Origin of the sequence: Clostridium homopropionicum DSM 5847 (genome assembly GCF_001263795.1) — a bacterium.
GTDB lineage: Bacteria > Bacillota > Clostridia > Clostridiales > Clostridiaceae > Clostridium_H > Clostridium_H homopropionicum.
Genome location: NZ_LHUR01000031.1, coordinates 57,672 through 115,342, shown reverse-complemented (window position 1 = coordinate 115,342; position 57,671 = coordinate 57,672). Strand labels below are relative to the sequence as shown.

Sequence of the window (57,671 nt, the reverse complement as noted above, 5' to 3'; positions counted from 1 at the left end):
GGGGATAATTAGTGAGAAGTGGGGGGACAGTCCTAAATTAATGGGTTGGTTGGGATTGTCCTCTTTTTTTCTTACGCTACTTTTCTTTATATTTTTGAAAATAGATATAATAAAATATCTAATAATGTAAAAACAAAACATTGACATTAAAAAAAATAAATGATAATCTTTTGTTGTAAACAATTAAATATTTTAAATTTAAGTCTTTCAGGGCAGGGTGAAATTCCCGACCGGCGGTATAGTCCGCGAGCTGTAATATCATAAAGAGTAGTGTTATTATGGCAGATCTGGTTTGATTCCAGAACCGACAGTAAAGTCTGGATGGGAGAATAGGATTAAATTTGTATGCTATTAAGCTTTTTTGCGTTTCGCAAGTTATGCTTTTTAGTTTTACGACTTTTATGCATTAATATTGTCCTGAAAATTATTATTTTAATTTTCAGGTTTTTTTGATTTAAAACAGATAAAATGGAACATCACAAATATTAATAATCCTTTCTCTTGACTATTTAATTTATAAGCTCCTATTTCCTTAATAATCATTCCCTAAAGGTATAAAATCATTTAAATTTAGACAAATTAGTTTTACTTTAATAATCTTTATGATTTCAAAATTAATAATTAACAAAACCATTTATTCGGAGGTGACAATATGGATAAATTTTATATGAGAAGAGCTATTGAATTATCAAAGTTAGGTGAAGGTTATACTTATCCAAATCCTTTAGTAGGTGCTGTTATTGTTAAAAATGGAGAAATTATAGGTGAAGGTTATCATAAGTGTTTCGGTGGACCTCATGCAGAAATTAATGCATTTAATAATGCTACTGAAAGTGTAGAGGGATCTACAATGTATGTAACCCTTGAGCCTTGTTCACATTATGGAAAGACTCCTCCATGTGCCAAAGCCATTGTAGAAAAGGGGATAAAAAAGGTTGTAATTGGGATGAAGGATCCAAACGAGTTGGTATCCGGTAGAGGGATAAAGTTGCTTGAGGAAAATGGTATTGAAGTTATCCAAGGTGTATGTTCTGCAGAAGTAGAAAGGCTAAATGAGATATTCATTAAATACATAACTACAAAATTGCCTTTTTGTATTCTTAAAACTGCGATGACCTTAGATGGAAAAATATCAACAGTTACTGGAGATTCTAAATGGATTAGTGGTGAAGCATCAAGAGAATATGTTCATAAAATACGACACAGAGTTTCTGGAATAATGGTAGGAGTGGGGACGGTTCTACAAGATGACCCAAGCTTGACTACTAGACTTAAAAATTCAAAAGGAAGGGACAGTACAAGAATAATTGTAGATACAAGAGCCATAATACCGCTAGAATCTAAAGTTTTAAATTTGAAATCTGAAGCTAAGACCATAATTGCTACAACCGATTTAGCTGATAGCAAGAAGATCGAGAAGTTAGAGGCAAAAGGGGCTGAGGTATTAGTTGTACCTAGTATACATAATAAGGTGAATTTAAATGAGCTTATGGTTCAGCTAGGAAAGCAAGGCATAGACAGTATATTACTAGAAGGTGGATCAGAACTAAATTACTCTGCTTTGGAGTCAGAAATTGTTGACAAAGTAATTTCTTTTATAGCACCGAAAATAATTGGTGGGACAGGGGCAAAAACTCCTGTTGGAGGTAGGGGGATATCTGATTTAAAGGATGCAATATATCTAAAGAATATTATACTTTCTAGAATTGAAGATGATATTGTAGTTGAAGGTTATTTATAAAGGAGAGGGAAGAGCATGTTTACGGGGATTGTAGAGGAAATAGGGAATATAGAATCAATAACAATGGGAGAAAAATCAGCTAGAATCAGGATAAATGCAAAGAAAGTTCTTCAGGATGTGAAGCTAGGAGATAGTATTTGCACAAATGGGGTTTGTCTAACAGTTACGGAATTTAGCAGTAATAGCTTTGCGGTTGACGTTATGGCTGAAACAATGAGAAAAAGTAATCTTGTGTATTTACATAAAGGAGATAATGTGAATCTAGAGAGAGCTTTGTCTTTAGGAGATAGACTTGGAGGGCATCTAGTTAGTGGGCATATAGACGGAATAGGTGAGATTAAAGAATTTAAAAGAGAAGATAATGCTATTTGGATAAGTATAGGAGCGTCCCCGGAAATATTAAAATTTATAGTGAACAAAGGGTCAATTGCAATTGATGGAGTTAGCCTTACTGTAGCGTATATTGATGATAAAATTTTTAAGGTATCTATAATTCCACATACTCAAGATGAAACTATTCTTGTAAAAAAAGTTGTTGGTGAAAAGGTTAATTTAGAATGTGACATGATTGGTAAATATATTGAGAGATTTTTATCTGCGAGGGAGCATAAAGAAGAGAATACTAAAAGCAATATTGATATGAATTTCCTAAAAATTAATGGATTTTTATAAAGGAGGAAACTTAAATGAGTAACTTTAAATTCAATACTATTGAAGAGGCGTTAGAAGATATAAGAGCTGGAAAAATAATTGTTGTTGTAGATGATGAGGACAGAGAAAATGAGGGTGATTTACTTATGGCTGCAGAAAAAGTAACACCTGAAAGTATAAATTTCATGGCTAAGTTTGGAAGAGGGCTAATTTGTATGCCCATGACTGGAGAAAGACTTGCGCAGCTAGAACTTGATCAAATGGTAGAAAAAAATACTGATTCAAAAGGCACTGCATTCACAGTTTCAATTGATTCTACAGAAACCAGTACAGGAATTTCTGCTTATGATAGAGCCTTAACTATAAAAAAAGCAATGGATCCAAATGCTAAGCCATTGGATTTCCAAAGACCAGGGCATATATTTCCACTACAAGCTCGTGAAGGTGGAGTTTTAAAACGTGCTGGTCATACTGAAGCTGCTGTAGATCTTGCAAAAATTGCGGGTCTGTCCCCAGCAGGAGTTATTTGCGAGATTATGAGTGAAGATGGAACTATGGCAAGAGTTCCAGAACTTATGGAATATGTTAAAGTTCATAATTTGAAAATAATTACTATTGCAGATTTAATCGCATATAGAAGAAGTACAGAGTCATTAGTTGAGAGAAGCGGAAGTGCAAAAATGCCTACAAAATTCGGAGAATTCCAAATTATTGGATACAATGATAAGTTAACTGGCAAGGAGCATATTGCTTTAGTTAAGGGGGACGTATCTGATGGAGAACCTGTACTTATCAGAGTGCATTCTGAATGCTTAACTGGTGATGTACTAGGATCTTTAAGGTGTGACTGCGGAGAACAACTGGCAGCAGCTCTAAAATCTATTGAAAAAGCAGGAAGAGGAATACTTTTATATATGAGACAAGAAGGACGTGGAATAGGTCTTATAAACAAAATTAAGGCTTACCATCTTCAAGATAAAGGCATGGATACAGTTGAAGCTAACTTAGCATTGGGATTCCCAGAAGACTTAAGAGACTATGGAATAGGAGCACAAATTTTAAAAGATCTTGGGGTAAACAAAGTAAAGCTTATGACAAATAATCCTAAAAAAATATCTGGTATTTCAGGATATGGTATTGAAATAGTTGAAAGAGTTCCAATTGAAATAGAATCTAATGAAAATAATAGATTTTATCTAAATACAAAGAAAGAAAGAATGGGACACATTTTAAATTTCAATAAGATTAAATAAATAATGATAATATTAAGGAGGAAATAAAATGAAAATATATGAAGGTAAGTTAATATCAGAAGGATTAAAATTTGGTATAGTAGTTGGAAGATTTAATGAGTTCATTGGAGGTAAGTTGCTTACTGGTGCTTTAGATGGATTAAAAAGACATGGTGCTAATGATGAGGACATAGAAATTCTATGGGTTCCAGGAGCTTTTGAAATTCCTTTAGCAGCTAAAAAGATGGCTAAATCTAAAAAGTATGATGCAGTACTATGCTTAGGTGCTGTTATCAAGGGATCAACACCACACTTTGATTATGTTTCTAGTGAAGTTTCAAAAGGAATTGCAAATACTTCTTTAGAAACTGAGATTCCAATTGTTTTTGGAGTTCTTACAACAGATACTATTGAGCAAGCAATAGAGAGAGCTGGAACTAAAGCAGGAAACAAAGGATATGATGCTGCTGTAACTGCAATAGAGATGGCAAATCTACTTAAACAATTTTAAAAAATATAGTATGTCCAATTTTTATTAACTCCTTATTATTTAATAGGGGGTTAATTTTTTTATATAGCTTCATACGAAGATGAATTTACAAAATCATCAATTATATTATGATATGAAATATTATCTTTGATAAGAGAATATCCTTTGTTACACAAAAGCGGAATTGAAGACAAGGAAATGTTATTTCCCAAAGCCTTTTGGATTTTATCACTATTATAGTTGCAAAATAATCTCATAAAAAATGCACACAATGATCTAAATTCTGATGAAGCACTTCTGTATTTAATATTAATAATAGATTTATCAAAATTAGTATATTTACTTATAAACTCAATTATCTTTTTAGGATGGATATTTCTAATTATAGGCTTAGTATATGTTCTCTCTGATGCAGCTTTATTTGAACTCAATAAAGCAGGATTTGTTATTTCTAAGTCAGTGAAATCACAGCTCTGCCTTGATTTAACAAAGGAATAATAATGTTTAGCTGCAAGAATTGGATCTGAGTGAAAATAACTTAAGATAAAATTTCTATCTATTAAATTATATTTGTCAGTACACCTACCTAGATATATGTTAAAACTTGAATAATTATAATTTTCTACGCAATTTCTATAACCTTTAATATCTTTAGGATTATTGTGAACATAGGCGGTCATGGATAAAACTGAAATGTCGCTAGTAGCTACTGTACTTTTAAATCTATCTCCAAAAACATGACCAGTTCTATTATATTTTTTATTGTAATATTGGGCATAACATTGATTTATATTATGCATAAATTTACTAACATCAGCTCCGTTTGAATTTATTACTAAGTGAACATGGGTATCCATAATACAATAACTATAAATATTGAACAAAAATGATTCTTTATATTTTTTTAAGAACTTTAGAAAGACTTCCTTATCAATAACATTTCTAAAAAGCTTAATATCACTGATGCTTCTCATCATAACATGATAAATTCCACTACTTGATCTCTGTCTAGCAGTTCTTGGCATATTATAACCTCCATTACAATTAAAAATGATTACTAATGGGCAATATTTTTTATGATTATTGACATTTCCTATTAAAATTAATCAAGGGAAATGTGTGGGTCTGTCCCCGATTTTTTTCGATTTTATTATTATAGCCATATAAAATATTCAATGGGCATATATATTAACAGGTATAGAAAATTTTCGGGGTGATATATATGATTAATTTTATTTGGTTTTTTCTGTTAATTTTTGGAATAGGATTTGGAATTATTACTGGGAAAGGTGAAATTGTGTCCAAAGCTATATTAGATTCTACAGAATCATCAGTGAAGCTGATTATAGGATTTATAGGAATGATGTGCCTTTGGGGCGGAGTTATGAAAATTGGACAAGAATCTGGATTAGTAGAAAAGTTTGCAAAATTATTAAATCCAGTATTAAAATTTTTGTTTAAAGATGGACAAAAGAACAAAGATGCAATGGGCAGCATGATATTAAATATATCTTCAAATATGCTCGGATTATCTAATGCAGCAACTCCATTTGGAATCAAAGCAATGGAAGAACTCCAAAAGTTAAATACAAAGAAAGATACTGCAACAAATGATATGGCTCTTTTTTTAGTGCTCAATGCCACATGTATACAACTTATTCCTACATCAATAATTTCAATGAGAGTGGCTTGTGGATCTAATAATCCAGCAGTAATTATTATCCCAGCTATTTTAGCAACAGGAATCGCAGCAATTATGGGTATTATATATTGCAAAATACTTGAAAAATTTTTTTAGTTATGTAATACATTTATAAAATTCAATTTATATAATATATAATTTTCTAATTGGAGGTTTTAAGTTGAAATATTTAGTTGCATCAATTATTCCTTTATTAATAGCTTCAATAGTAATCTATGGAATGTATAAAAAGGTGAAAGTATATGAGTGTTTTGTAGAAGGTGCCATAGAAGGTCTTAAGGTTTGTTTTAATATATATCCTTATTTACTTGCTATGCTTATATCAATCGCTGCATTTAAGGAGTCAGGAGCCTTAGGATATTTCATTAATGCCATAAAACCAATAGTAAAGTTCATTGGGCTTCCTCCTGAAATTGTACCTTTAGTAATGGTAAAACCTTTGTCTGGAAGCGGGGCTCAAGGTGTTTATATGGATATATTAAACCAATATGGCCCAGATTCTTACATAGGATTAGTAGCATCTATCATTATTGGTTCTACTGAGACCATTTTTTATACACTTACTGTGTATTTTGGTGCTATTAATGTAAAAAAAATAAGACATACTTTATGGGCAGCTGTCTTGGCTGATATGACAGCAGTTTTAGCTGCAGTTACTATTGCAAGGATTATGTTTAAATAAAAATAAGGGGACAGTCCTGAATTCTAAAAATTCAGGACTGTCCCCTTATTTTAAAAAATTTATTGAACTAAATAATAGGCTTGTGCGTATTAGATAGGAAAATATGAAATAATAAAAAAATAATAACTTTAGGTAAGGAGTAAGGAGAAGGCTATGATAGAGATTACAAATGTTGTAAAAAGCTACAATAATAAAGTTAATGCTGTAGACAACATAAGTTTGAATGTTGAAGATGGGAAAATATTTGGCTTTTTAGGACCAAATGGAGCAGGAAAAACAACTACAATAAAAATGATAACCGGTATATTAAATTCTGATTCAGGCAGCATTAAAATTAATGGTATTGATATAAAAGAAAACCCACTTAAGGCGAAAGAACAGTTTGGATTTGTACCAGATAACCCTGATATGTTTTTAAGATTAAAAGGAATTGAATATCTGAATTTTATGGCAGATATTTACAATGTGCCAAAGGAGATTAGAAAGAATAAAATAGAAATCCTAGCTGATAGATTTGAAATGAGCTCTGCTTTAGGGGATCAAATTCAAAGCTATTCTCATGGGATGAGGCAGAAGATAGTAATAATGGGAGTTCTAATACACGACCCATCTGTTTGGATATTAGATGAACCTATGACTGGACTTGATCCAAAATCATCATATACTTTAAAAGAGATGATGAGAGAACATGCTGAAAGTGGGAAAACGGTATTTTTTTCAACTCATGTTCTTGAAGTTGCAGAAAAAATTTGTGACAAAGTTGCCATAATCAATAATGGTAAAATATTATTTAGTGGTACTTTGGATGAGCTTAGAGATCATGCTAAAGGCAACGAGTCACTAGAAAAAATGTTTTTGGAGATGACTAAAAATGAGTAGATTTGTAGCTTTAACTAAGGCTTTATTAAAAACTAGCGGAGAGTCCTTTGGACAAGGAACTAATAAGATAAAAAATTTTTTACTTATAATATTATTAATAGCTTGCTTTATTCCGGTTGCGATTTTAATAGGCGCATTCGTTGAAAAGTTTTATGAAGTATTGAAAACTATCGGTCAAGAAGGACTTATTTTAGATATGGGCTTTTCCTTATCTTGTGCTGTAATTTTTTTTCTTGGAATTTTTTATATTATCGGAACATTTTATTTTTCAATGGATATTGAAAATTTATTACCTTTACCTTTTAAAGCATCTCAGATATTAGGGGCAAAACTAGCAGTAGTTGTAGTTTATGAGTATATAACTCAATTAGTAATTTTTTTACCTATTATAATTTCATATGGAATTAAGAGTAATGCATCAATTTTATATTATTTGTATAATATTATTATTTATATTACAATTCCAATAATACCTCTAATTGCAGCTGCAATATTAGTTATGGTAATAATGAGGTTTTCTAATATTGCAAAAAATAAGGATCGATTCAAGTTAATAGGAGGAGTTATTGCCATTGTCATAGGTATAGGTGCTAATATAGTTGTACAAAATGCTGCTAAAACTTTATCAGATCCGAGTCAAATGCAGAGGTTGGTAATGGAAGGGAACAATTCTTTAATAAATGCAACATCTAGGCTATTTCCAAGTTCGAAGTTTGCAACTATTGCAGTACTAGAATGTGGGAATTTGCAAGGGCTTTTTAATTTGATAATATTTGTTTTGATAACTGCAATAGCAGTGGTTATCTTCATTATTTTAGGAAATATCTTATATTTCAAGGGAGTAATAGGGATTTCTCAAACATCGACGAAGAGAATAGTACTAAGTGGTGAACAGTTTGCTAAAGCTACTTCTCAGAATTCTGTATTTAAGGCATATGTATTAAAAGAAATTAAGCTTTTATTTAGAACACCTGCATATTTTATTAATTGTGTAATTTTGAACTTCTTATGGCCTATATTTTTACTCATTCCTATGTTCACCAACGTAGGAAATGGTAAAGAAATAGAGATGTTCTTAAAAGCCATAAGTAATCCTTCTATGTATCCTTTGGGATTAGCAATAGTAACTGTTTTTATAGTTTTTGTTTCTTCGGTTAATGGAATTACTGCTACTGCTATATCTAGAGAAGGTAGTCATATTTACTTTAGTAAGTATGTACCTATAAATTATATTACTCAAATCATGGCAAAGGTGTTTACTGGATTTATTATGGGTACTATTAGCATGATAATGTTAATACTTGTAACATTAATAATAATTAAACTGCCTATGATTTTAATTATATTAATTGCCATTATAGGTTTAATTGCTATTTTATTTAGTAACTTTGTTGGAATAATAATTGATTTGAATAATCCTAAATTACAATGGGATAGTGAACAAAAGGCAGTAAAACAAAATTTAAATGTATTAATTACATTGATTCCATGCTTGGTATTCTCAGGGATTACTGTTTTCTTTGTGTACTTTTTCAAGTTTAATTTAGTTAATACAGCTATACTTTTGGTTGCACTATACGGAGTAGTTGATTTAATTTTGTACAAATTTTTAAAGAGTAATGCATCTAAACTTTACAGTAATCTTTAAAAATTGCATCTCTATTTATAGTGAAAGTTTTATAAATAGCTGCTGGTAATGACAAATGCCTGCGGCTATATTTTTATGAACATTTTGTATAAAGAGCGTGGTAATAATTTCTCAGGTTTTTTATCCGTCGTTATACCCATAAATTTATTGAAAATATTAAAATTCTATGTTATTATTATGAAAATCTATTGATAAAATACACACGTACGTAAATAGAGGACAAGAATTTTAAAAGTACGTATTATAAATTCATTTTTAAAATGTAATAATAAAGTTATTAATATGCAAATAATTATATACTAATGAGGGAGTGTAATTCTATGATAAGATTTAGGGTGCCTGGAACTACTGCAAATATTGGACCTGGATTTGATAGTTTTGGTATGGCTTTGAATATATATAATGAAATTACTTTGGAACAAATAGACGGGAAAATTGAATTTTTGCAAAATGGACAACCATCACCTATAGCTTTAGAAGATAACTTAATTTATACAAGCTTTATAGATACTCTTAATAAATATAATCACAAGTGCAACGGAATCAGATTAAATTTAACAAAATGTGATGTTCCTATATCTAGAGGTCTTGGTAGCAGTGCAACATGTATAGTAGCAGGTATTTTTGCTGCAAATGTTGTAATGGGAGGAATTTTAACTGAAGAAGATATAATAAATGAAGCAGTAAAGGTTGAGGGACACCCTGATAATATTGTCCCAGCAGTAGTAGGTGGAATGACCATTTCATTAGTAAATGAGGGGACAGTACTATATTCTAAGGTGAATGTACCTGATGATTTAAGACTATTTGTTATGATACCGGACTATAAACTTAGCACTGAAGATGCCAGAACAGTGCTACCTAAAGATTATTCAAGAGAAGAATGTGTATTTAATGTTTCAAGAGCAGCAATGTTAGTAAATTCAATGAATAATGGTAACTATGAAAAGTTAAGAGTAAGTGTACAAGATAAAATTCATCAAAATTACAGAAAAAATTTAATAAGAGATATAGACGAGGTATTTGCAGCAGCTAAAAAGTATGGTTCTTTAGCAGAAGTAATAAGTGGGTCAGGATCTACACTTATTGCAATGGTAAAGGGTGACGATATGGAATTTTGTGAAAATATGAAGACATTCCTAAGTAAACTTCAAGATAATTGGCAAGTTCATTTGTTAAAACCAGATTTTGAAGGAATAAAAGTGCTTGAATAGAAGCATAAGATAAAGAGAAAATCAGGGACAGTCCCATAATTTAAATTTATGGGACTGTCCCTAGCTTTTTTCAAAAGACTTAAACTTTTTATTAAATAGTATTATCATTAAAATTCCTTCAAATATCCACTGAATAGAAGTAATCCACCAAACATAAATTACCGAAACCTTAAGGATATATATAAACAAAAACATTAAAGGCAGACGTATGCCCCAACTGGATATTAAAGATATAATAAAAGGTGTTTTTGTATCTCCAGCACCTTTTAAAGAGCCATTCAAAATTAATGAAATTGCCATTGGTATTTGTTCAACAGAAGCTACCATAAGGCAAAAGGCTCCTAAACGAATAACTTCTTTCTCAGTTTCTTTAATAAATAAAGATATTAAAAAATTAGGAGCTATTAGAAACGTAATAGCACATATACCCATAAATACAGTTCCTAGAGCAGCACAGGTATAAGAATATACTTTAGCTTCTCTAATGTTTTTTTCTCCAATTTTGTGGCCTACTAAAGTTGTTGCTGCAATTCCAAATCCCCAGCCAGGCATAAATGAGATGGATTCAATGGTCGTCGTTATTTGGTTCGCAGCAAATGCAGTTTGTCCAATATGCATAATCATGAATGTGCTTATAAGACGACTTATGCTAAATGCACCCTCTTGTAAGGAAGAAGGTATTGAGAGGGTTAGTATATTTGTTAACTTTCTTTTATTAAGATATATTATATATTTTGGTTTAATCTTTATTTTTGATTTGCTTTTCATGTAAGTTATGGCAAAGATAAATCCACAAATATGTGCAGTAGCAGTGGCTATTGCAGCTCCTTTAATTCCAAGTTCAGGGAATCCTAGTCTTCCAAAGATAAGTACCCAGTCTAAAGCAATATTAATAATATTTATTATAAAAGATATAATTAATGGAGTTTTAGTATTCCCATAACCTCTTAATACAGCATTCATCATACTTGTCAGCATATTAAAGAATAGTCCTAGGGATACAATCCTCATGTACATAACTCCTAGACCGATTACATCTAGCTTAGCTCCACCGAAAATTAATATTTGTCTAGAAAACGTGAACATTGATATTGATAAAATTAAGGCTATGATAACGCCTATAAAAAAACCGATAGTAGCATATTCTTCAGCTGAAGATAATTCTTTTGCTCCATATCGTCTTGCCACTAAGGAAGTAATTCCAACAGAGATACCAACTGATATAAGCATATTTACAAAAGTATATAGAATTTCAGAGCTTAAACCTACAGAACTAACCGCAGTTTGACCTCCGTACTTCCCAACCATCATAGTATCAAAAACCCATATGGTCATATACAAAATCATTTCTCCCACAGCAGGAAGAGCTAATTTTAAGACATTTTTAATTACCTTTACATTGTATAACATAATTCTAGATCCCCTTAAAAAACAGAAAATATAATATTAAAGATACATTATATATAGTATTGTATTTGGAAGTATTACACAAGGTAATATATTTTGTAAGACTATAATAATTAAGAATTTAATATCAATATTCGACCGATAATTTAAAGATTGCATAAAAAATTTTTCATTAATCACCATAAACATACAAGAAAACCTTGATAAACCTTTAAAACTTTGATTATAATTATTAATGCTGTATATTAATTTAATAAAAACTAAAGATTTTTAATCAAAATTCGATAAATTATATTATGTTAATTTTAACGAAAAATTTACAAAGTAGGTTATGAAATTTAAAGCATGTACGCTAATGGAGGGGGAAAATATGACTATTAGGAAAAAACTTCCTATAATGATTTCTGCTTTGGTAATTATTACTTTAGCAATTACAAGTTTATTATCCTATATGATTGCTTCAAGAACAATAAATGGCCAAAACAGACAAGCTTTATTAAATGTAAGTTCTCAAGAAAGTCAAACTATATATGCATTAATTATTGGAGAAAAAAGTCAATCAGAGCTACTTGCATCTAGCAGCCAAATAATTGATGTTTCAAAAGTTAGACAAAATGATCCTACTGAAGGGTTTTTTACAAAGGGATATGCAGAAAGTATAAAAGCAAATAATTTTTTAAAGGATAGGTTCGGTAAAATAGAACTACATGAACATTTATTTGTAGCGGATTCTAATGGAATTATTTTTGCAGATAGTAATCCTAAGACTTTGAAGATAAATATAAAAGAAAGGGATTACTTTAAAAAAGCAATGCTTGGGCAAACTACTATTAGTAATACTATTATTTCTAAAGTAGATGGCAGAGCAATTATAACTTTTGCTTCTCCTGTGAAGGATGAAACGGGAAAAGTAATTAGTGTTATGGTAAACTCTGTATATGTAGACTTGTTTACTAAGCACTTGGATAAAATAAAGATAGGTAAAACAGGTTATGCTTATTTAGTAGATTCTACTGGAATGGTATTAGCTCATCCTGTCAAGGAAAATATTACAAAGCCTACACAAAGCTCAGTAATTCTTGCTGTAATTGAAAAGATTAAGAGAAATGAAAAAGTCGAGAGCGCTGTAGAAGAATATTTGTATAATGGAGAATCTAAGGTTCAATCTTACGCTGTTGTGCCTGATGTAAATTGGGTATTGTCTACAACACGTAATACTAGTGATATGAATGAAGCTGTCTCAGCTATGCTAAAGACAAGCACGATAATTTTTCTAGTAGCTATTTTTGCTTCAATTAGTTTAGGTGCTATTATATCAAGAAGCATAACTAAACCAATAGTTAAAATTGTGTCTCTAATGGAGGAAGCTGCAAATGGAGATCTGACTATACATTGTGATGTTAAATCAAAAGATGAGCTTGGTAAATTGGCTAATAGCTTTAATTCTATGGCAGAAAAGATTAGAGAGCTTGTAAAGAAAATTGAAGATTCCATAGGAACTGTATCATCAACGGCAGATACCTTAGTTGAGACTTCAGAAAGTTACACTTTATCAATTGATGAGGTAGCAAAGACAGTTCAGCAAATAGCTCAAGGCTCTTCTCATCAATCAGAAAACGTTGAAACTGTAGTAGACAAAATGACTATGGTTGGTAATGAAATAGAAAAGCTTAACGAATTTTCTGAGAAGATGAAATTAAATGCTGATGATATATTAAAAATTAATGCTAATTCCAAAAATATTGTAAAGACCTTATTTGATAAAACAGATGAAAATGATAAAGAAGTTGAAAAAGTATCACAAATTATGGATCAACTTAAGACAAGCTCTTCCAATATAGGAGCAATAATAGAAGCAATAAGTAACATTGCTGAACAAACGAATTTACTAGCTTTAAATGCTGCAATAGAAGCTGCTAGGGCTGGAGAGGCAGGTAAAGGATTTGCAGTAGTAGCTGAAGAAGTAAGAAAGCTTGCTGAACAATCTGCAGACTCTGCAAAACAAATAGAAGGAATTGTAATGGATATTCAAGATAAGACAAATGATGCAGTAAACATTGTTTCAAATGTTAAAAAGGCTGTAAAGGAGCAAACTGAGTCTGTTAACGAAACAGGTGAAACCTTTGAGAATATCTCAAAAAATATTGTTAATATAGCTTCAATGATTGAAAATATGACAACATCCTTAGGTAATATGAATAATGACAAGGAAACTGTAATTAATGATATTCAAAGTGTTTCTGCTGTATCAGAAGAAACTGCAGCTTCTTCTGAAGAAGTTTCTGCAGCTACAGAAGAGCAGGCAGCATCAATGCAAGAGTTAGCAGCATCAATAGGAAAACTTAACACAATGGTACAAGAATTATATGATGCAATAAAAGTGTTTAAAGTATAGGTAAAGTATAGGGAGGTAAAGTATAGGGACAGTCCCATAAACCTCATAAACCTTCTTAAAATTACGGACAAAGGATAAGAAATCTTTCAGATTTATAAAGTGAAAGGTTTCTTATTTTTTGAGATAAATTAAGGGACAGTCCCAATATTTTGTGCTATTATTTAAGAAAGAAATAGGCTGAGAGGTGAATTTTATGCTTCAGTGGAGGGAATTGTATAATCAGTGTTGCCAGTGCAAAAGATGTGAACTAGGTAATAATAGAATAAATATGGTTTTTGGCGAGGGGAATCCAAAGGCAAAGCTTTTATTTGTAGGAGAGGCACCAGGAGCAGATGAGGATAAGTCAGGAAGGCCATTTGTTGGTAGGGCTGGTCAACTCTTAGAGAAGGCTTTGAAAGCAGTAAATCTGATAAGAGGAGAAGATTTTTATATAGCCAATGTATGTAAATGCAGACCTGAAAACAACAGAACTCCTAAGGAAGATGAGGCACAAGCCTGCTTACCTTACCTTAGAAATCAAGTAGCCCTAATTAAGCCAAAGATTATAATATGCTTAGGAGCAGTTTCTTCTAAATATATAATAGGAGAAGACTTTAAAATAACAAGAGATAGAGGAAAATGGTTTGAGAGAAAAGGTGTTCAAATCATGGCTACATTCCATCCAGCTGCACTATTTAGAGATGAAAGCAAAAAGGCATTATTTTGGGAAGATATTAAAGAGATTAAGAAAAAATATGATGCTTTGAATGACTAACATAAGTGTTGTATAGAAAGGATATTTATGATATCGAAAATGGTAAGATTTATAAGTGGCAGAAAAAAGACTATATTGGAAAAAACAATATCAGAAACAATAGATATTCTTCAAGAAATAAAAAATATAAATTTAAGTATATTTAATGAAGAAACTTTAGGAGTATTGGAAGATATAAAGGAAAAATTAAAGTATTTGAATAATATTAATTATAGAAATGAAAATTTAAATAGTCTTAATGGAGTTTTAGTTGAATTAATTAGAAAATATTTAGACAAAAGTAAAAGTTCTACAAAGATAGATATAAAGTTATATGCAAGTTTAATTAATTATAAAAATTTTGTAGATAAAATAATGTTAGAGATAGAACGAGAATAATTTATTTATATTAGTAATAAACTTTACTAACATTTTTGGATATAATAATTTAAAAGACCTGATGCTTCAATTATAGCATTAGGTCTTTAGATTTTTTAATAAATATCATGGATATTATTATAAATTTATATTATTGTGTTAAAGCTAGTATTTACATAGCTTTAAACTCATATCCCTTACTCTTTAAATAGTCTATAATTTTTGGAAGAGCTTCTACTGTGGTTGCTTTAGTTGAAGAGTCATGCATTAAAATTACTAAATGATTTTGATTCCCAACAGTAGATTTTATATTCTCTAACAGCTTATCAGCAGGAACATTAAGTTTTTCTGCATCTCCATTTAAAGCGTTCCAATCAACGTAAGTATAACCAGCTTTTTTTACAGCTTCCCTATAAGGAGCTCTTTTACTTCCAAAGGAGCCTCCTGGGAATCTAATGATTTTACTATTATATTCTCCTAAAATAGAAGTTAATACTTGATTGTTTTTTTCAATATCTTTTATAAAATTGCTTGTACTAGCATAAATGTATTTGTAATCATGAGAATAAGTATGATTAGCAATGCTATGTCCCTTATCTCTTTCCTCTCTCACCAATTCAGGGTAATTTTCAGCATTTTGGCCTACTACAAAGAAAGTTGCTTTTATATTATAGTCATCTAATATTTTTAAAATTTTAGGAGTTATATTCGTAGTTGGACCATCATCAAAAGTCAAAAATGCTTCCTTTTTTGTAGCACTGTCCCCGCTTTTATCCCCGTTTTTATTTGTTGAAGTAGTACCTTCAGAAGATGGGTTCGTGGTTTTGGTAGTATTATTTGCATTTTCAGTATTAGTTTGGCTCTTGTCAGGAGACGTTATTTCGCCAGCATTGTCCACATTTTTTAAAACGGAATCTCTATTTCCTTGAAGAGCTTGGTTATCTTTAGTCAAGGTATTATTTTCTGTAGAGCTTGATTTATTAAGGAGTTTAGTCCCAGCTACAAAGCCTATAGAAAATAGAAACATAAAACTTATTATCACAATTATTATATTTTTGATGTTTCCTCTTTTATGTGTTTTTCTCAATTTTACCCCATCCCTTAGAACAGCTAGATTAGTACGTCTACTGTTTAATTAATTTTTTCATTTGTTCATCCCAAGTTCTCACATAGCTACCAGTAGACCATTGAGACATTATGATATTTTCTTTCGAATTAAGATTAAAGGTTAACAAAGGTGATGATCCTAAACGCCCATCCGTAACATTATATACAATTAAGGAAGTCTTGGTGATTACAATTACATAATGCCTATTTGGTGAAGAATAAGCATCGACAGCCTCTGGAACCATTTCTTTAATAATGCTCCAAGATGGATACAAGGAATCATAAGCTACAATATCCTTAGTAAGGATTATTGGAATATCAAAATCCCCAAGATTACTATTTTCAGAGGATTTTTCTGACAAAATGTCAAGCTCATTCAATCTTCCGCGAAGTACCCACTTTCCATTCCTCCTAATTATTCCAAAGCTATAATTACTAGGAATTTGCTCCATCTTTTGCCTTTCGTTAAAATTAAGTGAGGTTAAATATGCAGCCGCACCTTGATTTAATGCTTTGATGGCATCTTCGCCAAGGAGATTGGATATAATAATTGGCGAACTATTTTTTGAGTTTATAGTATCCAAAGCATAGAGTCTAAGAAAACTTGTGTTAGAATTATTAGCATTAGAATTAAATTTACTTCCATTAAGCTCCAGGGAGATATAATCGTTGCCAATAAAGAAAATATCAACTCCCGTGTAGGCTTGACCACCATTAATTATACCACTTTCTTGAGATTTTTGTTGAATATTTTTGTTTATAGGATAAACAAAAATTGAACTTTCGACGTGAGAACTTTTCAATTTATTTTCAACATCTACAAACCAAAACCCACTTTTTCGTGGAACTATTAAGCGAGGAATCACATCGATAGATGGTTTTTCAGAGTAAGCTCCTAGATTGATCCAGAGAGTCCTATATACAGGGATTTCAATGTTGTTTCCTTTACTTTCATAGGACTTTAAACCAAGGAGTATGCCTGAACTAAGCTGCTTCTGTATTTCAGATGAATACAATAATTTTTCGCTATTTATTATCCTATCTTGCACTTTATTGCTTTGAGATGCACTCTTTATATTAGATTCTTTTTTGTTTGCTTGGTTATTATTTTTATCTTCATTAAGCTTTGGCACCAAGTGATAGAAAAACCCGTCTATATAAGTGATAATATTGTCCTTATCAAGCATTATAAAAGAAGCAAAAAAATTATCCTTCTGAGTTACAGTAACTATTTGAATTTCTGATTGTGAAATATCTAAAGCTTCTGGATTAATTTCAAATTTGCTCACTAAATAGCTTTTACTGTCTACTGTTTTTATTTTAAATTCTGGATTAAAGCATTCTTTGTCAAATAAAACTATATCATTTTTATTTATAGATACAATTTTTCCAACGGATGCTTCAGTTTCAGGAGTTACACTATTTCCTGATTCTAAATTTTTATTATATTGCTTACTTACGACCCAATCCCCAGTTAAGGGCATTTCATAATTATCAGGTGAGGAGATTTTAACTGTGTCAGAAATATCTTTAGGGGTACAGCTGCACAATAAAAAGCTAATCATGGTGAACCCAATAATTAATATAATTTTTTTATAATAGCTCATATATATAAGCCTCCTATAACATATTACAAAATAATAAGTTGCAAAAGGTAACAAAGTTATTAAAATTACTACAAATTATTAAACTTCAATTGGAAGTTTCACTATAATCTCTGTACCAACATTTACTTCACTTTTTATATGAAGGCTGCCCTTATGCAAAGAAACAATTTCTTTGCAAATGGACAATCCAATGCCATTATTAGACTTCACGTTTTTACCCTTGTAGAACTTTTCTGTGACCTTTGGTAAATCCTCTTCAGGTATTCCACAGCCTGTATCTTGAATAATTATTTTTACCATATTTTTTTCAACTTCTGTAGTAATTTTTACTTCACCACCAGAGGATGTAAACTTTAATGAATTATCTAATATATTCATAAATAACTGTTTTAGTCTATTGCCATCGGCTAAGATATAGGGAACGGGGTTGCAATGATTAACTGAAAGCCGTATGTTTTCTCTTTGTGCTCTAGGTAAAAGCTGTTTTTCGGTATTGTCTAATAAATCTTTTAGATCTATATAATCTTTGTTTAGAACAATTTTACCGGATATTAGCTTTGAGAAGTCTAAAAGTTCATCAACCAATAAAGTTAATCTATCAGATTCCTGTTCTATTATGCTTAAACCATCTTGAAATTGCTCCTTATCTTCAGGAGTACATAAACTTAATGCAATTGCCCAGCCTTTAATTGAAGTAAGTGGTGTCCTAAGCTCATGAGAGACTGACGCAATAAATTCATTTTTCAAGTTTTCATTTTTTAATATCTCTTCAGACATATAATTTAATGTATTTGCAAGTTTCCCTAATTCATCTTTAGAAGCTAAAGTGATCTTATCTTTAAAGTTTCCAGAAGCCATTTCTTTCGCACCGAGGGTTATTTTTTCTATTGGGCTAGTTATTTTATTAGCTATAAGTAAGCTTACCATTCCAGATAATATAATTACGAAGGCACCAATTAATATTAAGTATAATGAAATCAAGTTAATACTTTTATCTACATATTTTAAAGATGTAATAAACCTTAAGACACCTTCATTTTCTGTACCATTTTTCAATGGAAGGGCTACAGATAGAAGGGTTTCACTTGAGCCTTGGGGTTTATAGAAAAAAATTCCCATTTCTCCAGACAAGGCTTCAGTGAAGTCAGGTGAATTAATCAGCTGAAAATCATAGTGACCTATTGAATCCATGAGAATTTTCCCGGATGTATCTATAATTTGTACCTCAGAAGTAGTATTTTTCCAAAACACATCTACATCATTTGCAACATTTTCTCTTAGCCCAGTTGAAGATAAATAAGTATTATAAAAATCAGCAGATAATTTTATTTGATTAGATAATAAATCTTTAGCATTATTGTAGTAATATTTTTGAACAGAAGTAATTAACAATATCTCACATATAAGAATAGTTAAAAAAATTACAAGCAGATAGCTAGAGATTATTTTTTTTCTTATAGATTTCAAGCTAATCCTCCTTCCACCTGTATCCCATTCCCCAAACGGTTTCCAAATAGCAAGGGGAAGAAGGTGAATCCTCTAACTTATTTCTAAGACGTCGTACATTAACATCCACTATCTTTGGGTCTCCTACAAAATTATAACCCCACACTAAATCTAACAATTTATCTCTACTTAAAGCCTTGTTCATATTCTCTATAAATACTTTTAAAAGAAAAAATTCTTTTGGAGTAAGATTTAATATTTCATCATTTTTGTAAGCAATTTTAGAATCTAAGTCGATTTTAAATGGCCCGGAAGTTAGTATATTAGAAGTACTATCTGAAACCAGAGTCATTCGCCTTATAATTGAGTTAATTCGGGCAGATAATTCTAAAGGATTAAAAGGTTTGACCATATAATCATCTGCTCCAAATTCTAGCCCTTTGATTTTATCAATGTCCTGTCCCAGAGCTGTCAACATTATTATTCCAATGTTAGGATACTCTTTTCTTAAGATTTCGCAAACTTTAAAGCCATCAATTCCAGGAAGCATGATATCTAGAACAACCACTTGGGGACTTTCTGAAATTACTTTTTCAATTCCTTCTTCTCCTGAAGAAGCTTGTACAACTTTAAAAGATTGCTTCTCTAAAGCCAGCTTTATAAACTTTCTAATGGATTCCTGATCTTCTATGATTAAAACTTTATTATTCATAAAGGTACCTCCAAGATTTTTAAGATAGAAGCTATTTCAACTTCTATAATTCCATAACATAATAAGATAATTATAACCTATTATAAGTAATTAAAAAGTAACATAAGGGTTAATATTTTAATCTATTCGACACTAGGCTTATTTCATTGCATTATGAATAACGAAATAATATAATAGATTAAAAGGTGAATTTATGTTTATAATTATAGTATAGATGATATTTGAAAAAAGCTTTTATAAAAGAGGTGTAAATATGGCTTTCAAAAAATTAAGTATATTTGGAAAATCCCAAGGAATTAATAAAGCTGAAAATTTAACTGAGCCAGTAGCTCAAATTTTAAACAGAATTATATATGCGTATACTACAAGTGGAGAAATGGCCCTTGCGACTTTTGCCTTAAATCAAGAGATAAAGCATCTAATAACTGCCTTAGATAATGAAAAAGAAATACATATGAAAAATAATGAGTCACTTGACAGAGTGAAAGAAATTCTTGCTGAGGTAATTAAAAGAGACGACATATCACAAGAAGAGAGAAGAGATATATATAGAATTTTTGCCCAACTTAGTAACATCCATAGGGACAGTCAACTTCAAAAGTCACGACACTTTACTTCAAGACTTATAGTAGCAATGGGAGTGGCTGGATCTGTAGCAATTGCCCTTGGAAGCGTTCTAATGCATGAAAAATATAAAACTGAAAGAGAACGAGAAAAATGGAATAATTATTTTGATGCTAGATAATAATATTGACATATTAGGAGATTTGTCATAATATTTTAGTGAGGATTTACAGTAGTAAATGCATTGAAAAGAAGAGTAGTAAATGAAAGTGTCAAAAAGAGAGCCAGAGTAGGTGAAAGCTGGTGACATGGAAATTTATGAACATGGTCTTGGAGCGGGCTATCTGAATATTTTAGGATAGCACGGAAGCAGCCGTTATACTGCAAGGTGATAAAATTGATTATGCAATCAAGGAGTCACTTTTTGAGGTTTTTTCTGTGAGGGAAAAACAAATTAGAGTGGTAACGCGTAAACTACGCCTCTAAGCAAGATAAATTACTTGCTTAGAGGTTTTTTATTTTAACTTTATATTTTAAAAATGGGAATAAAAGAGTTGAGTATAAATATTCTCAACTGAAAAAGGAGGAATTAAGGTGAATAAAAAAACTTATTACATTACTACACCAATTTATTATCCATCAGCCAATCTTCATATTGGCAATACTTATACAACTGTAGCAGCAGATGCTATAGCAAGATTTAAGAGACTTACAGGATATGAAACTTTTTTTCTAACAGGAACAGATGAGCACGGACAAAAGATTCAAAGATTGGCTGAAGGAAAGGGCATTACACCAATAGAATATGTAGACGAAATAGTAGCTGGTATTAAAGAATTGTGGAAAATGATGAATGTAAGCTACGATAAATTTATAAGAACTACTGAAGACTATCATATAGAAGCAGTTCAAAAGATATTTAAGCAATTATATGATCAAGGAGATATATACAAAAGTGAATATGAAGGGCTTTATTGTACTCCTTGCGAATCTTTCTGGACAGAAACTCAGCTTGTTGACGGAAAGTGTCCTGATTGTGGAAGACCAGTAGAAAAGACAAAAGAAGAAGCTTATTTCTTTAAAATGTCAAAATATGCAGATAGTCTTATAGAGTATATAGAAAATCATCCGGAATTTATTCAACCTGAATCAAGAAAGAATGAAATGTTGAACAACTTTTTGAGACCAGGTCTACAAGATTTATGCGTATCAAGAACTTCTTTCAATTGGGGAATACCTGTAACCTTTGATGAAAAGCATGTTATATATGTTTGGATAGATGCTCTTGCAAATTACGCAACTGCTCTTGGATTCCAGAATAGTAATGATGAATTATACAAGAAATTTTGGCCTGCAAATGTTCACCTTGTCGGAAAGGATATTTTGAGATTCCACACAATTTACTGGCCAATTATGCTTATGGCTTTAGGACAGCCGCTTCCAAAGCAAGTATTTGGGCATGGATGGTTATTAGTTGACGGCGGCAAGATGTCAAAATCAAAGGGAAATGTGGTAGATCCAGTAACTCTAGTTAAACATTTTGGAACTGATGCAGTAAGATATTATCTGCTACATGAAATACCATTTGGACAAGATGGATTATATACAAGTGAAATATTTATTAAGAAGACAAATTCAGATTTAGCTAACGATCTTGGAAATCTTGTAAATAGAACTATTGCTATGGTTCATAAATATTTTGATGGAATAATTCAAGCACCTAATGCAAAGGAAGCAATAGATGAAGAATTAATCAAAGTTGCTCTTGAAGCACCTACTAAGGTTGAAGGAAGAATGGATGCATTAAAACTTCCAGAAGCTTTAGATGAGATTTGGGCAGTAGTTAGAAGAAGCAACAAATATATTGATGAAACAATGCCATGGGTTCTTGCAAAGGCTGAAGATAAAAAAGAAAGACTTGGAACTGTTCTATATAACCTAATTGAAAGCCTTAGAATAATATCTGTAATGCTTTCAGCGTTTTTACCAGAAACAAGTGAAAAAATTAATAGACAGTTAAATGCAAGCAAAACAACTTGGGACAGTTTAGTTTCATTTGATGGAACTGAAGCTGGAACAAAGGTTGGAGAAGGAGAAGTAATATTCCCTAGAATAGATGTAGAAAAGAAACTAGAAGAGCTTGCAAAATTACAAGAGAATCAAAAGAAGGAAGCTGCAGTAAAAAATACTGAAATGAAGCCTATAAAGTCAGAAATAACAATAGAAGACTTTGAAAAGATTGATTTAAGAGTTGTAAAAGTACTTGCTTGCGAACCTGTTAAAAAAGCAGATAAGCTTTTAAAGCTAAAAGTGGATTTAGGAGGAGAAGAGAGACAGGTTATTTCTGGAATTGCAAAATATTATAAACCAGAAGAACTAGTTGGAAAGTATGTAGTTTTAGTTGCAAACTTGAAACCAGTAAAATTAAAAGGTGAATTATCACAGGGCATGATTCTTGCTGCTTCTGATGATAAAGATAAACTTTTTGCAGTAAATCCAGGAGAATTATCAACAGGAAGCATTGTAAAATAATACTTATTATAAACAAAGAAGCTTAGAGATATTACAAATAATCTCTAGGCTTTTTTATTTGAGTAGAAATATGGGACTGTCCCCGGATTTTTTACGGGGACAGTCCTATATTTTTACCTTGTAAAATCAAGATTAAATTTAGAAAGAGATATCTTAAATTCAGGAATTCCTGCAGCGTAAGGAGCAATATCATATTGCTGAAAATAAATAATAAGGTTATCCTTATCAATTGAAAAACACTGATTATCTGATATGCCTTTAAAATATTCAGGAAAGTAAATTCCTTTGTTTTTATTAATTTGATTCTCTATTTCTTTATTAATTATTTCTTTATAAGATGTATTAGCTTTAAATAAATCATTTAGACGTAATCTTTCACCGGTATTAAGATCATAATTGTAGCATTTTCTTACAGTGGAACCATGAGCACCACCAGTAAACTGATAGTAATCTATATATAAACTAAGTATATTATTTTTATTCAAATTCACTTTATAATCAGAAAAGGCTGCATAAGGAGTGTTGGGAAGTCCATATTTTTTAGCTTCTTGTGAGTTTTCTTTAGCTATTGATTCTACTTCGTTTTTGAAGCTTATGGCATCATTTAGAAGTTCAGCATTAATTTTTTCAAATAGATTAATATTTTCAATCTGAGGTATTTTTAGCTTTACTTCTAATAAATCATCTTTTGAATATATTTCCTTTGAAATTATTTTAGGGGCAGATTTAAATATTATAGTGAAGGCAGATAAGTAATTACTGTAAGAAGAAGGACTATTACGAATCAATAAATAAGGATTGGTGAAACTTAATGTTGAAAATAATGAAATAATTAAAAAGAACTTCATCTATGATTCCTCCTAAAAGTATATATTTTTATTATTTTTCTTTAGATTAGATTACTTTATCCCTACTTGGAAACAATTAATGTTGTTGAATTTAGAATAACAATGTAATATATTGAAATAAGCAAATAAAATTCTAAAATAGGAAAAGGGAGTGTAAAAATAGTATGCTATACGCAAAATTTTTGTTTTCAGCTATAGTTGGTGCAATTATCGGCTACATAACAAACTGGCTAGCAATAAAAATGTTGTTTCGTCCTCATACTGAAAAAAGAATTTTTGGCATTAAAGTACCTTTTACTCCAGGGCTAATTCCTAAGGAGCAAAGCAGGCTTGCAAAAAGCACAGGTGAAGCGATTGGGAATCACCTGTTAACGCAGGATACTATGTTTGATGCTTTGCGAAATAATGGTTTAGATGAGAAATTCAAAAGATGGGTAGAAGAAAAAGCTATTGAAATAATGAACAGTAACTTAACTATAATGGAGCAAGGTATTAAAATATTAGGCACTAATTTTAGGAAATTTAAGGAATACTTAAAGAGTAAGGTAACAAACTTATTATTAGCTTCTATAAGAAGAAATAAATTTAAAGAAGCAGTTGAGGCACTTATTTTAAATGAAATTAAAAAAGAGCTTTCTAAAAGTCCTAAGGTAATATTGGAAAGCAGTTATTACAAGGATTTAAAGAATACTTTAGTAGATAGAGCAAAGGACTTTAAGACTTCAGAGGAGTTTAAAGGAAATATAGAAAAACTGATTAAAAACAAGTTATCAGAATTAGAAGATATGGATAAAGCCTTAAATGAGGTTATACCTGATGGATTTATTGGTACTATAAAAGTATATGTTTACAGCAAAAATCATGAAATAGCTATGTCTATAAAAAGTATGCTTAGGGACGAGAAAACTCAAAAGAAGCTTAAGAGTGCTTTAGCAGATCTTATAAGTAATAATGTTAGCTCAGTTATAGCTATGTTTTTAAATCCAGAAACAATATATAGCAAGGTTTTGCCAGCTTTAGAGGGTTACTTAGATAAGGAAGAAACTCAGAAGGAGATTGCACTATTTATAAATGAATTAATAGATAAAATAATGCAAAATAAATTATCAGATGTACTTTTAAGTCTTTCAGAAGAAACTAAGAATAATAATGCTAAATACTTAAGTGATGTTATATCTGATAGGTTAATTACAGATAAATTAATAGAGGATATAACGGCATTTTTAGAAGGGAAATTTAATCAAGAAGAAACATTAGAGGAAGTATTTAAAAAGGCTAATATAAATTTAGAGAATATTGTTGTAGACTATATGGGAAGAAAAATAGATTATATGGTCAACAGTAAAGAGATAGAAGAAAAGATAGTTGAACATACAAACAATGCTATAGAAAAGCTATTTAATTTAAATATATCAGACTTATCTAGGGGGAAAGAGGAAAAAATATCTAGAATATCTTCAAATATAGCCGAAGATATTTTTGAAAGATTTTTAAATACAAGAGCTAAAGAATTTATTGGGGCTTTTGATATTAGTAAAATTGTTGAGGAAAAAATAAGCTCTTTTGAAGTTTCTTTTGCAGAAAAATTAATTTTAGAGATTTCTAGTAGAGAGCTTAATGCTATAACTTGGCTGGGAGCTCTTCTTGGATTTATAATGGGACTTGGTTCCTCAATTATAGCAGCCATATAGAATTTTACGACGTAAAATTCTTAGTCGCTAATTCCTAATCTCTAGTCACTAGGTTGTTGCGATGAGAGATAGTTTTTAATTTATTAGTGATTAGCGACTAGAGACTAGTGATTTCTTTTTAATGTTTACGCAGCAAAATCCTAACTCTATGAATGAAAACATTAAAAAATATTAGATATTTGGAGGAACAGATATGATATTTGACTCACATGCTCATTATGATGATGATAGCTTTAATGAAGATAGAGAAGAAGTGCTTAAAGAATTAATGGAAAATGGAATAGTTGGAGTTTTAAATTGTGGTGCATCTCTTGATGGGGCAAGGACATCTCTTAAACTTGCAATGGAAAACCCTATTTTCTATGCAGCTGTAGGAATACATCCTGAAAATGCTGATGAACTTACTGAAGAAGCTTATGAAGAAATAAAGAATATGGCAAGTAACCCTAAGGTAAAAGCAATTGGTGAAATAGGGCTTGATTATTATTGGGAAGAAAATCCTCCAAAAGATGTCCAAAAATCAGCATTTAGAAAACAAATGGAGCTAGCAAGAGAATTGAATTTGCCCGTAGTAATTCACGATAGAGAAGCACATAAGGATACCTTAGACATTATAAAAGAATTTCCAGAGGTTACAGGGGTGTTACACTGCTTTTCTGGTAGTGTGGAATTTGCAAGAGAATGTTTAAAACTTGGTTATTACATTGGATTTACAGGGGTTGTTACATTTAAAAATGCTAAAAAAGCTTTAGAGGTAGTAAAAGAGATTCCGTTAGATAGGCTTTTAGTGGAAACTGACTGTCCTTATATGGCTCCTACTCCTTATAGAGGTAAGAGAAATAGATCTGAATATATAAAGTATATAATAGACAAAATATCCGAAATAAAAGGCATTCCAGTACATGAATTGGAATATATAACCATTAATAATGCTAAAAACTTGCTAAAAATAAAATTCTAGTGTAAAATATAAGTAAAAACTTTTGAAGAAAATGAAAATAGAATTCACCATGAACATTTTATGAAGAACAAGAATAAAAAGATACTATGTGGAAATAATTTAAAATAACCGTAAAAATATTAATTAAATATTTCTACAAAACAAAAATTTGAAAAAGATAAAACAATGTAAAGGGTGTATTTTATTTACTTTTTAAGTGGACAAAAGAAACTGAATTTGACGAAAATTACTTTAGAGGGTATAATGGTTAATGCACTTTTGTCGAGGAGGTTTATTTATGTTAGACAAAATCAAAGACAGCATAAAAGCCTACTTCTCTAGTGGACCTAAAGTTGCGCTTCTTGGAGTACTTATACTTGTAGTAACCTGTGCTACAACAATTGGAGTACTCAGTATGGAAAAAAGCGTAAACATCTTAGTTGATGGTCAAGAAATCAGCGTAATGACATATAAAAGCAAGGTAAAAGACATATTGAGTAAAAATAATGTAACACTAGGTCCTAAGGATATAGTAGAACCGAATATTAATTCAAAAATAAAATCGGGAGATACTATAAAAGTAGAAAAGGCTGTTAATGTTCAACTAGTAATGGACGGTCAAGAAAAGACGGTTTTAACTAACTCAGATAATGTTGAACAAATGTTAAATGAGGAAGGGGTAAAACTAGGAGAACAGGACAAAGTTTCTCCATCTAAAGGAGAGCTAATTAAAAGTGGTCTTAAAATCGTTGTAACTAGATTTAATACTAAAATCGAAAAGAAAATGGAACCAATTCAATTTGCAACTGAAGTAAAAAAAGACCCTGACTTAAAAGAGGGACAAAGGAAGGTTGTTCAAGAAGGAACAGCGGGAGAAAAAGAAGTATCTATAAAGATAGTTTATCAAGATGGAAAAGAAGTATCAAGGACTGTTGTCCAAGAGAAGGTAACTAAAAAGCCAACAAGTAAAGTAATTGTTATGGGTACATTAAAAACTATGGCGCTTTCACGTGGAGGTAGCATAAGCTATTCTGCGAAATACAGGATGAAAGCTACTGCCTATACTGAAAGTTATAAGGATACAGGTAAACAACCTGGGGATAAGTATTTTGGCATTACCGCATCTGGGACAAGAGTAAAAAGAAATCCAGAAGGATACAGTACTGTTGCTGTAGATCCTTCAGTTATCCCACTTGGAACAAAATTATATATTGATGGATATGGCTATGCTATTGCCGAAGATATTGGCGGTGCTATTAAAGGAAATAAAATAGATTTATACTTTAGTTCAGACAGCCATGTATACAAGTGGGGAGTTAAATACGTAGATGTTTACGTGATAAAATAGAGCGATTTCGCTCTATTTTTTTATGTAATGTAAATAGAATAGATTTTTCACTATATACTTGACATAATAATATATATGGTTAAAAATATAATGTATGGCATTTGGTAAATTTATTTGGAGGCTTTTATTTTAATGATGATAAAGGAAGTAATTGTAGTTGAAGGAAGAGACGATATAACTGCTGTTAAAAGAGCTGTAGATGCGGAAATAATAGCTGTTGGAGGCTTTGGAATAAATGCAGAAGTAATAGAAAGAATAAAAGAAGCACAAAAGAGGCAGGGAGTTATTGTCTTCACTGATCCGGATTTTGCTGGAGAAAAGATAAGAAGAATAATATCTAAAAGAGTAAAAGGTGTAAAACATGCCTATATAACAAAGCAAGAAGGATTAAAGGATGAGGATATTGGAGTAGAAAATGCATCTCCAGAAGCCATAATAAAAGCTCTTGAAAATGCTAAATGTGAAGTTAAAGAGAAGAGAACAGTATTTGCTGCAGAAGATTTATTTTTCTTTAATTTAACTGGGAGCAAAGAAGCGAAGCAAAGGCGAGAGACCTTAGGAAGTAAACTTGGAATAGGATATTGCAATTCTGCACAATTTATAACTAGGTTAAATAACTATGGCATAAGTAAAGAAGAATTTATTGAGGCTATAAAAAAAGTAAATGAGGAGATAAGTAATGCAGAAACTGACAACTAGAGATGTTGTAAAAAAATATAATTTTAAATTTACCAAAAGCTTAGGACAGAATTTTCTAATAGATGATACAGTATTAGAGGATATAGTTAGTGGTGCAGAAGTTGGTCAAGAGGACTTAATTATTGAAATAGGACCAGGGGTTGGAACTCTAACAAGAGAACTGCTTAAAAAGGCTAAAAGAGTATGTGCTATAGAATTAGATTATGATTTAATATCAATATTAAATGAAGAACTGAAGGATTTTGATAATTTTCAGCTTATACATAAGGATGCGTTGAAGGTAGATTTTAATGAAATTATTGGTACAGAAGAAAGTGTTAAGGTGGTTGCAAATCTTCCATATTACGTAACTACACCTATAATAGCAAAACTACTAAAAGGAAGTTATAAATTTAAATCCTTAACAATAATGATTCAAAAAGAAGTAGCAGAAAGGATAGCAGCAGAACCGGGAGGAAAAGACTATGGATCTCTGTCAATTTTAGTTCAATATTATTGTAATACAAAGATTTTGAGAAAGGTACCTCCTACTTCATTTATACCACAGCCTAAGGTAGAATCTACTGTAATTAGGTTAGATAGATTAGATAAGCCTAAAGTAGAGGTTAAAGATGAAGAGTTATTTTTTAAGGTAGCAAGACAATCCTTCAATATGAGAAGAAAAACATTAAAAAATGCAGTGAAAAGCCTTGGAGTAATTGATTCTGATAAAATTGATGAAGCTTTTAAGGCGGTGAAAATAAATCCTGGAAGAAGAGGAGAAACTCTTTCTATTGAGGAATTCGCAGCACTTGCCGATAGCATATATATGTTTAAAAAGGTTTAGCAGATTATTTTAAATAATTTGCTAGGCCTTTTTTATTATATAAAAAGTAAAGATTTCTGGTTTTTAAAAAATTTTGTTCATTTTTTGAAAAATGAACATATATTATAATAATGAAAAAATTCTAGAAGATTTATTAAGTTGTATGGGGGGAAAACCGGTGGCAACTAAAAAAAGTTATAGTAGATACTTTATTATATTACAAGAAGATGAAAAAGGATATTCAACGGATAGCAGTAAGTTTCCAACTGGATATGCAAAGGTAGAAAGAAAAAATGATAAATGCAAGGTTTCATATTATGTTCAAAATTTAAAAAGGAGTAAAAATCCTTATTACATGGTTCTTATTTGTGATAGAAAGGCTGATAAGAGACTTTTAAAGCTTGGAACAATAAATATAGATGACTATGGCAGAGCTGAGGTTTCTTGCGAATACAGTGCTGAGGATATTGCAAGTAGTAACATACCTATGGAAAGCATAAAAGGAGCTGCCATTGTTAGTTTAGAGGATTCAAGTGTTCATGGAATACTTTCAGGGTTTGTAAGCGGAAGTAAATTAGAGGATTGGAAAAGCTATGCAGTAATTGAGAATCAGGAAAATGTAAAAAGGCAAGTAAGTGAAGCAAAAGAAAAAGAAGTTGAATTAAAAAGTCAGAAAGAAAAAGATAACATATTTGATAAATATGAAAGTGATATTGAGAATGCAAAGAACATAGAAAAAGATGAGAGCACTGTCCCTGATTTGAATATAGAAAATAGAGAAGATGAAAAAGTAACTAAAGTTGTAGAAGAAGAAATTAAGGCTTCAATAGATGAGAAGCTTGAGGAAGCATTAAATCCGATTGAGAAACAGCAAATAGAAGAAAAAGATGAGAACCGCAATAAAGATGAGGATCACCACAAGCATGATCATGAGCATCACCATGAGTGTGAACATGAAGAAGAATATGAACACGAACATGATCATGATGATAAATGTGAGCATAAACATGATCATAAACATGAATATGAGTATTCTCATGAAGATGATGAAGATGATGAAGAGGATTTAGAGGAATTTTTTGAGGATATTTCAGAGGGCTTTGAGGAAGTAAAGGAGATATGTAAAGAAGTAGGAAAATGTAAGTGGCATAAGGTTCCTTATGAGAAACTTATGAACGTGAGACCATATATGCACTTTAATAAATATACAATGGTTTATTATCCTATGTTTAATTATCAACCATATATAAGAAAAGGTGGGCATTATTTATTTGGATATAAGCTAGATTTAAAGGGACGGGTCAAATATTTAGTTTATGCAATACCAGGAACAAGAAGATTTTTAGATCAGCCTTATGGTGGGAATACAGGTTTTGTTACATGGGTATATAAAGATGATAAAAAGAGTGATGATGGATATTGGCTAATGTTCTATGATTTTAAAAATTCAAGAATAGTAGTTCCAGTTAAAAAATAAAATCTCAACTAACTGCTTAATTTTAAGTAGTTAGTTGAGATTCTATTTTTTGAACAAATTTCATATAGTATATAAAGTTTATTTAAGCAATGGAGGAATAATATGAAAATAATAATAATGAATAAAAGAAAGCTAGAGGTATTTTTTACACTGATGCTTTTAATGGGTGTTTTATTTGGTACTGGTGAAATGTTAAAAGGACATTTGAAAACAGTAAGTTTTATGCAAAATAATATAAGACAATTGAAAGAGTATACCGGACTGGGAGGATCACTAAAGTATAAGCTTCCAGAGGAATGGAGTACTAGTGACAGAATTTTTTCGGGGAACGAAATAGTTTATCATAAAGACTTTACCTCAAAAGATTTAACTATAAATGGATTTGTACAAGTATGGAGAGAACAGCAGGATTTGAAGAGTTTTTTAGATAAAAGTAAAGAAGTGTCAGAAAAACAAAATATAATAAAAAATTACAGTGCTTTACCATTAAAGTTAGATAATAAAGTGGGTTATTTAGTAAAATATGTTATGGAATCAAATGATACAGATTATGTTGCCTATGAATACTTTATTAAGGAACCTAAAGGGTTCTTAAGGTTTTCATTTTTTATGAAAAGTAAAGATTTTAAAGAGGATATGGTGGCACTATTTGATAGTATAGTTAAAACCGCATCTCTAAAGTAAATAAATGGCCTATTATAACTGATTTACATATACAAGCTAAAGTATTATAATTTAATAGAATAGTATAGAAAACCTAGGAGGAAAGCTTGTGTCTAGAAAAAATTATTGGTTAGTTTTTATTTGCATTGTTGTGTTTAGTACAATTTTTTCAGGTTGTGGGAGAATAGACGATGCAGCAGTAAGTCTTGGAATTAAAAATAAAGATTTTGATTACATAAGGGATGGTAAGATAAGTAAAGTCGTAATTCAAAATAAAAGAGATAAAGGGTTTACTTTTATAGTAACAGATAAAGATGCTATAAAAGATCTATATGATATACTCTCTTCTTCAAAACCAGTGGATAATAAAATTACTCTAGATCCAGATTATATTTTAGAGTTTCACGAAGGGGTAAAGCAGGTACATAAATTCAGCTATGTAGCAGGGTTAGACAAAAAAGATGCAGGAAACCTTTATAGTGAAGATAAAGTATATATTGTTTCTAAAAGGCTTGATGATGATATAATTAAAAATTTTTGGAATATAAGAATTCCAAAGGAATTCAATAATGTTTACTATCAATCAATGCTTAAGGCCGTAAAAGATTATAGAAAATCTGCAGGTGATAAAAAAACTATAGGTATAGACATAAATGATGAAGAGGTAGCAAAATTTATCTTAAGTATGGATTTGAAAGATTTTTCTGGGAATCTTGATAGCAAAAGTGAAATAATACAAAATGACGATAGAAATAAATACGATATTACAATGGATATAGAAACACAAGGCTATAAAACTGATATATATAAATGTATAATAACTTTTTACGATAAAAGCACTAAAAAAGAAAATAAATATTACTTTATAAATAATTACGAATTAGGCTCTTGGAGATTTAGTTTTACAAAAGATAAGGAACCGGAGAATTTTTAACCATAGATTTTTTTCTATGGTTTTTTATTTTTTAGATATAATTATAGTGTATAATGTAAATTATAATTATAATGTAATATTTAACGATATAGGAGGAAAAGACATGAGTAATTGTGATAGTTGTTCAAGTAAAGATAGCTGCAACAGTAATGAAAAAGACTGTTCAAGAATGTTTGCTAAATATGGAAACATTAAAAATATAATAGGAGTAATAAGCGGCAAAGGCGGGGTTGGAAAGTCGACAGTCACAGGAATATTAGCGGTAGAGCTTTCAAAAAAAGGATTTAAAGTTGGAGTTTTAGATGCTGATATTACCGGACCATCTATGCCAAGAATTCTTGGTATAAATGAAAAAAGATCAGAAATGATTATAGTAGAAGGAAATGAAGATCAACCACAACTGGTACCAGTAGAAACTGAAAGTGGAATCAAGGTAATGTCATTAAACTTACTTATAGAGAGTGAAGATCAGCCGGTAATATGGAGAGGACCTCTAATTACAGGAGTCCTAAACCAGATGTATGAAGATACTGTGTGGGGAGAACTTGATTATTTGCTCATAGATATGCCTCCAGGAACTGGGGATATAGCCTTAACAATTATGCAAAGTATGCCAATCACTGGTATGGTAGTAGTATCTACTCCTCAAGATATGGTATCCATGATAGTTAAGAAGGTTGTATCAATGATAGAGAAAATGAATATATATCTATTAGGTGTAGTAGAAAACATGTCCTATATAAAATGTGGAAGCTGTGGAGAGAAAATAAGAGTATTTAGCAAAAAAACTGGTGAAGAACATGCAAGCTACTTAGGAGCAAAGCTTCTTGCAGAAATGCCAATAAATGTTGACATGGCTGAAAGCTTAGAAAAAGGTGAAATGGAAAGCTTTATTAGGAATTCTCAAGAATATAATGAGCTTATAAATAATTTTATGAAGGCTTTAGGCTAGTGGTCAATTATAGTTAAATTAAATAAAAAAATTGTTTGGAATTTTACAATTGTTCATTAACTTTTCAGAGGAAATAGAATTTACATTTATAGAAGCACCTATTTTCGAATTGTTAGGCAAACTTGATAAGCTAATGGCGATTGTATTTCCATCATTTAATAAAATGAATGCTTCAGTGCTATTTATATCTATAATTTTACCTACCATATAAAAATCTCCTTAATATTTATTTATTATGTATTTTTGACTATAATATTTTTATTATTCCCATAAAATTAATAAAGGAGTTAGGTATTATTTATGAGCAACTATGAGATATTGTTTAAAATATGTACTGCAATACTGATAGGTGGAATTATAGGTTATGAAAGGGAATCCAAAAACAGACCAGCAGGGCTTAGGACACATATTTTAGTTTGTGTTGGTGCTGCGGTAGTCTCTATAATTCAGTTGAAAATAATTGAAGATACCCTTAGCTTTGTAACAAGATATCCTAAGCTCACTGGTATGCTTGGTAGTGATATGGGAAGACTTGGGGCACAGGTAATATCAGGAGTGGGATTCTTAGGCGTAGGAACAATTATTCGAACTAGAGGATCCGTAAAAGGCTTAACTACCGCTGCAAGCATATGGGTAACAGCCTGCATTGGACTCGCGGTTGGATTAGGCTATTATTTTGTAAGTTTTACAGCTACTATAGGGGTATTTGTTGTAGTAGTATGCATGAAAAGAATCGAGGAAAATTTTTTTGATAAAATTAAGCTGATCACTATAGAAATCCAATACTACAACAAAGGAAATTTAAACTCAGATGTATGTAGATATTTTTGGAATAAACATTTGAAAATAGAGGATGTATGTTATGCCATAGGTAAAGATGAAAGCAGAGATTTATTTAAAAAGTGCTATTATACAGTACTAGTAACAAAACATACAAACTTAGACAAAATTCAAAGTGATTTAAATAAGTTTCATCAGATAGTTAAAGCAACTATTACTGAATAACTTATACTCAATAAGAAAGGCGCTTAGGATATTTACTAAGCACCTTTTATTTTAAATGATATTTATACTAAAATTATTTTCTAATTCTACTTTCGAAATCTTTTTGTATGGCGTGAAGTCTTCTTGTGCCATCTTCTCTTTTCTGTCTTGCTTCATTTTCTATTCGTTTCGTCTCTTCAATTCCTTGAACTATAGTCTGCCATGTTTTTTCCAAGGTTTCTATTTGTATAGAACTCCCGGAAGCAAGTTGAGCTGTAAGTTTAGATTGCAGAGCAGTATTTTGAGCATTTCTAAGGAGTAGTTCATTTGTTTTTTCATCTAAAGCGGCCATTGCTTTTGCTTGAACTGCTTGCCTCTTAAGCGTAATAGCTTGAGTTAAACATTGCTTAAATATTGGGATGGTTACTATAAATGCTGAATTTATTTTTCTAACTAGATTATAATTTCCCTTTTGTATAAGCTTTATTTGAGGCATCGTTTGAAGTGCTACATTTTTAGCAAGTTCTAAATCATATACTCTTTGTTCTAGCATTTCTAAAACTTGCATAGCGTTTGACAAATTAATCTGGTCAATTTGCTCCATAGAAGTTGCAGCTTTATTTTGCAAATTAGGAAGTATATTGCTCTTAAAATTATCTATAACCAAGTTACCAGCACAAATATACTTTTCCAACATTTCATAATAGTCCATGTTTTTATGAAACATTTCTTCAAGATTATTATTTGAAATGTTTATTTCAGATTCATATTTTTTTAATTGAACATAAACCTTATCGATTTCTCCGCCCATAGTGTGATATTTTTGGAATAGGGCTTCTATAGAATCCTTAGCTTTTTTCATAAATCTAGCTAAAAATCCTTCTTTTTTTTCTTCAAAATCCTTAGAATCGAATTTATCCATAATCTTATTCAATTGAACCAATAATACGCCTGAATCTTCTACAAATGTAGTTTCGATTGTATGCAAAATCTGGTCAGCAAAGCCAGAGATTTCTGAAGCTGTATCTTGACCAAAGACCATTACAGAGTCTACATTAGATACATCTAGCTGCTTTGCAAGTGCAATAACCTCAGGAGAATTTTTAATTTTTAAGGCTATTTCATTAGTTTCCTTTTCTAGATTTACACCGTCATACTGCAAATCATTAATTTGATTAGTATTATTAAGCATAGAAATTTCCTCCCTCTTATTTAAAAAGATTAGACCAGAATGAACCGGACTTTTCTTTATTTTTGCGAATAGAATTTAAATTAGGTATCTGAAGATCAAAATTAACATTCTCTAGCTTGTGTGTGTCGTAGTAGGTATCTTGAATCTTTTGCTCAATATTGTTATAGCCTGTAGGAGTGAATATTGCTATATCAAAGCCCATTAAGCTTAGAAAAGCTACAACAATTGAATCTGAATCACTAAAAATATCTTTATCATTATCATAAATTAAAATTTTAGGTATTTTAAATGGATAATCAAATTTTTGAATTAGTTTTAATATATTTTCATTTAATGATAGAACAGTCATAAGAATTTTAAGCTTAAATTCCGTTTCCATTTTATTCTTAAATATAGATAATTTTAGTAGTTGATTTATCTTATCTATTATACCATTCTGAAGAGGGGTTTTTAAATAAGAAAACTTATAAAGTCTGTTACTTAATAGACTTTCTTTATCAACCATTCCGTTCTTAAAGCAATATTCTAAGCTGTATAAATCATATCTTGAGTAATTATTATCTAAAATATAAGGTATATCAGAAATAAATAATAAATCTTCTACATTCTTAAAATCTTTAAAGTCATTCCAATATTGGTTTAAATCATTAAAAGTACCGCTTATTTTTGCAAAGAGATTTGGAATATAAACTGTTCCTGCTTCTACTTTAAATCCTGGACGCATTCTAGCTTCCTCTTTCCAAAGAAGTTTTAATTCATCATAAGTAGTTTTTAAAGTAAGAGGATGAGTTTTATATGCTTCAAATTGCCAAGGTCTATAAATACCGTCATTTTCATCATATAGAATATCACCAATTTCTCTATGAGCTTTAAAGGCAGCGGTTTCATGTCGTACAATGATTTCCTCGGAAGGAAACTCTTTTAGTTCAGATACTTGTGGTAACGAAAGCAATCTTGAAAAAGTCTCTTCCTTGTCAATTTCCTCAAAGATTTTATCCTCTTTTGAATTTATATATAATATATCGCAGCCCATTAAAGAAAGAAAAATTAAAAAGTATGCTTCATGTTTTTTTATATCTCCATAATATAAAATTTTTGGATTGAATATTTCATCATTGGAGTTTTTAAGGTAATCAAACTTTTTAAATAAATTAGGTATATATTTATATAGCCAAATAAGAATCTTCAAAGTGAAGTTTTTAATTTTAGAGTTGTTGACTCCTAATTCTTTTGCTATATAGAGCTCTAATATTTTAGAAAAACTATTTATAATTGAGGAATTAATAATTTCTTCCCTAAGGTCTGGAAAGACTTTGCAGTCTATTAGCATATTAACAATAGCGTTTTTAGCAGGTTTTTCGGGGACAGTCCTCCAAATTTCTGATGTTTTAATAATCAATTCAGCATTAGTTTCTACAGGAATGTCATTAGTAAATTTCAAGTATAAGGGTCCATATTTTTGTAATTGTAAATTCAGTTTGTATAAATCATTATAATATTCTTCTTCTGATGCTTTGATTCCAATATATCTATAAAAGTAAACTGGAATTAAAGGCATAGGTTTCCCAACAAAACCACTTCTTTTGTTTAACGGGAGTATAAAATCCTTTAATATATCATTAGAAGTCTTATATATAGATTTAATAGCATTCTCAAGTACTAATGGAGAAGAAAAATCCTTTTGTGATTTCTCAGACTTCTCTGATTTCTCCGGTGGCAGGCACCGGAGGTTTAGGCACCGGAGGTTTAGCTTGTCAATATTTAGATTTCCCAATACTCCGGTGCCTGCTACCTTACAATTGGAATAGCAACATTCTTTATCGATTATAGAAAAGTCCCCATCATTTGGAGAGTTTATATATAAAACATCACAACCTATTCTTGATAAGAAAATTAGAAAATATACTTCATGCTTTTTTATATCCCCTAAATAGAGTATCTTTGGATTTATTATATCTACACCGTTTTCTACCTTAAGATTAAAATCCTTAAGCAATTTTGGAAGAAATACATTTATCCAATTTACAAGTTTTAAAGTAAAGTTTTTTACTTTAGTTAGATTTACATTTGGTTCTTTCTTAATATAGAGGCTTAAAGTATTGCTGAAGGATTCCTCAATGGATGAGGAAAGTAAAGAATTATTTGCCAAAGGGAAACATCCATTACCTGCTAAAAGAGAAATTAAGATTTCTATTTTGCTATTATCAAAAGGATCTAAGTGACTGCGATTCCATACAAATTGTATTTTATCAACTAAAGAAGGATCGTTATCTAGAGGAATCTCAGAAATAAATTTAAAATATAGATTATTAAAATATAATAAATTTTCATCTAAATTTCTTAATTCTTCGTAATAGCTTGCCTCATTATTTCCCATACCCACAAATCTATAAAAATAGATAGGAACAATAGGGCTAGGACCATTAATGAAGCCAAGCCTTTGATTTATGGGAGTAAATATATCTTGAAAGACATTGTTAGAAGTTTTAAGTGAGGAATTTATATGTTTTCTAACACTTATCATTTATCATCATGCCTACTTTCACCTTAAATATCTAAGCATATTACTAATCTATTTATACACTTTATATTATACAAGAATCATATTATCACTATCAACAGTTTAAATGGGATACTTAATTTATTACTAAAACGTACAATTATATAAGCAAAGTAAATAGAAGGTAAATATTGTTTTTGATATTCACAAGAACTGTTATATAATATATAGCTGCAAATAATTATTATACAAAAAATACATCTATTAAAATGGACCTAGACAAAGTATAATTTATCTATAAATACTTAAACAAAGGGGGAGGGTCTAATGCGGTTTACAATTAAGACACGGCTATTCACATGCTTTTTAATAGTTGCAGTTATACCACTAATTTTAATTGGGGGAATTAGCTACTATTCTATTTCAAATGAAATCTCTAAACAAACAGAAGAGAAGATTACAAGTATAAATACTGGTATTAAGAATATGGTTAGTACACAGGATAAAATTGTATCCTTATGGCTTGAAAGCGGAGCAGCAGCATTTACTTATAAATTATCTTCTCTTGGAGAAAGTCGTTTTGACTATGATCATATGGTTGATATAGCAGGGCATCGTATGCCTACATGGTACATAGGAGATCAAGTAATAACCAATGATCATACTCTAGTGGATGAATTAAGTGGTGAGGAAAATCTGCAGGCCACTATATTTATGCTTCACAACAATGAATTTGTAAGAGTAAGTACAAATGTAAGAAAAGACGATGGTTCTAGAATAGTAGGAACTATTCTTAATTCCGGACCAGTTTATAATAAAATAATAAATGGACAGCAGTTTCTAGGTAGAGCAAGCGTTGAAGGAATTTGGCAGGCAACTATCTATAGACCTATACTAGATAAAAAAGGAAAGCTTATTGGAGTATTTGTTCTTGGAAGACGTGAAAAAGAATACGAAATTATTGATGCTATAAAGAAAATATCTATAGGAGATAGTGGATACGTTTTCATAATGGATTCTGTAGGGAACACAGTAATTCATCCATATATGAATGGACAAAATGTAATGGACTACCCATGGATAAAGGAAATTATCAAAAACAAAGAAGGAAAAATTAGATACAATTTTAATGGACAGAATAAAATAGCTTATTATACATATTATGAACCTTGGGACTGGTATATTATTACTGGAGGAAATGTGGCAGAGATATTTGCGAATAGAACAAAACTTTACAAAGTATTTCTATTTACTTTACTTGCTGTTATCGGTGTCGCTCTTTTAATAGCCTATGCATTATCAAAATCTTTCTCTAAACCTCTAGAAGAACTTGTGGGTGTTATGAAGGAAACTCAAGAAGGAGATTTATCACCAAAATTAGGATATGTTAATAATGATGAATTTGGAGTTTTAAATACTACCTTTAATAACATGCTTCATAATATTTCAATCCTCATTGGAAAGATATTGTTTAATTCTAATAATTTAAAAGAAGCTTCTAAAATACTTAAAGTAGATATTTCTAAATCCATGGATTCACTAACTGGAATTGAACGTGGAGTTGAAGCAATTCAAAGCTATAAACCTATGTTCTTTGAACCAGGCGATTCCAAAGCTGTAGACATGGAACTTAAGGATCATTATTTAGAGGGTATACTTCAATGGGTAAATAAGCTAAGAGTAGATATGGAAGATATAATAGTTGATAAAAAATATGAAAGTCTAGAAAATATTAAGCTTCAACTAGATGAGCTTGAAAATATAGCTTTTGATTGTTTTTCAAATGACAAGCAACCAAAAGATGCAGATATATTAAATATACAAAGCAATTATGAGAACAAGATGGCAAATTTAAAAGTAGAAGTTGAAAAACTAAAGCTGTTACTACAAAATATTTCCTCATCAGGAGAAATTTTAGACAATATAGCTATGGAACTAGATAACCAAGCTAATATGTTTAAGATTAATGACGATAAAAGATTACCATCATAAAAGGGATTTCATGATTTCTGTTTTATCAAAGGGGGGATTGCAATGAAGATAAAACAAATTATGCATACTTCTTTTGAAGTGTGCTCCCTTGGAGATGCAGTAATAACTGTAGTGAAAAAGATGACAGATAACAATAGAACGTTTATTGCAGCCTTAGATTTAGCAGGAAAATATATTGGTATAATTGATCCTAGAGCATTAGTTAGATGCCTGGCAGAAGGAGACAATTGTACTATAGAAGGACTGGTAATAAGAATTGAAGCTATTGAAGAAAATAGTGATATTAGAGATATAAAAAAAATAAGGTCAGATGCCTATGTATTACCAGTAATAAATAGCAATAAAAATGTAGTTGGCTTTTTAAATCTTAGGACCATAATAAATAATTTGGATATTGATTCAGAAAGAATGCTTCCTGCATCTGGTAAAAATAATTCTAAATACGTAACAAAATATAATATTGATAATATTCTTGGAGAAAGTAAGCAAATCATACTTTTGAAAAAGAGAATACTAGCAGCTGCAAAAACTAATGCCACTGTTTTGATTATGGGTGAAACAGGCACAGGAAAGGAATTGGTAGCGCATTCCATCACAGCCCTGAGTAGCAGAAGACACCAACCTTTCGTTAGAATTAACTGTGCTGCTATACCGAGTAATTTATTGGAATCCGAGCTTTTTGGATATGAAGAAGGAGCTTTTACCGGAGCTTTAAAAGGAGGTTCAAAGGGTAAATTCCTGCAAGCAAATAATGGGACGATATTTTTAGATGAAATTGGAGATATGCCTTTAGAACTTCAGGCAAAAATTCTTAGAGTTCTTCAAGAAAGAGAAATTGAAAGAATAGGTGGTTCCTACCCAATACCTATTGATGTAAGAATTATTGCTGCCACTCACGCAAATCTATTTGAACTAGTAAAACAAAATAAATTTAGACAGGACTTATTTTTTAGATTACATGTTATACCAATTACTGTTCCACCTTTAAGAGAGCGTAAGGAGGACATACCTATTTTAATAGAGCCTATTATTGAGGAACTTGCTGGAGAAATGGGAAAGGAGATCCCATCTGTTGAACCATCATTCATAAAAGCATTAATGGATTATAATTGGCTTGGAAATGTAAGAGAACTTTTAAATGTACTTCAAATGGTAATAAGTTTTTCAGAAGGCAGTTTAACTGATAAAGATTTAAGAGAATATTTTATATTGAATCAAGTAGATACTAAGATTAACGTTGATAAAGATGATTTAAAATCGCTTACAGACGAAGTAGAAAAAGATAGAATTATTAAAGCTATGAAAAATTATGGTGGAAATAAAATTAAGGTTGCAGACGCTCTTGGAATTTCAAGAAGTAACTTATATTATAAAATGAAAAAATATAATTTATAAATAAGAATATCTAGATAAGAGACGGTTTATACCGTTAAATATCTAGATATTTTTATTTTGTTTTAAATAATGAAGACATTAAGACTAATTGTAAAAGTAAAACCAGGTGATTATTCAAAAAATAGCACACTTTTAAAAAAAACTAGAACAGTTTAAATTAAACGGAGAAATAGTCAATTAAAGGTTAAGCTAAGAAAAATGAGCCTTCGAAGGTAAATGAAAAAGTTGGCATGCAAAGTGCATATAAGTATATCAGGTAGAGGGAATAGAAATTCAATAAAGGACTGTCAAAATTCAATTTAAAAGGGTGAGGGTTCCTATTGAATCTATTCCAATAGTAAATTTACCCATAGTGTAAAAATTTTTTCGGAGGTGTATTAAAAATGGCTAATATTCAGACAGTAGAAGAAGCAGTAAAGAATATTAAAGATGGTATGAAAATCATGACAGCAGGTTTTTTAGGTGTAGGAGCTCCTTTAAAGATGATCGACGCATTAGCAAATACTAATGTTAAAGATCTTACACTTATTCAAGCTGTATCAGCTCATCCAGGAGAAACTCATGACATTGGTAAACTTGTAAAAAATAAACAAGTAAAAAAATTCGTAGGTTCACATATTGGAACTTGCCCTGAAATTCAAGAACAATATAATGCAGGTACATTAGAAGTAGAGTTCATGCCAATGGGTACTGTAGTAGAATGTATAAGAGCCGGTGGAGCTGGACTTGGCGCTGTTGTAACTCCAACTGGACTTGGAACTGAAGTTGAAAATGGCAGAGATAAACTTGTAGTAGATGGAAAAGAATACTTAGTATTCCCACCATTAAAGGCAGATGTTGCAATAATCAAAGGTTGTAAAGCTGACAAGCTTGGAAACATTGTATATAATGGGACAACTAAAGGAACAAATACAATCATGGCACTTGCAGCTGATTTAGTAATAGCTGAAGTGGATGAAATTGTAGAAGTTGGTGAAATACCATATGATAATGTTGGTACACCTGGAATTCTAGTAGACATAATAGTTCAAGGTGATTCTCATGAGGAAAGAAAGAAATATTTTGAAGATCTATGGGTAAGAACTAAGAAAATGAAATAAGGGAGGTTAATAAAATGGATAGTAGAGAGATAATTGCAAGAAGAATAGCAAAAGAATTTAAAGATGGAATGGTTGCTAATTTAGGATTCGGTATGCCTACTATGGCAGCAAATTATTTACCAGAAGGAATGTCAATGACACTACAGACTGAAAATGGTGCTTTGAGATTTGGAGCAACTCCTAAAAGAGGAGAGTCTGATCCAGATGTAGCAAACGCTGGTGGTGCACCAATTACGTTATTGCCAGGAGCATCAACATTTGAGATGGATCTTTCCTTTGCAATAATAAGAGGTGGACATGTTGATATAACTGCTTTAGGTGCTTTGGAAGTTGACCAAGAAGGAAATATAGCTAACTGGAAGATACCAGGAGCTTTTGCACCAGGTATGGGAGGTGCTATGGACCTTCTAGTAGGAGCAAAGCGGGTAGTAGCTGCATTAAATCATACTGACAAAAAAGGTAACTCAAAGGTTCTAAAGAAATGTTCTTTGCCTTTATCTGCTGCAAAGTGTGTTGATCTTATAGTAACAGAAAAAGCTGTTATGGAAGTTACAGATAAGGGCTTAGTATTAAAGGAAGTAGCGCCAGGATTAACTGTTGAAGATGTTGTAAAATGTACTGATGCAGATTTAATAATTCCAAGTGATGTTAAGGAAATGGATATTTAGTAATCATAAGAAAATAGAGTCTTGTATTTATAAGATGTGTATTTATATGAGACTTTGAAAATAAGAAATTATATTAAAAAATAAAATTACCTTTTACCTAAAAAATTTGAAACCTACACTATAAAACTCCATGAACGGAACATGGAGTTTTATAGTACTTATAAACATACATTAAGCATATAAAATGCTTATACAGGGATATGGCATGTTGAGATAAGTGGTTAGCTTAATATGAAGATAGTTTTAGAACTATTGCGGATCATTTGGGGGAATAGTATAGAGATAAGAAGTATTTGGGGTTGCTAAAAAATATGTGGGGACTATATATAAGAAGGAATGTAAGAATTAAAATGCCATCAGCTTAGCTGGTGGCATTTTTGTGTGTAAAGAAAATCATCTGCTGTTTATAAGACTACTATTTATTGATAAAATGAATTACTTTTTAATTTGCTTTATTAAAGGCCATTTATCAAAGAAAGTATTTAAGTATAAGAACGGCATCATAAATACAAATTGTCCAGCAATTAAGCCTAGTGTTGCATATCCAAGTCCCATATTGTTTGCTCCGAATGGAAGTAGTTTATAGGTCTTCATCCAGATTAATCCCATAATTGTTCCAAGCACTACTACAATTGCAAGTCTTATTAAGGATCTTGATGCTGAACTCTTTACTAAATCTTCGCCAGGATAATCGAAAAATTGATGATGCCATAAAAGTGCTGTAGTAATAATTGATAAAACTAATGAAGTAATAACAAGATCTACTGGTTGTCCGTTAAGAAGATCTAAAGGTGCAAGTACTATTCTTAAAAGGGCTCTTATTCCTAATGCTCCTGCCCATGCAATTATAATTCCAATTAAGCCTTTCCAAGGTTGCTTTTCTGTAAATAACTTATAAGGATATTGTTCTCCACCTATTGCAGGAAATAAGAAAAGAAATATAAAAATTTGACAGAATGCTAATACTGATGGCCATGATCCCATTGGAGTAATAGTTGCAGCTTCTCCAGCACCTAATTGGAACTTTAAGAAGCTAGGGATAACCATTGCAAGCCAAACTACTATTGCAATAGCTGTAGTAGTCATCATAGCTCCGAAGCCATCCCAAGGAGCGGATACCTTTCCAGCAAAAGGCCACTTACCAAAAATTGATACAATAGGGATTTGACAAATAAGTACTGGTACAGCATAGAAGTTACCTGCAGCCCATCCTTCTGTAGCTAGTAAAACTTCTTCAGCAGTCTTAGGCATAAAAAGTGTTGCTAAGTTAAATGGTTTCCACCAGATTCCAATAAAGCCAATGAGAACGATCATTCCTAATGCACCAGCTAAGAATGCTAAAATAGTGTATCTTAGTCCAGCAATAGGTTGTTTTTTAGTTTTTGCATATTTTCCGTAGTTGCCAAATATAAGAGTAAACCAAACCCAAGAGTTGATTGACATCCAGAAGAAAGTTCCTTCTGTAAAATCTTTAATATACTGACTTGCTGCTTTAGCATCTACTTGTGCCAGGCCTACACTTGCTAAATTACTTATGAATGCTTTTGCGATTAGTCCCCATATTGGCCAGCCAATGCAGGCAATTAACAATGCAATAATTGTTGCCACAATACCGCTAATAATAGGGTTTTTAAATCTTCTTTCTACTTGATATTCCATTATAAAATTCCCCTTTCTAATAAATGATTTTATTATTTCGATATAGGTAAAAATCCTCCTTATTTTTACCTAAGCATATATTTAGCAAATATCATTCCATAATTTAAAATTAGAATATTTCAATATTTTAAATAGTAAGTAACTAAGAAAGTGTGCTAATTTTTAAAAAAAGTGTGCTAAATCTTCAAATGTTGTGTTAGTATTCAAAAATTAGTACAAGTTATTAAAATTAGCACACTTTATATCTAAAAAATTAGAAAGCGTTTTCATCTGAAGTCGCCCTTTTTAAGGGTTTCAAAATTCATGATAAGTTGGCATACAAAGTGCATATAAATATGAGAAGAAAAATTTAATCTACATTTTTTATAAGAAGGATACGGAATAATAGTTTTTTAATCTGCAATTATCAATAGTTTATAGTTATTTTGGGGGTGTATAATATGGCTTCTATTCAAACGTATCAAGAGGCAGTAAGTCAGATAAAAAATGGCATGAGTATAATGATAGGAGGTTTTTTAGATGTAGGTGCTCCACTTAAAATGATTGAAGGACTTTCAAGATCTGGAGTAAAAGACTTAACGCTTATACAAACAGTAGCATCTTTCCCAGGAGGAAGTAACAATATTGGGAAGCTTATCAAAAATAGACAAATTAAAAAACTGATATGTTCACATATTGGAAGCAATCCAGAGATTTTAAAACAATATAAAGAGGGCACTTTAGAAGTTGAGATTAATCCAATCAAAACTTTAATAGAAAGAATAAGAGCAACAGGAGCAGGACTTGGAGCAATTGTAACCGAAAATGGACTTGAAACTGAAATTGGGGAAGGTAGAGCCACAATTACAATAGATGATAAGGATTATTTATTATATCAGCCATTAAAGGCGGATGTAGCAATAATTAAGGGTTATAGAGCTGACAGAGCTGGAAATATTCAATATAAACATACATTAAAAGGAGCAAATCCTATAATGGCATCTGCAGCTGACATAGTATTAGCAGAGGTAGAGGAAGTTGTAGAAGTTGGCAAAATACCCTATGAGAGTGTTGGAACACCAGGAAATTTAGTTGGTATTATTATAGAGAATAATAGTTTTCATCAGAGAGAAAAATGTTTTAATGAATATTATGCAAAGGTTCATAATTTATAAAAGAAATAATATGGGTATTATGTGGGTATTATATAGATAAAAGTGCAGGGACGGTCCCTGCACTTTTATTTTTGGCAATTATTATATATGAAAAATGATAAAAGAATAATCTGTACACAAAAGGTATACTTTGTATGTAAAATATAAGGGATTATCTCCCATATATTCATAAGTATCTATTTGGATATTAAGTCTCTAAAATTTACTGACTGTAGTTGTTTTAACAGGTTATTTTGTACTGAGTTTAAAGCAGAATGTATTTCACAGCGAGTACTTCTATTTAGATTACAGTGACTAGGATCAAAAATACACCTGTTCATATAAATTGGCCCGTCTATAGCAATGATTACATCTTTAAATGAAATATCCTCTGGCAGCTTATTTAGAGCATATCCTCCATTTATTCCTCTATAAGATTCAACTATTCCAGCCATTTTTAGCTTTCTAAGTAGCTTTAATAGAAACCTTAAGGGAATATTTTCACTTTCAGATATAATTTTAGCTTCGACCTTTTTCCCATATCCAAGTTTACATAGATATAAAACAACTCTTAGAGCGTAATCCACTTCTTGGGTTATTTTCATAATGACTCTCCTATTAGAATAAAGTGCACTTAGTTGGTGTAGTTTCAATATACTATATTATTATTATTCTGTCAATAATTGTAGAAAAAAATGTATAGAATGTTATTTTAACTGAGGAAATAAAGTTTAAGAATATTTTTCTGAAAAATTATGGATATTATGGTATATAGTCATAATTTGAAAAGTAATTACTGTAAAATTTACTTAAAATTTATAAATAATTAATTATCGGTAAACTATCTTTTAATATATAATTATAGATAGAATGCCGATTTTTTACTTTTAAAGCTTATGGTATGTTTTTAGAAATTATTATATATTTAATAAAAAGTACTTGGGAGGAATAAAATGATATTTTTTAATGACCTATCTCCAAAGGATCGAAAGAGGATTTTTTTCAAAGAGCCATCAGAGATTACAAAAGCTACTCCGAAAGAATATCTATCCTTTGCTTTAGGAGCTACCTTATATATACCAGCCATAAAAGAAGGAATATCTGATATAATATTAGATAATAAATATAAAAGACTTACATCAATTGTTCTTTGTCTTGAAGATTCCATTCCAGAGGACAAGGTTCAAGAGGCAGAGGAAAACATAGCAAAAGTATTAACAGAAATGAATAAAGCTTTAGAATCAAAGAAATATAAAGAAGCTGAATTGCCTTTAATTTTTATAAGAGTGCGAAATACAGAACAATTTAATAAGCTTTTAGAAAAGAAACAGCTTTTTAGCAGCATTACAGGATTTTGTTTTCCAAAATTTAATTCAGATAATGGACGAGAATTTATGGACATTCTTAGTAAATTTAATGAAGAAAGAGAATTAAAATTATATGCTATGCCAATTTTAGAGACTAAAGGAGTAGCCTATAAAGAAACAAGAATAGAAGAGCTTATAAGAATTAAGCAAATCATTGATCAAAGTAAGGACGTGGTGTTAAACATTAGAATTGGAGGGACGGACCTACTAGGTTTATATTCTATAAGACGTCAAATGGAGAATAGTATATATGATATTGGAGTCATAAGAGATTGCATATCAGATATTATAAATATATTTGGAAGAGCAGAAGAAGAATACGTCATTTCAGGCCCTGTATGGGAATATTTTAATGGAAATCCTGATAACAGAATATTGAAGCCTCAATTAAGAGAAAAACCATTTTTTGAACATTTAGGACAAGGTGGCTTAAAAAAGAGAGAATATTATCTTGAAAAATGTATTGATGGACTTATTAAGGAAGTTGTATTGGACAAGGCTAATGGATTAATTGGTAAAACAATAATTCACCCTACACATATTCCAATAGTTAATGCACTTTATGTAGTTACAAAGGAAGAATATGAGGATGCTTCAGCAATTTTAGGAGCTGAAATAAGAGGAGCCTATAAGAGCCGGTATAACAACAAAATGAATGAAGAAAATCCCCATAATAACTGGGCAAAGAAGATATTGAAAAGAGCTTATATATATGGAGTGTTTAATGAAGAATTAAATTGTGTTGACTTATTTTAATGGGAGGAAAATATGAAAAAAACCCTAAAAATTCTGAATCAAATTGCAGTAGACGTAGAGATTTTGGATAATCCGTATAACTTTCAAATAAAGGATTTGTTTTTATTTGCAGCTAGAAATAACAAAAAAAGGGCATTTTTATTTGTAAGCAAGCTTCTCGGGAAACACATACCAGTTGACCCCAAGCGAGCGCTACTAACAGGAAAATTATTAGGCTTTCTAATTAATGAAAAAGTTGAGAATAGGGAAGAAAATCGGGGACGAGGCTACAAAACTGAACTAATAGCAAAAGCTTTAAGTGAAGATAAATACATTCATAAGGCCTTTAATTATGCAGAGGATAATTTAATGGAAATGAATATTCCAACCTTATTTATAGGCTTTGCAGAAACTGCAACTGCCCTTGGAAATAGTGTTTTTTCTCAATTTAAGGGAGACAATATCTATTATATACACACTACTAGAGATGAAATCCATGAATACACGTCTGTTTTTAACTTTGAAGAAGAGCATTCACATGCAACAAGTCATTTTTGCTATCCATTAAAAAATGATATATTAAGTGAATATAAGAGAATAGTACTGGTAGATGATGAAATAACTACAGGTAAAACAGCACTAAATCTTATTAGAGCAATAAATAATAAATTTAAGAATAAAGAATATGTAGTCGTTTCTATTTTGGATTGGAGAAGAAAAGAACATGTTGAAGAATATAAGAAATTAGAGAATGAACTAGGCGTAGTTATTAAAGAAGTGTCCCTACTTGATGGAGAAGCTATATGTGATAGCCCATCTATAGATGGATTAGAAATTTTTTATGAAAATGAGAAGATAAAAGAAGAATACAAGTTGAGAACTTTAGCAAAAAATCATAAATTTAGCTTTGGGAAGAGCAGAAATTTAACTAGAAAATTGACTACTGGAGAATCAGTTACCCATAAGTATATAGATTTAACCGGACGATTTGGAATTACAGAAAAGGATCTTACAGAAATAGATAGTTATGCATGTGATGTAGTAAAGCAATTGGGAGTATTGGATAAGAAGCTAATAGTTCTAGGAACAGAAGAATTTATGTACATACCAATGCTAATAGCAAGCAAAATTGAAGGAGCAAAATATCAATCCACTACTAGAAGCCCAATTTACGCAAGTTCCAGTGAAGAATATGGGGTGAAACATGCGGCTAGATTTAAAAGTCCTTTTGATAAGGGGGTAACTAACTACATATATAATGTTGGCAGTGGAATGTATAATGAAGTTTTATTTATTACAGAAAGAGAGATTGGAGAAGAAAGTAAGGAAGAGCTTATAAAATTATTTTACTCACTGGGGATTTTTAAAATAAACTTTATTTATTTCTAAGAGGCTAAAGAAGAGGAGTGTTTTAATGAGGTTTCAGCACATAAAAGAACCAGAAAAACTAGGAAGCTATTCAGAGGAAGATGTAGTATTTCTTTTAAAGGATATATCTAATCATATTAATGAACAGGATAATGAACAGAGAGAAAAAATAATTCAAAATGGGGGACACTATTCTGAAATGCTTCCTATAGAGTATTTTCCAAATGAAGAATATATGGACATATTCTATAAAACTCTTCAGGATTCTAAGGAAAAAGTAGCTAGAGCTGTAGCACAAGTTGGAGAATTAATATTTAAAGAAAAAGGCGAGGAGACTGTTATAGTTTCTCTAGCTAGGGCAGGAACGCCTATTGGTATTTTAATAAAAAGATACTTAAAATTTAAATATAAAATGAATATTCCTCACTACAGTATTTCAATCATAAGAGGCAAAGGAATTGATGTTAATGCTGTAAAGTATATATTGAATCATCATAATGAAGAGGGTATTCAATTTGTAGATGGATGGACAGGTAAAGGTGCCATAAATGGAGTTTTAAAAGAAGCTTTGGATGAATTTCAAAAAAAATACGGAATCAAAATTAGTGATAAATTAGCTGTGCTAGCTGATCCGGCTTATTGTGTAGAGCTTTATGGAACAAGAGAGGATTTTTTAATTCCTTCTGCTTGCTTAAATTCAACGGTATCAGGACTAATAAGCAGAACTGTATTAAGAGCTGATTTAATATCAGATAATGATTTCCACGGTGCTAAGTTTTATAGGGAGTGGTTAGAGAGAGATTTATCTAATTTATTTATAGATGCAATATCGAAAATCTTTCCAAGTATCCATATAGAAATGAGTAAATTATGTACTATAGATAAAAATGTGTACAATCAAGGAATTAAAGAAGTAAAGGAAATAAAGGACAAGTATAATATAGGAGACATTAATTTAATTAAACCTGGGGTAGGGGAAACTACGAGAGTTTTGTTAAGGCGGGTTCCTTGGAAAATACTTATTAATGACGTGGACAACCCTAACCTTAAGCATATTTTAATCTTAGCAAAGGATAAGCAGGTACCAGTAGAGATTTATAAGAATATGACTTATTCCTGTTGTGGACTTATCAAGTCAAAAATAAGGGGGAACATGGATTGATTTTTGCCTCTGATTTAGATAGAACACTGATTTATTCAAGAAAGTTAATTGAGGAGAAAGATAGAAATATAGAACTAGTAGAAAGGTACGAAGACAAGGAACTTAGTTTCATGAGAACTAAGACTATAGAAAAACTCATAAGGATTAAAGAAAGAATTTTATTTATACCTGTTACCACCAGAACCATAGAGCAATATAAAAGAATATTTATTATGGAAGAAAAAATAAAACCTATCTATGCAGTAGTAAGTAATGGCGGCAACATCATAATAAATGGGAAAGTAGATATGGAATGGAGAAGCATAATAGAAGAGAAACTGTCCATAGTAGAGAGGCACAATATTGTAAAGGAAAAATTTTTGGAAAGTTTTTTTAATACTCAATGGATTAAAAAAATAGTTTTAAGGGATAATTTATTCTATAGTATTCATTTTGAGGATAAAGCCCATGTTAACTTAAGACAGCTAGAAGAGTTTGAAAAATGGAGTAAAGAAAAAGGTTGGAACATATCTCTTCAAAGCAAAAAACTATATTTAGTTCCAGAGCCAGTAAACAAATGGGATGCAGTAGCTTATATAAAAAAGAAGGAAGGAAGAAATAAAGTTATAGCCGCAGGAGATTCATATTTAGATTATCCAATATTAATTAATTCAGAACATTCTATTTGTCCATCTCATGGAGAATTAAAGGAACTTTTTGATTTTAAAAAAGTTGACAGAAGGAACATAATCATGACTAGCAAAATGGGCATAGAGGCCTCTGAGGAAATACTAGAAATGGTAGAAAAATTAGCTTGAGTCCTAGTTTGATTTTTAAATAGAGTAAATATATAATAGTATTACAATGTGTTTATTGGGAAAAATTATAATTAAATACTTTTAAGGATTATGCTTTCTTAATTATATGAATTTAGAAGAAAGCCAATAATAAAATTAAAGAAAGAAGGTAATTGTAATGGCAGTTAGCTTAACAAAAGGTCAAAAAGTGGATTTAACAAAAACTAATCCTGGTTTAACAAAGGTAATAGTTGGGCTTGGATGGGACACTAATAAATACGATGGAGGAAAAGACTTTGATTTAGATACTGCTGCTTTCTTATTAGGAGGGAATGGCAAGGTTGGTTCTGATAACGATTTTGTATTTTATAATAATTTAACAGATCCATCTAAAGCTGTTACTCATCTTGGTGATAACAGAACAGGTGAAGGAGCAGGAGATGACGAACAAATAAGAGTAGAATTAAGTAAAGTTCCTTCAAATGTTGAAAAAATAGATTTTACAGTTACTATCCATGAAGCACAAGCTAGAGGACAGAACTTTGGGCAAGTATCAAATGCTTTTATTAGAATAGTAAATGAAGATACAAATGAAGAACTTATCAGATATGATTTAAGTGAGGATTATAGCATAGAAACTGCTATAGTTGTTGCTGAATTATATCGTCATAATGGCGAATGGAAGTTTAATGCAATAGGAAGCGGTTTCCAAGGAGGATTAGCTGCTCTTTGCAATAATTTTGGTATAGATGTCTAATAAATCACCCATTATAAAACATTGAATTATTAGATTGGAGGATTTTCAATGGCAATAAACTTATCTAAAGGACAGAAAATTAGTTTAACAAAGGAAGCTCCTGGATTAAAAGAAGCAATAATAGGTCTTGGATGGGATACAAAATTTTATGATGGTGGATATGATTTTGACTTAGATGCTTCTGCTTTTTTAATTGGGCAAAATGGAAGAGTAAATAATGATTTAGACTTTGTATTTTATAATAACTTAAAGCATCCAAGTGCTTCGGTTATTCATACTGGGGATAATAGAACAGGAGATGGAGATGGAGATGATGAACAAATTATCATCGATTTCTCTAAAGTACCAGAAAATATTGCTAAAATAGCAATAACAGTAACAATTCATGAAGCACAAGCTAGAGGACAAAATTTTGGACAGGTATCTAATGCTTTCGTAAGAATAATAAATAAGGAAACTGGAGAAGAAGTATTGCGTTATGACTTATCAGAAGACTTTTCTATTGAAACAGCATTAGTTTTTTGTGAATTATACAGACATAACGACGAGTGGAAATTTAGTGCTGTTGGAAGTGGTTTTCAAGGAGGACTTGCTGCTCTTTGCAGAAACTATGGTTTAGATGTTTAATAAGATTTTAAAATATTATAAAAAGGTATAAAACAACTAGGAGGAGGAAAAAATGGCTGTTAATTTACAAAAGGGTCAAAGGATAAGCCTTACAAAGGATAATGAAGGATTATCTAGAATAATGGTTGGTTTAGGTTGGGATCCTGTAGCTCAAGGGGGAAAAGGACTACTTGGAAGCTTATTTGGAGGAGGAGCTCCAAATGTAGATTGTGATGCATCAGTATTTTTGATAGATACAAATGGAAAGGTAAGATCAAAAGAAGAGATAGTTTATTTTGGAAACTTAAAACATAAAAGTGGAAGCGTTCAACATATGGGAGACAACCTTACTGGAGACGGAGATGGAGATGATGAACAAATAGTTATTGAACTTTCAAAAGTTCCTCAAGATATAGCAAGATTAATATTTGTTGTAAATATTTATGACTGCATAAAAAGAAGACAACATTTTGGAATGATAAAGAATGCCTTTATTAGAGTTGTAAATTTAAGCAATAGACAAGAAATGCTTCGCTACAATTTAACAGATGACTATTCAAATAGAACAGCATTAATTGTAGGAGAAATATATAGAAACGGAAATGAGTGGAAATTTGGTGCCTTAGGAGAAGGAGACAATTCTTCTAACTTAGGAGAATTAGTTAATAGATATAGATAGGAAATTAAAGCTAGTCAAAGAAAACATTGACTAGCTTTAATTATATTAAGGCTCTACATAAAATATAGATTGGATAGGTCTTTCTCCAGTAGATTTATAAGGGTTGCTTATTATTTCCCCATTATAATACATAGTAGAAGAGGAACCACCATCAAGATTTATAGCATTATAAGCTCCATATTGATATAAGATATCCTGTAGCTCTCGTAAGGTTACTGCAACTCTACCTATATATTTACCATCTACAACTAAAAACAAAATGCTTCCATCTTTTCTTTGACCAATGGCTGTTCTAGGAGCAGTGCCCCAACCGCCATCTCCGGAGGTAATAGTTTTACCACCATTTACTATAAGGCAAGGACCAAAAGAAACGGCCTCACTAACTTCTAAGTTATTCATTTCATTAAGGGAATAATCTCCTACAACTAAAACTCCATCTTTAGTTATGCCAGCAATACAAATCTTTTCATCATCTTTTAAGCTGTTGTGAACTATATTGCCCTTAGATATGATTATTCCTCCTGGAGTTCCTACCTCTTCCTTTTGAGAAGTCATATCTTTATTTGCCAAAAAGCCACCTGCATTTATTGCAGCTACTGCATTATATCTTTTAGCAATGCTACTGGTAGTCTCATTTATTTTACCTAATTTATCGCTATATCCAACATGTATTTTTTTAGGATTCTTAATTACTAAAAGGTGAGCCTTAAATTTATCTCCATCAATAACATACTTTTGTATCTCATTATTATCAGACATAGAGGTGTTAATTTCTTTTCTAAGCTGACTAATATCAGATTGAACTACATTATTAATAGTATTTTTGCTAAGGATTTCGTCAATGCGCTTCCTAGACAAAAATGTTGTTGCTATCCATTGGTGAGTAGATGTTGTCATTGCAGAACCTACTACAGTAGCCTTTACATTTTCAAAAGGACCATAATACAAAATAAATGGGGCTGAAATTACTGTAAATAAGACCTCAAATAATATAAAAATTTTTTTAGGGAATTTCCCATTTAAAGATTCTTTTTTAAACATATATATCACCTTTAATTATTTTTTACCCTAAGTCTAACAATTATACAGACATATATTTTAAGATATTTCTTATTTATACTATAAAATTAACAATATATATTATACCACTATTATTTTTATCTTCATCAATAATAAAAATAAATTTATAAATAATTAATATTTTGGTAATAGAGAAAGCCTCCAACAAAATTGGAGGCCTCTTTATTGGGGAATATCGATTAAGAAGGAATTAGCAAAATTTAGATAAAACTTTTTCAAAAATACATAGTGCTGAATCAATTTCTTTTAAAGTAACATTCAAAGGAGGAAGAAGACGAATAACATTCTTTCCTGCACTTACTACTAAAAGACCTTCCTTAAAGCATTCATTAACTATGTTTTTAGGGTCTGTGTTAACTGCAACCCCAATTAAAAGTCCAATACCTCTGATGTCATCTATAACTGAATATTTTTTCTTTAATTCATTTAATTTTTCGTAAATATAATTGCTTTTTTCATCAACTGAGGATATTACACCACCGTCAATGAGTTCTGTAAGTACTGCAAAAGATACAGCACAAGCAAGAGGATTGCCGCCATAAGTAGTACCATGATCCCCAGGTACAAAGGCAGAGCTGCATTTACTATTAGTAATAATTCCTCCAATTGGGAATCCACCACCTAGAGCCTTAGCCATGCATATTACATCAGGAATTACTCCTAGTTTTTGGTATGCAAAAAGGCTGCCGGTTCTTCCTATTCCACACTGAACCTCATCAAAGATTAGTAAAGCATTGTATTTGTCACAAAGAGATCTTGCTTCTTTAAGAAAATCTATATTTGCAGGGATTATGCCACCTTCACCTTGTATAGGTTCAAGTATTACTCCACAAACATCTTCATCAAAAGCGTTCTTTAAAACATCTATATCATTAAAATCAATAGATTCTACATTTCCTATTAAAGGTGCAAAGTTTTCTTGATATTTTCCCTGACCTGTAACAGATAATGCTCCCATAGTTCTACCATGAAAAGAGTTATTCATATATATTATTTTGCTTTTACTGCTAGAGCCATTCATTCTTCCATATTTTCTTGAAAGCTTTAAAGCAGCTTCTATAGCTTCTGTACCGCTATTACAGAAAAAAGCTTTTTCATGATCACTATTTGTGCACAATTTTTCTGCAAGCTTTAAAGCATTTGAGTTCCAATAATAATTTGATATATGCATCAACTTAGAACTTTGTTCCTGTATAGCTTTTACAATTACAGGATGTGAATGACCTAAACAATTGGTAGCTATACCTGATACAAAATCTAAATATTCCTTGCCATTTTCATCATATATGCTAGTCCCAAGACCTTTTTCAAAGCTAACATCAAATCTTCCATAAGTATTCATTATATAATCTCTTGACATTTCTTATATTCACCCCTCAAGATAACTGTTTTTATTCTATTATAAAAAATATTCTTAGGTGCCACAATATTAGCCAACCTAAGTAATAAGCCAACTTTTGAATAATTATACCATCACAATTATAAATATGCAATACTTTTAGGAAATTATTCAAAAATAATTTATTGCACTTCATAGGCAATAGAATATATAATTTAATGAAGCCAAAAAAGTTTAAAATAAATATTTATGAATAATTATAAAAACTATTGAATATTTATAAAATGTTTTGTATAATTTTCTATATACTTTTAAGGGGTGATGTTATGATTAATGTTGGTGTAGTCGGAGCTACTGGATATGCAGGTCAACAACTTATTTGGTTTTTGAATAATCATTCAGATGTGAACATAGAATTTTTAACTTCTCATAGTTATGAAAATATTTCTTTTTCACAGGTGTATCCGAATTATAGAGGTTTTGTAGATAATAAATGTATAAAGATTCAGGAAGCAGAAGAGAGACTATGCACGATAAATGTACTTTTCATAGCTCTTCCTCATGGTAAATCCTTTGATTTAGCTAGAAAGGCTTTAGCAAAGGGAATCAAGGTAATTGACTTAGGTGCAGATTTTAGATTGAATTCTCCAGAAATATATAAGGAATGGTATGGATTAGAACATAATGCAGTAGACTTACTTGAAGATGCTGTTTATGGACTTGTTGAAATATATAGAGATAAAATAAAAAATAGTAACCTTATAGCAAACCCAGGATGTTATACTACAGCTAGTATATTAGGATTATATCCTTTAGTTAAGGAAAACTTAATTGAACTTGATTCTATTATAATAGATGCTAAATCAGGTGTGTCAGGAGCAGGAAGAGACCTAAAAGTAACATCTTTATTTGGGGAATGTAATGAGTCAATAAAAGCTTACGGAGTAACGACTCATAGGCATACTCCTGAAATTGAACAAGAGTTATCAATAGCTGCAGGAAAGGATATTTCTTTAGTATTTACACCACACTTGGTGCCTATGAATAGAGGAATACTTTCTACTTGTTATGGAAAACTAAAGAATGCTGTAAGTGAAGAAGAACTATATGATATTTATAATAAATATTATGGTAAAGAGCAATTTATAAGAATTATAAAAGAAATTCCTGAAACCAGAAATGTTAAAGGAAGTAATCTATGTGATATAGGACTTAGAGTAGATAAGAGAACAAATAAAGTCATTGTTATATCAGCAATAGACAATTTGATTAAAGGGGCAGCGGGGCAAGCAGTACAAAATATGAATGTTATATTCGGATTAGAAGAAAATAAGGGTATTGATGTTTTACCTATGCAAATCTAGAAGTGGGAGCTAGATTGTTATTAAAGAATACCAAGATATATTTATATGTAATTAAAGGAGGAACTGATAAATGAATGTAATAGATACTAATTTTATTAATGGGGTAAAAGGCTTTAAAGCAGCAGGTATTATAGCTGGCTTTAAAAAGAGCAATAAAAAGGATTTAGCCCTAATATATAGTGAAAAACCAGCTGTTTCTGCTGGGGTTTTCACTACAAATAAAGTAAAGGCTGCTTGTGTTACTTTAAATATGGAAAATATAAAAAATAGCAATACACAAGCTATTATAGTTAACAGCGGTCAAGCAAATGCTTGTACAGGCCAAAAGGGATATGAAG

General features: G+C 30.8%; 52 protein-coding genes, 1 riboswitch and 1 other annotated feature (1 of these 54 only partly in view). Of the genes, 38 read left to right on the top strand and 14 right to left on the bottom strand.

The genetic code is table 11. The features are described 5' to 3' along the window. Positions 1-199: 199 nt before the first annotated feature. A riboswitch (FMN riboswitch) is annotated at positions 200-339 on the top strand. A 313-nt stretch (positions 340-652) separates the two neighbouring features. From ribD to ribH, 4 genes are read left to right on the top strand one after another with little or no spacing between them, the layout of a single operon-like run. After that, on the top strand, positions 653-1,741 hold the full coding sequence (ribD, locus tag CLHOM_RS13330; RefSeq protein WP_052222184.1) for a bifunctional diaminohydroxyphosphoribosylaminopyrimidine deaminase/5-amino-6-(5-phosphoribosylamino)uracil reductase RibD: 1,089 nt from the start codon (positions 653-655) through the stop codon (positions 1,739-1,741). Between the two features lie 15 nt (positions 1,742-1,756). Then, a complete protein-coding gene (gene ribE / locus CLHOM_RS13325; protein ID WP_052222183.1) occupies positions 1,757-2,413 on the top strand; it encodes a riboflavin synthase in 657 nt (218 codons plus the stop codon). 14 nt (positions 2,414-2,427) lie between these two features. Further along, positions 2,428-3,645, top strand: a complete 1,218-nt coding sequence (locus CLHOM_RS13320) for a bifunctional 3,4-dihydroxy-2-butanone-4-phosphate synthase/GTP cyclohydrolase II (RefSeq protein ID WP_052222182.1) — start codon at positions 2,428-2,430, stop codon at positions 3,643-3,645. Between the two features lie 28 nt (positions 3,646-3,673). After that, positions 3,674-4,135, top strand: a complete 462-nt coding sequence (gene ribH, locus CLHOM_RS13315) for a 6,7-dimethyl-8-ribityllumazine synthase (RefSeq protein WP_052222181.1) — start codon at positions 3,674-3,676, stop codon at positions 4,133-4,135. A 59-nt stretch (positions 4,136-4,194) separates the two neighbouring features. On the opposite strand, the gene CLHOM_RS13310 is transcribed toward ribH, so the two are convergent. Next, complete coding sequence (locus CLHOM_RS13310; RefSeq protein ID WP_052222180.1) at positions 4,195-5,139, bottom strand: transposase; 945 nt, start codon at positions 5,137-5,139, stop codon at positions 4,195-4,197. 197 nt (positions 5,140-5,336) lie between these two features. On the opposite strand from CLHOM_RS13310, the gene CLHOM_RS13305 reads away from it, so the two are divergent. From CLHOM_RS13305 to thrB, 5 genes are all read left to right on the top strand, one after another. Continuing rightward, positions 5,337-5,912 (top strand): nucleoside recognition domain-containing protein, encoded by a 576-nt coding sequence (locus CLHOM_RS13305; protein WP_052222179.1) that lies wholly within the window; start codon positions 5,337-5,339, stop codon positions 5,910-5,912. 64 nt (positions 5,913-5,976) lie between these two features. Continuing rightward, positions 5,977-6,498, top strand: a complete 522-nt coding sequence (locus CLHOM_RS13300; RefSeq protein WP_052222178.1) for a spore maturation protein — start codon at positions 5,977-5,979, stop codon at positions 6,496-6,498. Between the two features lie 153 nt (positions 6,499-6,651). Beyond that, on the top strand, positions 6,652-7,377 hold the full coding sequence (locus CLHOM_RS13295; RefSeq protein ID WP_052222177.1) for an ABC transporter ATP-binding protein: 726 nt from the start codon (positions 6,652-6,654) through the stop codon (positions 7,375-7,377). Further along, a complete protein-coding gene (locus CLHOM_RS13290; RefSeq protein WP_052222176.1) occupies positions 7,370-9,025 on the top strand; it encodes a putative ABC transporter permease subunit in 1,656 nt (551 codons plus the stop codon). The genes CLHOM_RS13295 and CLHOM_RS13290 overlap by 8 nt, the downstream gene beginning before the upstream one ends. Before the next feature lie 320 nt (positions 9,026-9,345). Further along, positions 9,346-10,239: a homoserine kinase gene (gene thrB, locus CLHOM_RS13285; RefSeq protein WP_052222175.1), complete on the top strand. Its 894-nt coding sequence runs from the start codon at positions 9,346-9,348 to the stop codon at positions 10,237-10,239. Positions 10,240-10,299: 60 nt separating this feature from the next. On the opposite strand, the gene CLHOM_RS13280 is transcribed toward thrB, so the two are convergent. Then, complete coding sequence (locus CLHOM_RS13280) at positions 10,300-11,649, bottom strand: MATE family efflux transporter (protein ID WP_052222174.1); 1,350 nt, start codon at positions 11,647-11,649, stop codon at positions 10,300-10,302. A 367-nt stretch (positions 11,650-12,016) separates the two neighbouring features. Here CLHOM_RS13280 and CLHOM_RS13275 point away from each other — a divergent pair, with 367 nt between their 5' ends. From CLHOM_RS13275 to CLHOM_RS13265, 3 genes are all read left to right on the top strand, one after another. Beyond that, positions 12,017-14,041 carry a methyl-accepting chemotaxis protein gene (locus CLHOM_RS13275; protein WP_052222173.1) on the top strand — a complete coding sequence of 675 codons (2,025 nt, stop codon included), beginning with the start codon at positions 12,017-12,019 and terminating at the stop codon, positions 14,039-14,041. A gap of 193 nt (positions 14,042-14,234) precedes the next feature. After that, a complete protein-coding gene (locus CLHOM_RS13270) occupies positions 14,235-14,795 on the top strand; it encodes a uracil-DNA glycosylase (RefSeq protein ID WP_052222172.1) in 561 nt (186 codons plus the stop codon). A gap of 27 nt (positions 14,796-14,822) precedes the next feature. Then, positions 14,823-15,173, top strand: coding sequence for a hypothetical protein (locus CLHOM_RS13265; protein WP_052222171.1), 351 nt, complete (start codon positions 14,823-14,825; stop codon positions 15,171-15,173). Positions 15,174-15,324: 151 nt separating this feature from the next. Here the strand turns inward: CLHOM_RS13265 and CLHOM_RS13260 are convergent, their stop codons facing one another. The 4 genes from CLHOM_RS13260 to CLHOM_RS13245 all read right to left on the bottom strand — a co-directional run bounded on the left by CLHOM_RS13260 (position 15,325) and on the right by CLHOM_RS13245 (position 20,024). Then, positions 15,325-16,239 carry a polysaccharide deacetylase family protein gene (locus CLHOM_RS13260; RefSeq protein WP_052222170.1) on the bottom strand — a complete coding sequence of 305 codons (915 nt, stop codon included), beginning with the start codon at positions 16,237-16,239 and terminating at the stop codon, positions 15,325-15,327. 37 nt (positions 16,240-16,276) lie between these two features. Next, positions 16,277-17,866 carry a hypothetical protein gene (locus CLHOM_RS13255; RefSeq protein WP_052222169.1) on the bottom strand — a complete coding sequence of 530 codons (1,590 nt, stop codon included), beginning with the start codon at positions 17,864-17,866 and terminating at the stop codon, positions 16,277-16,279. Positions 17,867-17,944: 78 nt separating this feature from the next. After that, on the bottom strand, positions 17,945-19,339 hold the full coding sequence (locus CLHOM_RS13250) for a sensor histidine kinase (protein WP_052222168.1): 1,395 nt from the start codon (positions 19,337-19,339) through the stop codon (positions 17,945-17,947). After that, the gene (locus CLHOM_RS13245) at positions 19,335-20,024 is read right to left on the bottom strand and encodes a response regulator transcription factor (protein WP_052222167.1); all 690 of its coding nucleotides are present in this window, start codon (positions 20,022-20,024) and stop codon (positions 19,335-19,337) included. The genes CLHOM_RS13250 and CLHOM_RS13245 overlap by 5 nt, the downstream gene beginning before the upstream one ends. A gap of 253 nt (positions 20,025-20,277) precedes the next feature. Between CLHOM_RS13245 and CLHOM_RS13240 the strand changes: the two genes are divergently transcribed. Together CLHOM_RS13240 and metG are read left to right on the top strand one after the other, a co-directional pair. After that, on the top strand, positions 20,278-20,769 hold the full coding sequence (locus CLHOM_RS13240; RefSeq protein WP_139205646.1) for a hypothetical protein: 492 nt from the start codon (positions 20,278-20,280) through the stop codon (positions 20,767-20,769). A 54-nt stretch (positions 20,770-20,823) separates the two neighbouring features. Then, positions 20,824-21,075, top strand: a binding site (T-box leader). 107 nt (positions 21,076-21,182) lie between these two features. After that, positions 21,183-23,120: a methionine--tRNA ligase gene (metG, locus tag CLHOM_RS13235; RefSeq protein WP_052222166.1), complete on the top strand. Its 1,938-nt coding sequence runs from the start codon at positions 21,183-21,185 to the stop codon at positions 23,118-23,120. Between the two features lie 113 nt (positions 23,121-23,233). Here the strand turns inward: metG and CLHOM_RS13230 are convergent, their stop codons facing one another. Then, complete coding sequence (locus CLHOM_RS13230) at positions 23,234-23,968, bottom strand: DUF3298 and DUF4163 domain-containing protein (protein WP_052222165.1); 735 nt, start codon at positions 23,966-23,968, stop codon at positions 23,234-23,236. 164 nt (positions 23,969-24,132) lie between these two features. On the opposite strand from CLHOM_RS13230, the gene CLHOM_RS13225 reads away from it, so the two are divergent. The 9 genes from CLHOM_RS13225 (at position 24,133) to CLHOM_RS13185 (ending at position 33,477) form a co-directional block, all read left to right on the top strand. Further along, entirely contained in the window at positions 24,133-25,659 is a 1,527-nt protein-coding gene (locus tag CLHOM_RS13225; RefSeq protein ID WP_052222164.1) for a DUF445 family protein, read from the top strand. A 193-nt stretch (positions 25,660-25,852) separates the two neighbouring features. Further along, positions 25,853-26,620, top strand: a complete 768-nt coding sequence (locus CLHOM_RS13220) for a TatD family hydrolase (RefSeq protein WP_052222163.1) — start codon at positions 25,853-25,855, stop codon at positions 26,618-26,620. Between the two features lie 277 nt (positions 26,621-26,897). After that, positions 26,898-27,947, top strand: coding sequence for a ubiquitin-like domain-containing protein (locus tag CLHOM_RS13215; RefSeq protein WP_052222162.1), 1,050 nt, complete (start codon positions 26,898-26,900; stop codon positions 27,945-27,947). A 135-nt stretch (positions 27,948-28,082) separates the two neighbouring features. Then, entirely contained in the window at positions 28,083-28,646 is a 564-nt protein-coding gene (rnmV, locus tag CLHOM_RS13210; RefSeq protein ID WP_175478664.1) for a ribonuclease M5, read from the top strand. Continuing rightward, positions 28,627-29,472: a 16S rRNA (adenine(1518)-N(6)/adenine(1519)-N(6))-dimethyltransferase RsmA gene (gene rsmA / locus CLHOM_RS13205; protein WP_052222160.1), complete on the top strand. Its 846-nt coding sequence runs from the start codon at positions 28,627-28,629 to the stop codon at positions 29,470-29,472. The genes rnmV and rsmA overlap by 20 nt, the downstream gene beginning before the upstream one ends. A 157-nt stretch (positions 29,473-29,629) precedes the next feature. Continuing rightward, entirely contained in the window at positions 29,630-30,928 is a 1,299-nt protein-coding gene (locus CLHOM_RS13200) for a DUF7922 domain-containing protein (RefSeq protein ID WP_052222159.1), read from the top strand. A gap of 102 nt (positions 30,929-31,030) precedes the next feature. After that, the gene (locus CLHOM_RS13195) at positions 31,031-31,612 is read left to right on the top strand and encodes a hypothetical protein (protein WP_052222158.1); all 582 of its coding nucleotides are present in this window, start codon (positions 31,031-31,033) and stop codon (positions 31,610-31,612) included. An 88-nt stretch (positions 31,613-31,700) separates the two neighbouring features. Then, entirely contained in the window at positions 31,701-32,525 is an 825-nt protein-coding gene (locus CLHOM_RS13190) for a YhfM domain-containing protein (protein ID WP_052222157.1), read from the top strand. A 103-nt stretch (positions 32,526-32,628) separates the two neighbouring features. Beyond that, positions 32,629-33,477 (top strand): Mrp/NBP35 family ATP-binding protein, encoded by an 849-nt coding sequence (locus CLHOM_RS13185; protein ID WP_052222156.1) that lies wholly within the window; start codon positions 32,629-32,631, stop codon positions 33,475-33,477. A gap of 18 nt (positions 33,478-33,495) precedes the next feature. On the opposite strand, the gene CLHOM_RS13180 is transcribed toward CLHOM_RS13185, so the two are convergent. Further along, positions 33,496-33,684, bottom strand: a complete 189-nt coding sequence (locus CLHOM_RS13180) for a hypothetical protein (RefSeq protein WP_052222155.1) — start codon at positions 33,682-33,684, stop codon at positions 33,496-33,498. A 93-nt stretch (positions 33,685-33,777) separates the two neighbouring features. Between CLHOM_RS13180 and CLHOM_RS13175 the strand changes: the two genes are divergently transcribed. Continuing rightward, entirely contained in the window at positions 33,778-34,482 is a 705-nt protein-coding gene (locus CLHOM_RS13175; protein WP_052222154.1) for an MgtC/SapB family protein, read from the top strand. Between the two features lie 73 nt (positions 34,483-34,555). Here the strand turns inward: CLHOM_RS13175 and CLHOM_RS13170 are convergent, their stop codons facing one another. Next, entirely contained in the window at positions 34,556-35,653 is a 1,098-nt protein-coding gene (locus CLHOM_RS13170; protein ID WP_052222153.1) for a toxic anion resistance protein, read from the bottom strand. Positions 35,654-35,669: 16 nt separating this feature from the next. Then, positions 35,670-38,177: a YceG family protein gene (locus CLHOM_RS13165; RefSeq protein WP_052222152.1), complete on the bottom strand. Its 2,508-nt coding sequence runs from the start codon at positions 38,175-38,177 to the stop codon at positions 35,670-35,672. 303 nt (positions 38,178-38,480) lie between these two features. Here CLHOM_RS13165 and CLHOM_RS13160 point away from each other — a divergent pair, with 303 nt between their 5' ends. From CLHOM_RS13160 to CLHOM_RS13145, 4 genes are all read left to right on the top strand, one after another. Next, the gene (locus CLHOM_RS13160) at positions 38,481-40,145 is read left to right on the top strand and encodes a methyl-accepting chemotaxis protein (RefSeq protein WP_052222151.1); all 1,665 of its coding nucleotides are present in this window, start codon (positions 38,481-38,483) and stop codon (positions 40,143-40,145) included. Positions 40,146-40,187: 42 nt separating this feature from the next. Further along, on the top strand, positions 40,188-41,540 hold the full coding sequence (locus CLHOM_RS13155) for a sigma-54 interaction domain-containing protein (protein WP_052222150.1): 1,353 nt from the start codon (positions 40,188-40,190) through the stop codon (positions 41,538-41,540). 383 nt (positions 41,541-41,923) lie between these two features. Further along, positions 41,924-42,640: a CoA transferase subunit A gene (locus tag CLHOM_RS13150; RefSeq protein WP_052222149.1), complete on the top strand. Its 717-nt coding sequence runs from the start codon at positions 41,924-41,926 to the stop codon at positions 42,638-42,640. Positions 42,641-42,654: 14 nt separating this feature from the next. Next, a complete protein-coding gene (locus CLHOM_RS13145; RefSeq protein ID WP_052222148.1) occupies positions 42,655-43,308 on the top strand; it encodes a 3-oxoacid CoA-transferase subunit B in 654 nt (217 codons plus the stop codon). A gap of 435 nt (positions 43,309-43,743) precedes the next feature. Here CLHOM_RS13145 and CLHOM_RS13140 read toward each other — a convergent pair whose 3' ends face one another. Then, positions 43,744-44,967, bottom strand: coding sequence for a hypothetical protein (locus CLHOM_RS13140; RefSeq protein ID WP_052222147.1), 1,224 nt, complete (start codon positions 44,965-44,967; stop codon positions 43,744-43,746). Positions 44,968-45,407: 440 nt separating this feature from the next. Here CLHOM_RS13140 and CLHOM_RS13135 point away from each other — a divergent pair, with 440 nt between their 5' ends. Further along, positions 45,408-46,121, top strand: coding sequence for a CoA transferase subunit A (locus tag CLHOM_RS13135; protein WP_052222146.1), 714 nt, complete (start codon positions 45,408-45,410; stop codon positions 46,119-46,121). A gap of 176 nt (positions 46,122-46,297) precedes the next feature. Here the strand turns inward: CLHOM_RS13135 and CLHOM_RS13130 are convergent, their stop codons facing one another. Then, positions 46,298-46,705 (bottom strand): RrF2 family transcriptional regulator, encoded by a 408-nt coding sequence (locus CLHOM_RS13130; RefSeq protein WP_052222145.1) that lies wholly within the window; start codon positions 46,703-46,705, stop codon positions 46,298-46,300. 348 nt (positions 46,706-47,053) lie between these two features. Between CLHOM_RS13130 and CLHOM_RS13125 the strand changes: the two genes are divergently transcribed. The 7 genes from CLHOM_RS13125 to CLHOM_RS13095 all read left to right on the top strand — a co-directional run bounded on the left by CLHOM_RS13125 (position 47,054) and on the right by CLHOM_RS13095 (position 53,550). After that, on the top strand, positions 47,054-48,223 hold the full coding sequence (locus CLHOM_RS13125) for an HpcH/HpaI aldolase/citrate lyase family protein (protein WP_052222144.1): 1,170 nt from the start codon (positions 47,054-47,056) through the stop codon (positions 48,221-48,223). A 12-nt stretch (positions 48,224-48,235) separates the two neighbouring features. Next, positions 48,236-49,591, top strand: a complete 1,356-nt coding sequence (locus tag CLHOM_RS13120) for a phosphoribosyltransferase family protein (protein ID WP_052222143.1) — start codon at positions 48,236-48,238, stop codon at positions 49,589-49,591. Between the two features lie 25 nt (positions 49,592-49,616). Continuing rightward, entirely contained in the window at positions 49,617-50,732 is a 1,116-nt protein-coding gene (locus tag CLHOM_RS13115; RefSeq protein ID WP_052222142.1) for a cysteine protease StiP family protein, read from the top strand. Next, positions 50,729-51,529 carry an HAD family hydrolase gene (locus CLHOM_RS13110; protein WP_052222141.1) on the top strand — a complete coding sequence of 267 codons (801 nt, stop codon included), beginning with the start codon at positions 50,729-50,731 and terminating at the stop codon, positions 51,527-51,529. Before CLHOM_RS13115 ends, CLHOM_RS13110 begins: the two co-directional genes overlap by 4 nt. Before the next feature lie 157 nt (positions 51,530-51,686). Continuing rightward, the gene (locus tag CLHOM_RS13105) at positions 51,687-52,265 is read left to right on the top strand and encodes a TerD family protein (protein WP_052222140.1); all 579 of its coding nucleotides are present in this window, start codon (positions 51,687-51,689) and stop codon (positions 52,263-52,265) included. 48 nt (positions 52,266-52,313) lie between these two features. After that, entirely contained in the window at positions 52,314-52,892 is a 579-nt protein-coding gene (locus CLHOM_RS13100) for a TerD family protein (protein ID WP_052222139.1), read from the top strand. A 52-nt stretch (positions 52,893-52,944) separates the two neighbouring features. Further along, entirely contained in the window at positions 52,945-53,550 is a 606-nt protein-coding gene (locus tag CLHOM_RS13095) for a TerD family protein (protein ID WP_052222138.1), read from the top strand. 45 nt (positions 53,551-53,595) lie between these two features. Here CLHOM_RS13095 and CLHOM_RS13090 read toward each other — a convergent pair whose 3' ends face one another. Together CLHOM_RS13090 and CLHOM_RS13085 are read right to left on the bottom strand one after the other, a co-directional pair. Then, positions 53,596-54,591: a phosphodiester glycosidase family protein gene (locus tag CLHOM_RS13090; RefSeq protein WP_052222137.1), complete on the bottom strand. Its 996-nt coding sequence runs from the start codon at positions 54,589-54,591 to the stop codon at positions 53,596-53,598. A 229-nt stretch (positions 54,592-54,820) separates the two neighbouring features. After that, positions 54,821-55,990 carry an aspartate aminotransferase family protein gene (locus tag CLHOM_RS13085; RefSeq protein WP_052222136.1) on the bottom strand — a complete coding sequence of 390 codons (1,170 nt, stop codon included), beginning with the start codon at positions 55,988-55,990 and terminating at the stop codon, positions 54,821-54,823. Positions 55,991-56,295: 305 nt separating this feature from the next. Here CLHOM_RS13085 and argC point away from each other — a divergent pair, with 305 nt between their 5' ends. Both argC and argJ read left to right on the top strand, forming a co-directional pair. After that, positions 56,296-57,333, top strand: a complete 1,038-nt coding sequence (gene argC / locus CLHOM_RS13080) for an N-acetyl-gamma-glutamyl-phosphate reductase (protein WP_052222135.1) — start codon at positions 56,296-56,298, stop codon at positions 57,331-57,333. 70 nt (positions 57,334-57,403) lie between these two features. Then, on the top strand, positions 57,404-57,671 hold the beginning of the coding sequence (gene argJ, locus CLHOM_RS13075; RefSeq protein WP_052222134.1) for a bifunctional glutamate N-acetyltransferase/amino-acid acetyltransferase ArgJ. 950 nt of this gene lie beyond the right edge of the window; the window shows 268 of its 1,218 coding nt (coding positions 1-268); it begins with the start codon at positions 57,404-57,406; its stop codon lies beyond the right edge, outside the window.

What these genes read in the sequence shown, in the direction of transcription:
- rnmV (WP_175478664.1), top strand. Translation starts at nt 28,083, where the DNA reads ATGATAAAGGAAGTAATTGTAGTTGAAGGAAGAGACGATATAACTGCT.
- CLHOM_RS13165 (WP_052222152.1), bottom strand. Translation starts at nt 38,177, where the DNA reads ATGATAAGTGTTAGAAAACATATAAATTCCTCACTTAAAACTTCTAAC.
- CLHOM_RS13160 (WP_052222151.1), top strand. Translation starts at nt 38,481, where the DNA reads ATGCGGTTTACAATTAAGACACGGCTATTCACATGCTTTTTAATAGTT.
- CLHOM_RS13105 (WP_052222140.1), top strand. Translation starts at nt 51,687, where the DNA reads ATGGCAGTTAGCTTAACAAAAGGTCAAAAAGTGGATTTAACAAAAACT.
- CLHOM_RS13230 (WP_052222165.1), bottom strand. Translation starts at nt 23,968, where the DNA reads ATGAAGTTCTTTTTAATTATTTCATTATTTTCAACATTAAGTTTCACC.
- CLHOM_RS13120 (WP_052222143.1), top strand. Translation starts at nt 48,236, where the DNA reads ATGAAAAAAACCCTAAAAATTCTGAATCAAATTGCAGTAGACGTAGAG.
- CLHOM_RS13145 (WP_052222148.1), top strand. Translation starts at nt 42,655, where the DNA reads ATGGATAGTAGAGAGATAATTGCAAGAAGAATAGCAAAAGAATTTAAA.
- CLHOM_RS13095 (WP_052222138.1), top strand. Translation starts at nt 52,945, where the DNA reads ATGGCTGTTAATTTACAAAAGGGTCAAAGGATAAGCCTTACAAAGGAT.
- CLHOM_RS13270 (WP_052222172.1), top strand. Translation starts at nt 14,235, where the DNA reads ATGCTTCAGTGGAGGGAATTGTATAATCAGTGTTGCCAGTGCAAAAGA.
- CLHOM_RS13140 (WP_052222147.1), bottom strand. Translation starts at nt 44,967, where the DNA reads ATGGAATATCAAGTAGAAAGAAGATTTAAAAACCCTATTATTAGCGGT.
- CLHOM_RS13265 (WP_052222171.1), top strand. Translation starts at nt 14,823, where the DNA reads ATGATATCGAAAATGGTAAGATTTATAAGTGGCAGAAAAAAGACTATA.
- CLHOM_RS13090 (WP_052222137.1), bottom strand. Translation starts at nt 54,591, where the DNA reads ATGTTTAAAAAAGAATCTTTAAATGGGAAATTCCCTAAAAAAATTTTT.
- CLHOM_RS13100 (WP_052222139.1), top strand. Translation starts at nt 52,314, where the DNA reads ATGGCAATAAACTTATCTAAAGGACAGAAAATTAGTTTAACAAAGGAA.
- CLHOM_RS13290 (WP_052222176.1), top strand. Translation starts at nt 7,370, where the DNA reads ATGAGTAGATTTGTAGCTTTAACTAAGGCTTTATTAAAAACTAGCGGA.
- CLHOM_RS13130 (WP_052222145.1), bottom strand. Translation starts at nt 46,705, where the DNA reads ATGAAAATAACCCAAGAAGTGGATTACGCTCTAAGAGTTGTTTTATAT.
- CLHOM_RS13150 (WP_052222149.1), top strand. Translation starts at nt 41,924, where the DNA reads ATGGCTAATATTCAGACAGTAGAAGAAGCAGTAAAGAATATTAAAGAT.
- argC (WP_052222135.1), top strand. Translation starts at nt 56,296, where the DNA reads ATGATTAATGTTGGTGTAGTCGGAGCTACTGGATATGCAGGTCAACAA.
- CLHOM_RS13245 (WP_052222167.1), bottom strand. Translation starts at nt 20,024, where the DNA reads ATGAATAATAAAGTTTTAATCATAGAAGATCAGGAATCCATTAGAAAG.
- CLHOM_RS13170 (WP_052222153.1), bottom strand. Translation starts at nt 35,653, where the DNA reads ATGCTTAATAATACTAATCAAATTAATGATTTGCAGTATGACGGTGTA.
- CLHOM_RS13275 (WP_052222173.1), top strand. Translation starts at nt 12,017, where the DNA reads ATGACTATTAGGAAAAAACTTCCTATAATGATTTCTGCTTTGGTAATT.
- rsmA (WP_052222160.1), top strand. Translation starts at nt 28,627, where the DNA reads ATGCAGAAACTGACAACTAGAGATGTTGTAAAAAAATATAATTTTAAA.
- ribE (WP_052222183.1), top strand. Translation starts at nt 1,757, where the DNA reads ATGTTTACGGGGATTGTAGAGGAAATAGGGAATATAGAATCAATAACA.
- CLHOM_RS13220 (WP_052222163.1), top strand. Translation starts at nt 25,853, where the DNA reads ATGATATTTGACTCACATGCTCATTATGATGATGATAGCTTTAATGAA.
- CLHOM_RS13155 (WP_052222150.1), top strand. Translation starts at nt 40,188, where the DNA reads ATGAAGATAAAACAAATTATGCATACTTCTTTTGAAGTGTGCTCCCTT.
- CLHOM_RS13295 (WP_052222177.1), top strand. Translation starts at nt 6,652, where the DNA reads ATGATAGAGATTACAAATGTTGTAAAAAGCTACAATAATAAAGTTAAT.
- thrB (WP_052222175.1), top strand. Translation starts at nt 9,346, where the DNA reads ATGATAAGATTTAGGGTGCCTGGAACTACTGCAAATATTGGACCTGGA.
- CLHOM_RS13125 (WP_052222144.1), top strand. Translation starts at nt 47,054, where the DNA reads ATGATATTTTTTAATGACCTATCTCCAAAGGATCGAAAGAGGATTTTT.
- CLHOM_RS13280 (WP_052222174.1), bottom strand. Translation starts at nt 11,649, where the DNA reads ATGTTATACAATGTAAAGGTAATTAAAAATGTCTTAAAATTAGCTCTT.
- CLHOM_RS13305 (WP_052222179.1), top strand. Translation starts at nt 5,337, where the DNA reads ATGATTAATTTTATTTGGTTTTTTCTGTTAATTTTTGGAATAGGATTT.
- CLHOM_RS13225 (WP_052222164.1), top strand. Translation starts at nt 24,133, where the DNA reads ATGCTATACGCAAAATTTTTGTTTTCAGCTATAGTTGGTGCAATTATC.
- CLHOM_RS13310 (WP_052222180.1), bottom strand. Translation starts at nt 5,139, where the DNA reads ATGCCAAGAACTGCTAGACAGAGATCAAGTAGTGGAATTTATCATGTT.
- CLHOM_RS13240 (WP_139205646.1), top strand. Translation starts at nt 20,278, where the DNA reads ATGGCTTTCAAAAAATTAAGTATATTTGGAAAATCCCAAGGAATTAAT.
- CLHOM_RS13255 (WP_052222169.1), bottom strand. Translation starts at nt 17,866, where the DNA reads ATGAGCTATTATAAAAAAATTATATTAATTATTGGGTTCACCATGATT.
- ribH (WP_052222181.1), top strand. Translation starts at nt 3,674, where the DNA reads ATGAAAATATATGAAGGTAAGTTAATATCAGAAGGATTAAAATTTGGT.
- CLHOM_RS13195 (WP_052222158.1), top strand. Translation starts at nt 31,031, where the DNA reads ATGAAAATAATAATAATGAATAAAAGAAAGCTAGAGGTATTTTTTACA.
- CLHOM_RS13180 (WP_052222155.1), bottom strand. Translation starts at nt 33,684, where the DNA reads ATGGTAGGTAAAATTATAGATATAAATAGCACTGAAGCATTCATTTTA.
- CLHOM_RS13085 (WP_052222136.1), bottom strand. Translation starts at nt 55,990, where the DNA reads ATGTCAAGAGATTATATAATGAATACTTATGGAAGATTTGATGTTAGC.
- CLHOM_RS13135 (WP_052222146.1), top strand. Translation starts at nt 45,408, where the DNA reads ATGGCTTCTATTCAAACGTATCAAGAGGCAGTAAGTCAGATAAAAAAT.
- CLHOM_RS13175 (WP_052222154.1), top strand. Translation starts at nt 33,778, where the DNA reads ATGAGCAACTATGAGATATTGTTTAAAATATGTACTGCAATACTGATA.
- CLHOM_RS13215 (WP_052222162.1), top strand. Translation starts at nt 26,898, where the DNA reads ATGTTAGACAAAATCAAAGACAGCATAAAAGCCTACTTCTCTAGTGGA.
- ribD (WP_052222184.1), top strand. Translation starts at nt 653, where the DNA reads ATGGATAAATTTTATATGAGAAGAGCTATTGAATTATCAAAGTTAGGT.
- CLHOM_RS13115 (WP_052222142.1), top strand. Translation starts at nt 49,617, where the DNA reads ATGAGGTTTCAGCACATAAAAGAACCAGAAAAACTAGGAAGCTATTCA.
- CLHOM_RS13185 (WP_052222156.1), top strand. Translation starts at nt 32,629, where the DNA reads ATGAGTAATTGTGATAGTTGTTCAAGTAAAGATAGCTGCAACAGTAAT.
- CLHOM_RS13320 (WP_052222182.1), top strand. Translation starts at nt 2,428, where the DNA reads ATGAGTAACTTTAAATTCAATACTATTGAAGAGGCGTTAGAAGATATA.